Genomic DNA, 55,278 nt, shown 5'->3' on the forward strand with positions numbered 1-55,278 from the left:
AGGTCGGTGCCGATAAAGCCGAACACCTGCTCAACGATCTGCTTGGCCTTGACCTTGGTCAGGTCGTTGTCGGCCGATACTTTTTCAATGATTTCAGACTTGTTCATTCAATCTACTCCCAGGAAAAAATTGCCAGAATACAACCGGCGCTGAAATATACCTTATCCGCCGCAGAATGGGCAGGGGAAATCAGCGCGCCTGTTGCGCGCGCGGCAGCGAAGCGCGCACCGCCTGCCAGTCGATGCCGGGCTCGCGGTAGTCGCGCGCGGGCAATTGCGCGATCTGCTCCTGCAGCGCCGTCATGCGCTCGGCCGATGGCGGATGGGAGGAAACCAGCGACATGCCGGGTATGCGCGCCTCGTTCTCCGCCAGCCGGCCGAAGAAGCGCGCCATCGGCTGAGGCGACAGCCCCGCGTCATGCAGCGCGCGCACCGCGCGGGCGTCGGCTTCGGTCTCGGCGTCGCGCGAGAACTTGAGTTCGGCCAGTCTGGCCGCCCAGGCGCCGGCCGCGCTGCCGGACCAGTCGCCGAGCGCGATCGACAGGACGAGGCCGAGCCCGGCGCTTTTCACCATCGCCTCCAGCGAGTGCCGCTCCTCCACATGCGCGATTTCATGCGCGAGCACGCCGGCAAGCTCGCCCGGTTCCGCGGCGGCCTCGATCAGGCCGGTATTGACCACCACCACGCCTCCCGGCGCGGCAAAGGCATTCACCGTGCGGTCTTCCGCCACGAACCAGCGCCAGCGGTAGGCGGAGCCGCGGCTCAGTTCGCGCCCGAGCTGCTGCACGGCCGCATGCGCCGGGCCGTCTTCGCGCAGGGTGACGCGCGCGCGGGTCTGGGCCAGCACCAGGTCGCCGAGCCGTTCCTCGGCGCCGCGCGGCACATGCTGAACCGCCCAAGCGGCGATCCGGTCCGACTGCATGAAGAACACGCCGAGCGCGACGAAGGGCAGCAGCAGGATCAGGCCGCAGAGCAGCAGGGCGGCGCGGAAGCGGCCGCCGATGCGGCGCCGCTGCGCCCGCGCGGTGCCGGCGGCGGCGGCGAGCGCCGGCGGCGCGGCGGCAAGAAAGTCCTCGCGCCCCGATTCGATGAAGAGTTCGAAGCTGCCCTCCGGTGCGGTCCAGCCCAGCCGCAGCTGTTCGCCGTTGAAGCCGGCAGCCTCCAGCCGCAGCCCGGGCGCCGGGACCGCCAGCGAGCGGCCGCCGCAGCCGACCTCCAGCATCCCGCCCCGCCAGGCCGCATGCGCCTCGCTGCCGGCATCGGCGCAGCCCGGGCCGAACAAGCGGCCGCGCCAGCCGCCCGCCCGCGCGTTCACTCGTCGTCGCCGCCGAGCAGGCCGCCCAGCGCGGTGCCGCCGAGGAGCGAGCTGCTGGCGCCGCCGGCGGCCGGCGCGGCCACCATCAGCCGGCTGGCCAGCCGCGACAGCGGCAGCGACTGCAGCCAGATCTTTCCCGGGCCGCGCAGGGTCGCGAAGAACAGGCCCTCGCCGCCGAACAGCGCCGACTTGATCTTGCCGACGAACTTGATGTCGAAGTCGACCTGGGGCTGGAAGGCGACCACGCAGCCGGTGTCGACGCGTAGGACCTCGCCCGGAGCCAGGGTGCGCTCGACCAGGGTGCCGCCCGCATGCACGAAGGCCCAGCCGTCGCCTTCGAGCTTCTGCATGATGAACCCCTCGCCGCCGAACAGGCCGGCGCCCAGCCGCCGCTGCAGCGCAATGCCGAGCGATACCCCCTTGGCCGCGCACAGGAAGGAATCCTTCTGGCAGATCAGTGTGCCGCCGATGTCGGCCAGGTGGATGGGCACGATCTTGCCGGGGTAGGGAGCGGCGAAGGCGATGCGGCGCTTGGCCGCGGCCTCGTTGTGGAAGACCGTCGTGAACAGCGACTCGCCGGTGAGCAGGCGCTTGCCGGCGCCGAGCAGCTTGCCGAACAGCCCGCCCTGCTGGGAGCCGTCGCCGAACACGGTATCCATCTCGACCCCGTCCTGCATGAACATCATCATGCCGGCTTCCCCGACCGCGGCTTCGCCCGGATCGAGCTCCACCTCGATGTATTGCATGTCGCTGCCGAAAATCTGATAGTCGATCACATCCATTGCCATGGCATTCCTCCCGGTGAATATGAATAAGGGTGACTGGGCGCAGCCGCGCCGCTTGCGCAGCCGATGATAGATCAGAAGCGAAGCATGAGGCGCGACAAGCGCCGGATTTATGCGCGCCGCATGCTGTCTCATGTCCGATCCAGTTCTTATCGAGAAAAATAATGACGCTTGCGCCTAAACAACCTCCCGTCTCCGCTCCCCAGGTATTGAAACCCTCTGTCATCCGCGAGGGCAGGCCCTTCCCGCTCGGGGCGACCTGGGACGGCCTGGGCGTCAACTTCGCGCTGTTCTCCGCCAACGCGACCAAGGTCGAACTCTGCCTGTTCGACATCGACGGCCGCACCGAACTCGAGCGCATCGAGCTGCCCGAATACACCGACGAAGTCTGGCACGGCTACCTGCCTGCCGCGCGTCCCGGCACCGTCTACGGCTACCGCGTGCACGGGCCGTACGAGCCCGACGCCGGCCACCGCTTCAATCCCAACAAGCTGCTGATCGACCCGTACGCCAGGCAGCTGGTCGGCGAAGTCATCTGGCGGCCGGAGGTTTTCGGCTACACGCTCGGCTCGCCGGACAAGGACCTGTCCTTCGACGAGCGGGACAGCGCGCCGTACGTGCCCAAGTGCAGGGTCATCGATCCCGCCTTCACCTGGGGCACCGAGCACCGGCCCCAGGTGTCCTGGGAAAACACCGTGTTCTACGAGATGCATGTGAAGGGTTTCACCGCGCTCAACGAGCGCATCCCGCCGGAGCAGCGCGGCACCTTCGCCGGCCTCGCCCATCCCGAGGTGGCGGCCTACCTGCGCGCGCTCGGCGTCACCACCGCCGAGCTGCTGCCCATCCATGCCTTCGTGCATGACAGCTATCTGACGGAGAAGGGCCTCAAGAACTACTGGGGCTACAACTCGATCGGCTTCTTCGCGCCGCATTCCGCCTACCTGCAGTCGCCGTTCACCAATGAATTCAAGGAGATGGTGAACCAGTTCCACGCGGCCGGCATCGAGATCATCCTCGACGTCGTCTACAACCACACCGCGGAAGGCAATGAACTCGGGCCGACGCTGTCGTTCAAGGGCATCGACAACGCGAGCTACTACCGGCTGCTGCCGGATCAGCAGCGCTTCTACATCAACGACACCGGCACCGGCAATACCGTGAACCTGTCGCATCCGCGCGTGCTGCAGATGGTGACCGACTCGCTGCGCTACTGGGTGCAGGAAATGCACGTGGACGGCTTCCGCTTCGACCTCGCCACGATACTCGCGCGCGAAACCTACGGCTTCGACGAAGGCGGCGGTTTTCTCGACTCCTGCCGCCAGGACCCGGTGCTCTCCAGCGTCAAGCTGGTGGCCGAGCCATGGGACGTCGGACCCGGCGGCTACCAGGTCGGGCAATTCCCGCCGGGCTGGGCGGAGTGGAACGACCGCTTCCGCGATACGGTGCGCGGCTTCTGGAAGGGCGATCCGGGCACGCTGTCGGATTTCGCCTCGCGCATATCCGGTTCCGCCGACCTGTTCAACAAGCGCGGCCGCCGTTCATGGGCGAGCGTCAATTTCATCTCCGCCCACGACGGCTTCACGCTCAACGACCTGGTTTCCTACAACGACAAGCACAACGAGGCCAACGGCGAAGAAAACCGCGACGGCCATTCCAACAACCACTCCTGGAACCACGGCGTCGAAGGGCCGAGCGACGATCCGGAGATCAAGGAACTGCGCGAAAGGCAGAAGCGCAACCTGATGGCGACGCTGATCCTGTCGCGCGGCACGCCGCTGATCCTGGCCGGCGACGAGTTCGGCAATACCCAGTACGGCAACAACAATGCCTACGCCCAGGACAACGAGATTTCCTGGCTGGAGTGGAACAAGATCTCGCGCGACGACCACCTGATGCTGGGTTTCACCCGCCGCCTGCTCGAAATCCGCAAGAGCTTCCCCATCCTCAACCGGGGGCGCTTCCTGTCGGGGAATTTCAACGAATACCTCGGTGTCAAGGATGTGACCTGGCTCACGCCCGACGGCAGTGAGATGGAGCAAGGCCACTGGGACGACAGCAACGCGCGCTGCTTCGGCATGCTGCTCGACGGCCGCGCGCAGGCGACCGGCATACGCAGGCTGGGTTCCGATGCGACGCTGCTGCTGGTGTTCAATGCGCACCACGACGTCGTCAGGTTCACCCTGCCTTCCGTACCCGAGGGCAGGCACTGGGTCGGGCTGATCGACACCAACGATCCCGAGCGCTCCGAGATGCCGCCGTTCGACTTCGGCCACTGCTATGAAGTCACCGGGCGTTCCCTGCTCGTGTTCGCGCTGGTCGGCGGTCATCGGCGGCAGTCCTGGTATCTGCGCGACACCGACGCATGGAACCGGCACATCGTGGACTGGGCCGGCGGTCCGGCCTAGTTGTTGGGCTGCAACCATACCGGCGGTTTTTCACGGGAATCGACTCCGCGGCTGCGCTTATCCGCTAACCTAGCGGCTGTCGTTATCACCATCCGCCGCCCGCCGGGACGGCGCCTGCTGTTGTCACATGGCCGTCCTCTATACCCTTCTCCTGCTCGTCACCTGCGCGCTGTCGGTCGTCATGCTGCTCGTCCTGTTCGCGCTCAGGCGCAGCAGGACGCCGGGGGTGCGCTGCTGGTTCGCCGCGAACGCCGCCGCCACGCTGGCGCTGCCGCTGTTCGCGGCGCGCGGCGTCGCGCCGGATTTCCTGTCGATCGAAGTCGCCAATTTCTTCATGCTCGGCGCCAGCGGGTTCATGCTGGCGGGGTACCGCCGCTGCTTCTCGCGCCCGGTCCCGCTCCGCATGCTGCTTGCCGGCGGTACGGCGACGCTGGCGCTCGTGGCCGGCTTTCATTACATCCTCGACTCGCTGCCGATGCGCATCGTCGCGGTCTCCGCATTCCACGGCGCCGTGTGCCTGGCGATCGGGCTGACGGTCGCCCGCGTGCCGCACTCGCGCACGCGCTATCCGTTCCGCTTCGCGGCCTGCGCCGCGTTTGCGCTCGCCTTCGGGCATTTCGTGCGCCTCGGGGTCTACGCGCTGCAGGCGCACGGCCACGATGGCTTTCTCGATCCGGGCCTGTGGAATCTCTCCTTCCTCGCTTTCGGCACGCTCGCGCTGCCCTTGCTGACCATCGGCGGCGTGATGATCGTGTATGAGGAACTGGTGGCGCGCGCCAACGAACTGGCCAACCGCGATTTCCTCACCAATGCCTGGTCGCGCCGCGCCTTCTTCGAGATCGCCGAGCGCGAGCGGAACCGTGCCCTGCGCGGCCATCCCGCGCTGTCGCTGATCGTGTTCGATGTCGATCATTTCAAGGCGGTCAACGACAGCCAGGGCCATGAGGCGGGCGACCGCGTGCTGGTCGGCATCGTGCACCAGGTGCAGTCCATCATCCGCAGCGTCGATTACTGCGCGCGACTGGGCGGGGAAGAGTTCGCCATCCTGCTGCCCGACGCCGACCGCGGCCAGGCGCGGGCGATCGCCGAGCGCATCCGCGCGTCGGTGATGGAGGCCTCGGCGACCGCCGGCATGCCGGGCTGCACGGTCAGTGCCGGCGTGGCGACCTGGCTCGGCAAGCCGGAGACCATGGTGGAGCTGCTGCGGCGGGCCGACGATGCGCTGTATGGGGCCAAGGAGCAGGGCAGGAACAGGGTCGTGTCGGCCGAAGAGATGGCGCCCGGCGAGCCCGCGGCGGCCCACGCCGCCGTCCCGCAGGCTGCCGTCTGCGCGCACGGCAGGTAAGAAAACGCCATTCATGGCACCATGGCGCCGCTCTCCACTCACCGCAGCGCAATGAAAGCAATCGTCGTATTCAAGATCGGCGACACCTTCGACCGTCTCGCCGCCCGCATCGGCGACTTCGAGGACTGGATCGTCGCCGGACTCGGCCCCCATCCGCTGCCCGTGCGGATCTGCGATCCGCGCGCCGGCGACGGGCTGCCGCCGCCGCACGAGGTCGCGGCTGCCGTCGTCAGCGGTTCCCATGCGATGGTGACCGACAGGGCGGCGTGGAGCGAGGCGCTCGCCGAATGGCTGCGCGCGGCGGTCGCGGCCCGGATACCGGTGCTCGGCATCTGCTACGGGCATCAGCTGCTTGCCCATGCGCTCGGCGGGGAAGTCGGCTATCACCCCGGGGGCATCGAGATCGGCACCGTCAGCGTGACACGCACGCCGCAGAGCGACGCGGACGCGCTGTTCGCGCGTCTGCCCGCGAGGTTCGCCGCCCAGGCCGCGCACAGCCAGAGCGTGCGGCGGCTGCCGCCCGGCGCCGTGCTCCTGGCCGGCAACGACTTCGAACCGCATCATGCCTTCCGCGTCGGCGACTGCGCCTGGGGCGTGCAGTTTCACCCCGAGTTCAGCCCCGAGGCCACCGCCGCCTATATCGCGCACTTCGGCAGGGAAGGCGACGCATCGGCCCTGCCGTCGGATGAAGCGGCCACCGTGCTCGCGAGCTTCGCCGCCGTCGCGCGCGATCGCTAGCGTCGCGGCCTGCCGCCGGCGATGCCGAACCGGCCGCAGCGTGCCAGCAGGAACTCGCGCAGCAGGCGCACCAGCGGCGATATCTGCCGCCGTCCCGCGACGACGAAATACAGCGGCACGTTGTCTCCTTCCCAGTCCTCGCACAGCGGCAGCAAGCGCCCCGCCGCGAGGTCGTCGAAGATGTCGGCGCGCGCGCGGTATGCGATGCCGTGGCCCTCGACCGCCCAGCGGCGCACCACCTCGGAGTCGTCGGCCACGCGGTTGCCGGCGACATGCACCTGGATATCGTTGCCGCCCTTCCGGAAGCGCCAGCGCTCGTACACCTCGCCGTCCAGCATGAAGCACAGGCAGTTGTGCTCGGCCAGCTGCGCCGGCGAGGCCGGCCTGCCATGCCGCGCGATGTAGGACGGCGCCGCACACAGCACCCGCGGGTTCGCGGTCAGCAGCGGAAAGGCGACCATGCCCGAGTCGGGCTGGTGTCCGTAGCGTATCGCGACGTCGACCGGTTCGCGGTACATGTCGGCGAGCCGGTCGGCCAGCTGCAGCCGCAGGCGCACGCCGGGCCATGCCGACTGGAATTCATCCAGCCAGGGCACGAACAGGTGGCGGCCGATGTCCGAGGGCATGGAGATCTGCAGCTGGCCCTCCAGCACGGCATGACCGGAGGCGATCTCTTCCTCCGCCGCGCGCAGGCTGTCGAGCAGCGGGCGCGCGCGTTCGAGCAGGCGTTCGCCGTCCAGGGTCAGACGCATGCTGCGCGTGGTGCGCAGGAACAGCGACGCCCGCAGGTCGCGCTCGAGCCGTTTCAGCGCCACGCTCGCCACCGCCGGCGACAGATCGAGCACGCGTGCCGCCGCCGACAGGCCGCCGTGCTCGGCGGCGGCGACGAAAACTTCCAGGTCCTGCAGATTCTTTATTTTCAATTTGTTTTTGAAAGTCATTCAATTCGGTGCCAGTTTATCAAACGGCACCCCGCCGGCAACAATGGCTGACCTTTACCGCATCCGCAAGGAGACAACATGAAAGCAGTGGCTTACCGCAAGAACCTTCCGATCGATCATCCCGACGCCCTGTCCGACGTCACGCTGCCCGACCCGGCGCCGGGCGGCCGCGACCTGCTGGTGGAGGTGCGCGCGGTCTCGGTCAACCCGGTGGACACCAAGGTGCGCAAGTCGACGCCCGCGCCCGAGGGCGAATGGAAGGTGCTCGGCTGGGACGCCGCCGGCGTGGTCCGCGCGGTCGGTCCCGAGGTCAGCCTGTTCAAGCCCGGCGACCGCGTCTGGTATGCCGGCTCGATCGCGCGTGCCGGCAGCAACAGTGAGCTGCAGCTGGTCGACGAGCGCATCGTCGGCAGGATGCCGGCTTCGCTCGGCTTCGCCGAGGCGGCGGCGCTGCCGCTCACCAGCCTGACGGCGTGGGAGATGCTGTTCGACCGCCTCGCCATCCCGCAGGGCGAGGCCGCGGCCGGCGACGCGCTGCTGGTCATCGGCGCCGCCGGCGGCGTCGGCTCGGTGATGGTGCAGCTCGCCCGCCGGCTCACCGGGCTCACCGTGATCGGCACCGCGTCCCGTCCCGAGTCGAGGGCATGGGTGGAGCAGTTCGGCGCCCATCATGTGATCGACCACGCCGCGCCGCTCGCCGCGCAACTCGGCAGCCTCGGCATCGCGCCGCGCTACGTGGTCAGCCTCACGCACACCGACCAGCATTTTCCGCAGATCGTGGAAGCGATCGCGCCGCAGGGCAAGTTCGGCCTGATCGACGACCCCGAGCCGATCGACGTGCGCCTGCTCAAGCGCAAGAGCGTGTCGCTGCACTGGGAGCTGATGTTCACCCGCGCGCTGTTCAACACCGCCGACATGGCGTCGCAGCACGCGATACTCGACCGGGTCGCCGCGCTGGTCGACGACGGCACGATCAAGACCACGGTGAACGAGCGCTTCGGCACGATCAGCGCGGACAACCTGCGGCGCGCGCACGCGATGCTGGAGTCGCACCAGGCGCGCGGCAAGATCGTCCTGGAAGGGTTCTGACGGCAGGCAGGCGAGGCGGGGACGCGGAGCGCGCCGCGTCTTCGGCCTCGCCGCTCAGCCCGCGCCCGCCGCGGTGCTTCCCGCCAGCGAGCGGACCGCCGCCGTGGCCGCCGCCAGCATGCACGCCAGCGCGAGCGACAACGCCAGCAACGCCTGCGCGTGCGGCCCTCCACCGGGCGCGCGCGGCTGATATTGCGGTAACTGCCGGAAATCGCGCTCTCCGAACCGCTTCTCGTTGAAGAAATAGGGGTAGAAGAAGTGGCGCAGCCGGCCGTGGTAACGGGCAATGCTCTCCTGATAGGCCAGTTGCGCAGGCAGGTCGGTATCGGCCAGCCTGTGCATGGCGACCTGCGCCGCGGCCGCAGGCAGCAGCCATCCCGCGCGTGCCGTCCACAGCTCGCGTTTCCTCAGGCTGTCGGTATAGGCGCTCACCAGCGGCTGTACCGCTTCGTCTCCCGCCTGGTGCATCGCGTAATACCATTTCCAGTGAAAGCGCACATTGACGGGCGGCGTATCCCGCCATTCGGGGTGCGAGCGGAAGAACTTTTCAAAGGTTGCGGACTTGGGCGCGTCCCATCCCTGGTGCACCTCCTGGCGCTGCGCCATCGCCAGTTCCACGCCCTTGCCCACCGGGATGAGCCGGTTGATGGCCGCGTTCGCCAGTGCAGGCAGCAGCAAGGTCAGGCAGACGAAGCAGGCCAGCGCCGTGGTGGCCGATGACGCGGAGGACCGTGCCCGCGCGCCGATCAGCATCAGCAGCGCCATCCAGAAGCCGGCGTACAGGCCGGCGATCAGGACGAGGCTGGCCGCTTCCATGACGCCGCTCTTCGTCAGCGCGACGCCGGCCAGCGGCGGCGCCAATAGCGGAATCAGCACCAGGATGTAGCGCAGGGACGCCCGCATGATCCATGGCCGGCCGCGAGCGGCGGGAAGCGACGACAGGAGACGCAGCCGGCCCGTCTCGCGTTCCGAGCTTACCCAGTCGTGCATCAGAACGATGATGAACAGCGGCGCCAGGTACACCAGCACGAAAGCGAAGTCGAAACGTCCCGGCAGCGCCAGTTCCGGGTTCAGCGTTTCCGACTCATAGAGTTGCGACTGCAGGCCGAGCATCCGCACCCGTACCGCCGCAGGCAGCAGGTCGCGCTGGCCCCAGGCGAGAAAGGCGGCCGCGGGCGGCGGATCCGAGGTGAGATGAAACGCGTAATAGGCGAAGTATCCGGCTTCGCAATCGTTGCCATGGCGCGCCCTGACCGCGGCCAGGTCCTCGTAATGGACCGCCGCCGTGCGTGCGAGCGCCTCCCGCTGAGCATCCGCCGCGCGCATTCCGCTCCAGACGGAGAGTGCGGACAGCACGAACAGCGACACGAGAGCGAGCGCCGACAGCCGGGAGTGCGCGACCATGCGCCACTCAAGCAATAATCTGCTCATGCCCGCACCCTCCCCATGCGCCATGCCACCAGCGGCAGAAACGGAACCAGCAGAAACAGCCAGAGCACCATCGCGGACAGCGCCGGCAGGGCATGCAGACGTACCGCTTCGGCCGTGTCACGCGGCGGGAAGGAAAAGCGCGGGAGCGACTGCCAGTGGGTCTGGCTGATGCGCTGGTCGCGGTCGTTCTCGAAACGGACATGGCGCGCATGAAGCTCGTTGAGCGCCTGTATCAGGTTGAACCGATACTTTTCAGCCTCGATCAGAAAACGCTCATGCGTCTGCCGGTCGGTGCCGGCGAGCGACATCGAGAGGCGGCGCAGCGCAAGAAACGGGCTGGCGACGGCGAAGGCGTCGACGAATCGGCTTTGGGCCTCCTGCATGCGGAAAAGCTCGCGCGTGTGACGGTCGAACAGCTCGCTCGTCAGCCGCTCCCCCTCCTTGAGCAGCAGGCCGCCGTAATTCACCGGAAGGTCCTCGATCTTCTGCACGCCATACTGGGCGAGTATCTTCTGGCGGTATCCGCTGAAGTACGGGTCATTCGGGTCATGGCTGTCGCCGATCTGCGCGAGCGCCTTATGGATGGCGACGTCGATTTCGATCCGGGTGGGCAGCTCGACGCGCGCGCTGGCCAGATCCGGCAGCAGGCGCGGCAGGACGATGACGACGGCCGCCCAGAGGGCAAGCAGACACAGCAGGGCATCCCGCGCCCTGGACACGGCACCGGACATGCACACCGCGATCGCCGCCCACAGCAGCAGGTAAAGCGCGTAGCCGGTCATCATCAGGAGGGCTTCGATGCGCTGCCCGGGCGCCAGCACGGCGACGGCCGCCAGTGCAAGAAGAGCCGGCGATGCGATCAGCAGCGCCAGCGCGCCGTGTCCGGCAAGCTTTCCGTACAAAATCCGCGCGGGCGACACGCCCTGCGCCAGCAGCAGGCGCAGGCTGCCCCGCTCCCGCTCCCGCGAAATGCAGCCGAATGCCAGGAAGACGATCAGCAGCGGCAGCAGGGTCTGCAGCACGAATGCGGGCGTGGGCAGGCCGAACCGCAACAGCACCGAGGACTGGCGGGCGTCGCTGAAGTTGGCGGTGTTCTGCCGGTGTCCTTCCAGGTACAGCATGTGGCCGGTGAAGGCATCGATACCGCTGTCGAAGAACGCAAGCGGCGTCAGCGGCCGGAAGACATAATGCCCGTAGTGGACCACGCGGTGTGGATGTCTGTCGGGCTGGGCATGCCACTGCGCGTCGGCAGCCGACTGATAGCGTTCCCGGTCGCCCTCCACGCTGCGCCGGTGCTCGTAGCCGACGAGGGTTGCGGTCGCCGCCAGCAGCAGGCCAAGGATCAGCGCGACCAGCGTTACCCGCTGACGCCACATCGCGCGCAATTCCTCCCGCGCGATGCGCGCCACGCTGGAGCCGAAGGTGGCGCTCATCGCTGTGCGCTCCATCCCGCGTACCGGCGGTACAGGGCATCGACATCGAATCGCTCCGGCCCGGCCGCGGCGAATTCATCCACGATCCTGCCTTCGGAGAGAAAGCCGATCCGGTCCGCGACCTGGGCCGCGCCGAGAAGATCGTGGGTGACCATGAAGACCGTCTTTCCCTCGCCGCGCAGATCGGTCAGAAGGCGGTTGAGTTCGCCGTTGGCGCGGGGATCGAGACCGGTATCGGGTTCATCGAGCAGCAGGACCGGGGCGGATCGCGCCAGGGCCAGGGCGATCGCCACCTTCTGCCGCATGCCCTTGGAATAGCCGGCGAGACGCCGCCCCCAGGACGACGGTTCGAGGCCGGCGGCCGAAAGCGCTGCGTCTATCGTCTCCCCACGCGCGAGCCCGGGATCGATGAGGCCGAGAAAATAGCGAAGGTTCTCCCTCGCCGTCAGATGCTCGTAGAGGACCACGTTCTCCGGCACATAGGCGAGCCGCGCGCGCGCGGCGAGCGGATCGGCCGCGACATCGATGCCGCAGACCCCGATCCTGCCCGAGCGCGGCGGCAGGAGACCGAGAAACGCGTTGAGGGTGGTCGACTTGCCCGCGCCATTGCCGCCGAGGAGCGCGTAGATCTCCCCCGCGGCGACGCGCAGGTTCAGTCCGCGCAACACCGGCTGCCTGCCGTACCCGGCGCTGAGGTCGAGCGCTTCCAGCGCGACGCCATCATTTCCATTCATGTTCTTTCCCTATCGCGTTGGACTTAGAACTTCGCCTGCAGGCCGAGCACGACGGTGCGCGGCGCGCCGGGCGTGACCCAGGTGCGCTGGTACGAGCTGGCGTACCATGTCCGGTCGAACAGGTTGTCGACGTCGAGCGACAGCCGCAACGCCGGGGTGATGCGCCAGTAGGCGGCAAGCCTTGCGGTCGTGTGCGACGGCAGTTCGAATGCATCTTCTCCGCTGCCAGCCTGTGCCCGTGTGCGCGCCTCTCCCAGGCGGCGCCCGCTGTAGGCCAGTCCTCCGCCGATTCCGTAACGACCGCCGCCGGCGAGGGCGTCCTCGTACATCAGGAGCAGGCTGCCGCTGAGCTTCGGCACGTTGAGCAGGCGGGCGCCGACCTCGAGCAGGTTGTCGCGTTTCACTTCCGCCTCGATGTACGCGAGGCTCGCGCTGAGGCGCCAGTTCGCCGACAGCTGGCCCGACACGTCAAGGTCGAACCCGCGACTGCGCACTTCTCCGGCTGCAATCGAAAAGCCGGTGTTGAAGGGATCGGAGGTCAGCACGTTGCGCTTGGTGATGTTGAACAAGGCCAGGCTGGCGCCGAGGCTGCGCACCGCGTCTTCCCATTTCGCCCCGACCTCGGTCGCGGTGCCGGACTCGGGATCGAATGCGCCCCCTGCGGCGTCAGCGCCACTGTTGGGCCGGAAGGACTTGCCGGCATTGGCGAACAGTGTCCACCGAGGGGTGGCGAGATAGCTGACGCCGACGCGCGGGGAGGTCGCGTTCGGGCTTTGACGGGTGCGCGTGCCCGTCCTGCGGTTGAGGACGGTCTGCTCGTTGCGGTCGAAGCGCAGGCCGCCGAGCAGCCGCCACTTCTCGCCAAGATGTACGGTGTCCTGCAGGTAGAAGGCCAGGTTTTCCTGATCTTCCGCGGTATCCGTGCTGGGCAGCAGCGCCGGCCGGGGCTGGCCATATACCGGATTGAAGATGTCGATCGCGTATGGCGCGCTGCCGCTCGGATTCGCCCGCAGCATCCGCTGGTTGAGGTCGAGCCGCCAGGCCTCGAACCCGGCGAGCACTTCATGTTCAAGACCGCCCGCGCTCAGCCGGCCCAGCAGTTCTGCCTGCACGCCGATGTCGTCCGATTCGAAGTCGCGATAGCGGCGCTGGCGGCGCAGCGTCCGCTGATCCGGTTGCAGGGCGGGTTGCGGCTCGGTCGAGTAGCCTTCGAGCGTGCCGTTCTTGTAGGAGATGCCCATGCGTCCGAGCCAGGCCGCATTCAGTGCATGTTCGAGAATCAGCTGGTGTGTCTGGTTTTCGACCCGGACGTCGCCGTCGGACGGCTCTCCCAGGAAGCGCTCGCGCGGGACCGCGCCGAGCCGGTTGCCGACTGCAACGACGCCGCGGTCGAGCGGCGTGCGGTGGCGCAGGATCTCGGCCGCATAGTCGAGCCTGGTGGCCGGCGCAAGCTTCCAGGTGATGGCCGGGGCGATCAAACTGCGCCGCGTGTCGACATGGTCGCGAAAGCCGCCGCGGTCCTCGAGCGCCAGGTTCAGGCGGTACGCCACGCGCTCGCCCAGCGGGCCGCCGGTATCGAGCGCGGTGCGATAGAAATCGTGGCTGCCGGCGTAGGCTTCGACCGCGTGCGCGGCCTTCCACAGCGGCTTCCTAGTGACCACATTGACCGTCCCACCCGGCTCGCTCGCGCCGTAGAGGGCGGCCGACGGCCCCTTCAGGAACTCGATGCGCTCGATGTTGGCCGTGTCGCGCGGCGCGTTGTAGCCTCGGTTGGCGGTGAAGCCGTTGAGCAGCATCGGCATGCCGAGGTTGGGATCGCCGGCGAGGCCGCGGATGGAGAGGTTGTCCCACAGGCCGCCGAAGTTGTTCTGCGCGGAGACGCCACCGACGTAGGCGAAGGTCTGGTCTAGGCGCGAGGCGCCGAGGTCCTGCAGGGTTTCCCGTCCCATGACTCTCACCGCCTGGGGCAGTTCGCGCAACGGCAGGTCGGTCTTCGCGCCGGACACCTCGCTGCGGTGATAGCTGTTGCCCACGCTGCCGCCGAGAACTTCCACGGTCGGAAGAACGGTTTCCGGCGCCGCGTGGGCCGCATCAGACGCCGCCTGTGGCTGGGCGTGGGCCGGCAGGCTCAGGGAGGCGAGCAGGGCCGCGAAGACGTGCGGCGCACGTCTCTGTTCTTTTTTTTGCATGGCTTTGAGCGGAAGTGGATCGGCCGGACGGACCGGCATCCCCGTGGCGGCGGCTGGGGGTGCTATTTGCAACCGTGTTGCAACTTAATCTTAAGGCAAGGCCGTTTTTTTTGCAACAGAGTTGCACAAAGGCTGTGATGAGCGCCGCGGAAAGATGGAATGGCCGGCAGCGGGCGCCGTTCATGTGACGGCGATTTCTGCGCAGAGGACTGCGCGGGCCGGGAGGCGCTCGTGGCGGACCGCGATCGATGCGGGCGGGTTTGGCGAGCGGGTGCTGCTCCGGCTGCCGGGCGCGCGTCAGCAGGGTGAGGGATAGCCGGGGAGGTCGGCGCGCCTCGATAATGAGAGCGGGCGGACCTCCGCGCGGAAGTGAGGGGTCCTACAACTCCAGCACCAGTCTCCCGCATGCCGCGCGCGAGCAGCACGCCATCATCTTGTTGTTGGCGTCGCGCTCGGCGCGGGTGAGCACGACGTCGCGGTGGTCGATCCGGCCCGCCAGCACCCGCACCTCGCAGGAGCCGCACAAGCCTTCGCCGCAGTCGCTCTGGACGTCGATGTTGGCGCCGCGCAGGGCGGCGAGCAGCGTCTGGTCGGGCGGTACCTGGACGACGATGCCGGAGTCCTTCAGTTCCACTTCGAAGGCCCGCTCCTTCGCCGGGTCGAGGCTGCCCCGCGTCGCATGGAAGTGCTCGATGCGCAATGCATCCTCGGGCCAGGCGGCGCAGCAGTGCTCCAGCGCCTCGAGCAGGCGCGTCGGGCCGCAGGCATAGATGCGGGTGCCGTCCGCCGGCGAGGCCAGCAGGGCGGCATAGTCGGCGCGCCTGCCTTCGTCGCCGGCGTAGATCCGGAGCCGGTCGCCGTGCAGCGCCGACAGTTCGTCGAGACAGGCCATGCTGCGGCGCGAGCGCCCGCTGTAATGCAGTTCATAGTCGATGCCCAGCGCCCTGGCGCGCCGCGCCATCGCGATGATGGGCGTGATGCCGATGCCGCCGGCGATGAAGATCGCGCGGCGCGCGCTCTCGTCGAAGCGAAAATGGTTGCGCGGTCCGCGTATCTTCAGCCGGTCGCCCGGCCTGACGTTGTCATGGATCCAGCCCGACCCGCCGCGGCTGTGCGGATCGCGCAGCACCGCGATCTCCAGCGTCTGCGCATCGTCCGGGTCGCCGCACAGCGAGTACTGCCGCGAGACATCCGGATGCCCGCACTCGACGTCGATGTGCGCCCCGGGCATCCAGCGCGGCAGCGCGCGCCCGTCGGGCGACTTCAGGCGCAGCCGCAGGATGTCGTCGGTGAGCCGCGTGACGCTCTCGACGACGACGCTGCGGCTCGCCGCATGGGCCGAGGGCTCGCCGATGCGAACCGGCAAAGCGTGCGCCAGCAGCGCCCGGTTCCTTCGCTCCGGATTCTGTAGCGGATCCCATTCCACCCACAGGTGCTCCGGGCCGCGGAAGGAGGTGTTGGGAAGATAGGTGAAGGTCTGCTCGCACAGCCGCATGTGCGGCAGCCGCCGGCTCAGTTCCTCCAGGAAGATCTGCATCTCCATGCGGGCCAGATTCTTGCCCATGCACTGGTGGGAACCGTAGCCGAAGGTCAGGTGGTCGCTGGAATTGTCGCGGCGGATGTCGAGCGCATCCGCATCCTCGAAATGGCGCTGGTCGTGATTGGCCGACGCCATCACCATGAGCAGCTTCGAGCCGGCCGGTATGTCGATGCCGCCGATCTTCACATCGCGTGTCACCAGGCGCCGCCATGCCGGCACCGAGCCGTTGTGGCGCAGGCATTCCTCCACCGCGTTCGGAATCAGGGACGGATCTTCGCAGATCTCGCGCCAGGCGCTCGGATGCTGCAGCAGCAGCTTGAGTGCATTGGCGGTGGCGTTGGCGGTGGTCTCGTGGGCGGCGACGATCCCGGCCATCATCATGGAATGCAGATAGGAGTCGGTCACCACCTCCGGATAGTCCGCCTGCTTGCGGATGCCGTACTTCATCCATCCCGGGCCGCTCGGATCCTTGCGCATCTTGTCGAGGATCTTGCCGGCGAGCTGCCAGAAATTGCCGACCGCGTGCGCGACCCTGACCTGTTCCTCCGGCTTCGGACGTCCCCAGGTATTGACGGTGTGCGCGATCGAATACTGGCGCAGCAGGTCCATGTCCTCTTCCGGGATGCCGAGGAAATGCAGCGCCACCGTGAGCGGCACTTCCCACAGCATCTGATCCACCAGGTCGGCGCGGCCATCGTCGATGAAGCGGTCGACATACTCGCGTGCCAGGCGTCGCACCATCGGCTCGTGATGCCTGAGCGCCTCCGGCGTGAACGGCTCCATCAGCACCCTGCGGCGCGCCATGTGCGCCGGCTCGTCCTCGTTGACCAGCGTGCGGTTCATCGCATAGCTGTACGAGGCCAGCACCGCGTTGGCCTCATCGCTGGTGGGGATGATTTTTTCGAGTGCGATCGAGGGACTGAAGGTGATGTTGTCGCGGAACACCGCCTTGATGTCGTCGTAGCGCGTGATGACCCAGTAGCCGAGCTTCGGGCTGAAGAATACCGGCTCTTCCTCGCGCGCCCAGCGCACGTATTCCGGCGGATCCTGCTGGTAGGCGTCCTCGAAGGGATCGAATGCCGCCGCGCGGGGGCTGACCGGGCATGCTCCGGCCTTCAGGGCCGCGTGGTCGATGGGACAGGAAGTGGCGGGCGTCTTCATGGTGCGGTTTCCGGAGATGGGTGTCGACGGGAACGAGGGAATCAGTTCTGCGTAATCATACTCCGTTATGCGTAATCCGGAAGACGTGCCGGACCGCAGTAATGGACGGAAAAGAATCAGGGTTTGACACGCGCGCCGAGGGCGGCGCTGATGTCGGCCGCTTCGCGCCTGACGAGACTCGCGATCCTGCCTGTCGGATCGGTATCGAAGCCGCCGGTGGCGCCGAGCGCGGTCAGCACCGCGCATACGCGTCCGGTGTAATCGAAGATCGGCGCCGCCACCGCGCTGATGCCGGGCAGGAGGGTATCCCTGATCGCCGCGCAGCCCTGCTCGCGCACCTCCTTGCGCAGCCGCTCGATCGGGTTCCTGCCCGACAGCGACGCCCGCTGCTCCTTGCCGGCGCGCGCCAGTTCCTCGTCCGCCTGCGCCCGCACGTGGGCATCGTCGAGGTGGCCGAGAAACGCCCGGCCGGTGGCCGACCAGAGCAGCGGCAGCACCGATCCGGCGCGTGCATTGATGGTGACCGGCAATCCGGGTTCTTCGATGCGCAATATGGTCGGCCCCTTGTTGCCCATGACGGAGATGAAGCAGGTCACTTCCAGCTGCTCGCGCAGCCGCATCAGCGATGCCTCGCCCAGGCGTATCGGATCGCACTGCTTCAGCGCCGCGAGGCCGATCTGTATCGCTTCCCGTCCGAGGTAATAGTGCTGGGTGGCGGGGTCCTGCGCGACCAGGCCCTCCTGGGCCAGGCTCGCCATGTAGCGGTGCACCTTGGCGGTGCTTTCGCCGACCTCCGCCGCCACCGCGGTCAGGCTGGCGGAACCGCCGAGCCGGCCGAGCGCCTTGAGTATGCCCATGCCCATCTCCGCCGACTGCACCCGCTGGCGCCGCTCCATCGATCGCTGTTCCACCGTCTGTTTCATTGCTTGCGCTGCCTGTTGAACAAGAACATTACTCTGGCGCCGCCGGCGCGCGCCGTCAACGGCCGCGCTTCCGGCGCCCTTGACTGAGATCAAGGCGAGCTTGTTAATTTTACGCTGTGCGTAGTAGGATTACGCAAAATTAGAACACGCACCAATTCAACGAGGAGCACTCCATGAAAAGACTGATCGCGGCCTGCATGCTGGCGCTGCCGGTACTCGCGGCTTCCGCCCCGGCGATGGCGCAATCCTATCCGTCCAGGCCGATCCGCTGGCTGGTGCCGTATCCGCCGGGCGGCGGCTCCGACTTCCTGGCGCGGACGGTCGGCCAGCAGCTGTCCGAGCAGGTCAAACAACCGGTCATCATCGAGAACAAGGCGGGCGGCAATACCGCGATCGCGGCCGCCGAGACCGCGCGCTCCCCCGGGGACGGCTACACCATCCTCAACGCGGACAACGGCACCATGGTGTTCAACACCGCCCTGTATTCAAAGCTGGTCTACAACGCGGAGAAGGACCTCGCGCCGGTGACCCTGGTCGGGCGCTTCCCGATGATCCTGGTGGTCGGCCCCGGCTCCGAAGCCAAGGACGCCAGGGATTTCATCGCCCGCGCCAAGGCCAGGCCGGGCAGCGTCAACTACGGTTCGGCCGGCGCCGGCAGCCCGCATCACCTGGCGATGGAGCTGCTCGAGGTGAGCGCCGGACTGGACATGGTGCACGTCGCCTATCGCGGCGCCGCGCCCTCGCTGGCCGACGTCGCCGGCGGACAGATCCCGGCGATGATGGTCGACCTCGCCGCCGGTGCCGCCTTCATCAAGAACAACCGCGTGCGTCCGCTGGCGGTCGCCAACGCGACGCGTCTGCCGCAGCTGCCCGACGTGCCGACCTTCGCCGAACTCGGCTTCAGGGATGTCGAGGCGGCGGCGCTGGTGGGCGTGGTGGCGCCGGCCGCGACGCCGCCCGAGGTGGTCAATACCCTGTACAAGCAGATCTCCGCCGCGATCGCCCAGCCGTCGGTGCGCCAGCGTCTCGTCGACTTCGGCGTCGAGCCGGTGGGCAGCACGCCGCAGCAGTATGCCGAGCTGCTGACCCGCGAGCGGGAACGCTGGCACAAGCTGATCCGCGACCAGAAGATTACGCTGGACTGAGTGCATTGTCGGAGCGATGAAATGAACGTGAAGGACCGCGACGAGCAGGGTGGCCTGCGCTATCAATCGGGCTTCGGCAACGAGTTCGCCACCGAGGCGCTGCCCGGCGCGCTGCCGGTCGGCCGCAACTCGCCGCAGCGCGCGCCCTACGGCCTCTACGCCGAACAGTTTTCCGGCACCGCCTTCACCGCGCCGCGCAGCCACAACCGCCGCTCCTGGCTGTACCGGATCAGGCCGGCGGCGGTGCACATGCCGTTCCGCCTGCTCGACAGTCCGCGCATCGTCGGCGACTTCGCCGCCGTGCCGCCCACACCGCCCAACCAGCTGCGCTGGGATCCCCTGCCGGTGCCGGAGGCGCCCACCGACTTCATCGACGGCTGGGTCACCATGGCGGGCAACGGCTCGGCCGAGGCGATGTCCGGCTGCGCGATCCACATGTACGCGGCCAACCGGGCCATGGACGGGCGCTATTTCTACACCGCCGACGGCGAACTGCTGATCGTGCCGCAGCAGGGGCGCCTGCACATCGCCACCGAGCTGGGCCGGATCGAGATCGCGCCGCAGGAAATCGCGATCGTGCCGCGCGGATGCCGCTTCAGCGTATCCCTGCCCGACGGGACCGCGCGCGGCTATATCTGCGAAAACTTCGGCGCGCTGCTGCGCCTGCCCGACCTGGGTCCCATCGGCTCCAATGGCCTGGCCAACCCGCGCGACTTCGAAACCCCGCATGCGTGGTACGAAGACCGGGAAGGGGATTTCGAACTGGTCGCCAAGTTCCATGGCCGGCTGTGGTCGGCGCGCATCGGCCATTCGCCGCTGGACGTCGTCGCCTGGCACGGCAATTACGCGCCATGCAAGTACGACCTGCGGCGCTTCAATACCATCGGTTCGATCAGCTACGATCATCCCGATCCGTCGATCTTCCTGGTGCTGCAGTCGCCGAGCGACACGCCCGGGGTCGACACCATCGATTTCGTGATTTTCCCGCCGCGCTGGCTCGCCGCCGAAGACACCTTCCGCCCGCCCTGGTTCCACCGCAACGTGGCCAGCGAGTTCATGGGACTGATACACGGCGAGTACGACGCCAAGGCCGAGGGCTTCGTCCCCGGCGGCGCCAGCCTGCACAACTGCATGTCCGGCCACGGACCGGATGCCGCGACCTTCGACAAGGCGTCGAACGCCGACACCAGCAAGCCGAACAAGGTCGGCGACACCATGGCCTTCATGTTCGAGACGAAGACCGCGATCAGGCCGACGCAGTTCGCGCTCGAGACATCGCAGCTGCAGAGCGAGTATTTCCAGTGCTGGCAGACGATCAGGAAGCATTTTTCTCCGACGCGCAAATGAGCGCGGCTCCGAACAGGAAGGATAAGCAAGTCCGATGATCACCCTGAATGAAACCCACGATCCCGCGCTGCGCAGCTGGGTCGCATCCGCCAATGCCCGGGACTGCGACTTCCCGATCCAGAATCTGCCTTTCGCGGTCTTCCGCCGTCGTGGCGGCGGCGAAGCCTTCCGCGGCGGCGTGGCCATCGGCGACCAGATCCTCGACATGGCGGCGGCGGCCGCGACCGGGGTCTTCAGCGGCGAGGCGGAGGACGCCGCGAGCGCCGCGGGGCAGGACAAGCTCAATGCCCTGATGGCGCTGGGCGAACCGGCCTGGCGCGCATTGCGCCTGAGCCTGTCGCGGGCTTTGCGCGAAGGGGCCGCGGAACAGTCGCGACTGCAGTCCTGCCTGGTGCCGCAGGCCGAGGCCGAATACGACGTACCCGCGCGCATCGGCGACTACACCGACTTCTATACCTCCGTCCATCACGCCACCAACATCGGCAAGCAGTTCCGGCCCGACAATCCGCTCCTGCCCAACTACAAATGGGTGCCGATCGGCTACCACGGGCGTGCGTCGAGCATCGTCGTCTCCGGGCACGCCTTCCGCCGTCCGAGCGGACAGACCATGCCGCCGGGCGCGGACAAGCCCGGGTTCGGCCCGAGCAAGCGGCTGGACATCGAACTCGAGCTCGGCATCTTCATCGGCCGGGGCAATGCGCTGGGGGAGGCGGTACCGATCGGCGAGGCCGAGTCCCATGTGTTCGGCATCTGCCTGCTCAACGACTGGTCGGCGCGCGATATCCAGGGCTGGGAATACCAGCCGCTCGGTCCCTTCCTTTCCAAGAACTTCGCCACCACCGTCTCGCCCTGGATCGTGGCGCTGGAAGCGCTGGCTCCCTATCGCCTGCCGTTCAGCCGCGCGGCCGGCGATCCGCAGCCGCTTCCCTACCTCGACTCGGAACAGAACCGGGCCGCCGGCGCTTTCGACATCGAGCTGGAAGTGGGTCTGCGCACCGCCGCCATGCAGCAGGCCGGGCAGCGCGAGGCCAGCATCTGCCGCACCAACTATCGGCACGCCTACTGGACGGTCGCGCAGATGGTGGCGCACCACACCGTGAACGGCTGCAATCTGCAGGCGGGCGACCTGTTCGGCAGCGGCACGCTTTCCGGGCCGACGCTGGACCAGGCGGGCGCCCTGGTCGAACTGACCGCGGGCGGAAAAACGCCGCTGCAATTGCCGAACGGCGAAACCCGCGCATTCCTCGAAGACGGCGACTCCGTCGTGCTGCGCGCCTGGTGCGAAAAGCCGGGCGCGAGCCGGATCGGGTTCGGCGAATGCTGGGGGACGGTGCTGCCGGCACGCGCCTGAATCCGTAGCACGTTCAGACTTTCCCCTCCCGGCGCGGCCCTGTTCCCGGCGCACGATGCCACACGGCGACCCGGCCCGCCGTCTCATGCCTGCCATGCAGCGCGTTCGCGCGCGCACGCTCACCGTTCGTGTTCGGCGGTGAGCGAACTCAGCCCGCCGTAAACACTCTCATCATTCAACCGCTCGATGCATTGGCAGGGCGGGCTTGCCGGAATGGCGCCGACCAGGCCCAGGTCGCGATCATCTTGCCGGTGTGGCGGCCCCGGCCGACGGAGCACTGCCCGCCGGATTTCCCGAGCCCACGCCCATGCCGCTCCCCGGTACGGAGAGCGGCGAGCCCTGCGCATCGTTCGTGCCCTGCACCGAAGGGCGCTGCGGACTGGGCCGTATGCCTTCCCGCGAAATCATGCAGCCGCCGAGCAGCAGCGTGACGAGCATCAACAGTAACGGGCGCGATGGCATGGGGCCTCCTGCAGGGTGATGCGGGTTTGGACCGCCTTTTTCAGGGCGCCGTTCTTGCGGCTCGCAATGTTTCTCCCGGCACATGCAGTGAGTACCAACGAGAGGATGCGGGGTTGAGCGAAATCACGCCAGCCCGACTTTCTCTGCGCGAAGTGTTTTGCTTTTAACAACGATCAAATAGATTGACGCCTTGGTTTTCGAATCCCGGTGACTAGCCGGCAAATGCTTGCCCCTCGGGCAGGCCGTATTGGAGACAAGAAGAATGCAAAGCTTTGTCGTAATGGGCGGTTGCAATACCCTGGTGCCGCAAGTGCTGATGGCCTTGCGCAGCGCCGGCGATTTCAGATGCACCGTGCTCGGCGGACCGAACACGCGCAAGCTGCGCTTTTCCGCGTTGTGCAAGGACATGGTCGAGATCGATTTCGAGCGGCCGGACGATGAGCAGCTGTTGCGTCAGCTGAAGCGCATCGCGGAGCGCGAGCCCCACGCCACGCTGGTGCCCGTCGACTGCGCGAGCATGCGCATGATCAGCCGCGTGCGCGACGAGCTGCCATTCAGGACCATCCCCTTGCCCGATGTCGAGCTGATGGACATGTTCGACGACAAATGGCGGTTCTTCCAGTTCTGCAAGGCCCATGGGCTGAGCGTGCCCGAGACCCTCTACATCGGACGCAAGGAAGACCTCGACTACGGACGCATCGCTGCCCGGCTCGGCGTGCCCTTCATCCTCAAGCCGAGCAACGAGGCGGGATCCACCGGGGTGCAGGTGATACAGGGCGAGGATGATTTGCGGCGCCTGCTCGACGATGCGGATTACCGTTACCGCACCCTGGTGGCGCAGCGCTATGTCGCCGGCACCGATGTCTGCATCGACCTGTTCGCGCTGCGCGGCACGATCAGGGCGCTTGCCTTGCGCCGGCGGGAAGGGGCGAAGATGTGCTTCTTCGACAATGAGCAGATGCGCATGCTGGCCCATCGCATCGTGGCCGCCAGCGCATACAACGGCGTGATGAACCTGGATGCGCGCATCGAGCACGACAGCGGCAGGGTCTACCTGATCGAATCCAATCCGCGCTACTGGGCCACGCTGACCGCATCGGTCGGCGCGGGGCTCAATTTCGTCGCCCAGAGCATCTCGCCGCCCGCCGAGGACGCGCCGATGTCGATGCTGACGCAGGGCGAATTCCTCACCCGCCATCCGCTCACATCCCCGTCCGCCTGGCTGCCCATGCTGTTCGACCAGGGCGCGCACGGCCGGCTGCTGCGGGCGAAGATGGCGGACATGCAGGGCCTGAGTCTCGCGGTGAAGTCTCTTGCCGTCAAATCGCTGCGCGTACTGCCTCAGCTGTTCACCCGCGCGCGCGCCAAGGAGTTGTACACGATACAGCGCCGGTGACGGCCGGACAGGGGTGTCACGTCCCCTCGTCGTCCCGCCTGGTCCGCCCATGAGCCTCGGCAGCGCGGTGTGAGATTTCGCGCGTCGCGCCGCCGGGCGAGCATTTCGTCGGCGATGCAATTCAACCACATAGCCTGCCAAAGTTGACCTGGATCAAGGGCGCGCGTAACTTGCTTTGGTGAAATTGCCGCTCCTGATACGTGGCACACTCTGGATCCCCGGGTGCCGACAAATGCAATGCGCACCCTCTCCCTCCGAATTGTCATTCTCATATTCGTCTCGATTCTTATCGCGCCCGCGCTCATCCTTGCGTCCGTGATCGCGGATGACGCCGCGGCGGATCTCGAGGCGGCCGAGCGCAGTGCGGCCCTGCATATCGCCCGCGGCATCACCGCCCTCAATGCGGAAGTGGTGCGCACGACGCGCGGCGTGCTGGCGGCGTTCTCGCACATGCCCGCGATGACGGGCGCGGACTGGGATAGCTGCAACAGGACGCTGGCGGCCGCGATGCGGGATCAGGCATACAAGGCATACACCGGCTTCGGCGTGTTCTCGCTGAATGGCGACCTGGTGTGCGACAGCGAACCCGTTTCCGGCATCAACGTCGCCGACCGGGCCTGGTTCAAAGCCACCCGCCGCGCGGATGATTTCGCGAATGGCGGCTATGTGATCGGCCGTTCTTCGGGGCTGCCGATCCTGCCGTTCGGGCATCCGGTGCGCGATGCGAGCGGCAAGACCGTCGCCATTCTGCTTGGCGCGATCAAGCTGGACTGGCTGGAAGAGAGCATCAAGACCACGCAGGAGTACAGCAACGCGATCATCCGCGTGCTTGACGCCGAGGGGCGGGTGCTCGCCCATGCGCCGAGCGACAGCAAACGGGTCGGCGCGGTGATGGCGCTGCCCGATGAGGTCCGCTCGCCGGAGGCGGCCGGAGAAGGATTCGTCAGCCTCGTCGACCTGGACGGAGAACGGCGCCTTTTTGCCTACGCGCGCATGACCGAGACGGGCGGAACCGTCCTGACCGCCGTCGGTACGGGCAGCGCGTCGGCCGGCGCCGTGGCGCCCACCGCGCTGCTGTGGCTGATCCTCGTCTTCGTCGCCGCGTTCGCGGGCACGTGGTGGGGCTTCTCCTTCCTCAGCCGTCCGATTCATCAGCTGCTGAACGCCACCCGCCTCGTCGGCCAGGGCGAGGCGGTGAGCTTTGGACAAATCACGCATGTGAAGGAGTTTCAGGAAGTCGCCGTCGCCTTCGACAGCATGAGCAGCCTGATCGCGAGCCGTGAGCAGGCATTGCGCGACAGTCGCAACGAAGTCAGGCTGCTGCTCGAATCCGTGGGCGAAGGCGTGTTCGGCGTCGACCCCGAGGGACGCATCAGCTTCGCCAATCCCGAGGCCCTGCGCCTGACCGGCTACAGCACCGCGGAGCTGGTCGGCAAGGACATGCATGAGACCATCCACCACGCGTCCGAAGACGGACGGGAACAGCCGCGCCAGGCATGCGCCATTCTTGCCTGTCTCGGGAGCGGGAGGTCCGCCAGGGTGACATCCGATGTCTTCTGGCGGCGGGACGGGAGCAGCTTCAGGGTCGAATACTCGATCAACCTCGTCGAAAGCGAGGGCAAGGTCCGCGGCGCGGTGATCGTGTTCCGCGACGTGACCGACCTGCGCCAGGCCGAAGAGCGCCGGCGCCAGTCCGAGGCGAGGTTCCGCGTCATCTTCAACTCCGCCGGCGACCCGATGTTCGTGCACCGGCTGGATGGGCGCCTGGTCGAAGCCAACAGCGCCGCCCAGGCCCTGCTGGGATTCACCGCGGCCAGCTCCTTCGGCGGCGACGCGCTGAACGACCGGGGGATGTTCAGGGCGCAGTATCACGACAGGCTGAACGTGCTGAAGTCGGCGGGGACGATTGCATTCGAAGCGTCCTGCACGTCGGCGACCGGCGCCGCGATCGTCCTCGAGATCACCGCCCACCTGACCGACTACGATGGCGCGCTCGCCGTCATCAGCGTCGCGAGAGACGTCACCGACCGCAAGCTCGCCGAGTCGCAGATCAGGCGGCTGGCGCTCTTCGACAACCTGACCGGCCTGCCGAATCGCGCCCTGACGACCGAACGCCTGGTCTCGGCCATTTCCCTGTGCTGCAGGAGCGACAAGCCCGTCTGCGTCTTCTTCATGGATCTCGACCGCTTCAAGGCCGTCAACGACAGCCTCGGCCACGACGCCGGCGACGAACTGCTCCGGCAGGTGGCGAGCCGGCTGACCGGATGCCTGCGCGCGGGAGACACGGTCGGACGCCTCGGCGGCGACGAGTTTGTCGCGGTGCTGCCGGAGATGCTCAACCTGCATGCGGCGGAAGCATTGGCCCGGAAAATCCTCGTCACCATCGGCCGGCCCTTCTCGCTGGAGAAGGGCGAGGTTTCGGTGGGGATCAGCATCGGCATTGCCTTTTATCCCGGCAATGGCGGCAGCGCCGAAACATTACTGAAAGAGGCCGACAAGGCGCTTTACCAGGCCAAGCGCAGCGGACGGAACACCTGGGCGGTGTCGACCGCCGTCGAGCTGAGCTGACAGGTCATGGGCGCGGGCCGACCGCGCTCAGGCCGGGTCGCCGGAGGCGAGTGCCGCGTACCAGTCGGCGTAGGGCGTGTTGGCCGCCAGCCGGCGATTGAAGTCGGGCGCGCCGTCGGTCCACCACACCGGCCCCCTTTCTCCCAGCGCGTGCTTGGCCGCATCGACTGCCGCACGCGCGCGGCGCTCCGCTTCGGCATCGCCTGCCTTGAGGGCGATCCCGACCTGCCTGCGCGCGTGCATCAGCCGGTCGACCAGTGCCTGCCGTTCTTCCGGCGCGAGCGCGGGATTGCTCATGCGCCAGAGCCGGCCGTTCACGACGAAGTAGCGTCCGTCCGGCGTGACAGGATGTTTTCGGGTGGCTGACATGCGCCTACTATACCCAAGGCTGCCCAGGCCTTCCGGCCGTCACGCCGCCGCCGCGCCGAACTCGTAGGACGCCATCGGCACCTTCATCGCGTGATCGATGAACAGGGCGCGCCCGGTGTGCTCTCCGGCCGCCCCGGCCACCACCATCAGCGGCACGAGATGGTCTTCGCGTGGATGGGCGAGACGCGCACCGGGGCCGTTCTCCCAGTGCACCAGCATGTCGTTCCGCGCGGCCGCGCTTTTCTGGCTGATCGCGCGGTTCAGATAGGCTTCGAACGCTTCGGCCACCGGCGTCGATTCGTCGCGGCCGAAACCGCGCATGTTGTGATAGGTCAGGCCGCTGCCGATGATCAGTATGCCCTCGTCGCGCAGCGGCGCGAGGGCCTGGCCTGCCCGGATATGCTCCGCCGCGTCATAGCCGGACCTGAGCGACAGCATGACGACGGGCACGTCGGCCTGCGGGTACATCAGGCTCAGCGGCACGAACACGCCGTGGTCGAACCCGCGCGCCGCATCTTCGCTCACCCCGAGGCCGGAGGACGACAACAAATCTTTCACCCGGGCCGCGAGCGCGGGCGCGCCGGGCGCAGGGTAGCTGATGTGGTAGGTATGCTCGGGAAAGCCGTAATAGTCGTACTCCATCGGCGGCCGCTCGGCGGTCGAGACGGTGAAGTCCGGCGCCTCCCAGTGGCCCGAGATCGCCAGTATCGCCTTCGGCCGCGACGGCAGCCGTGCGGGCAGGGCGGCGAACTCGGCGGCGGTGCGCGCGAACATCGGCCGCATGGACTCGACATACGGCCATGGTCCGCCGCCATGAGAAAGAAAGTACACCGGTAATCTTGATGCATTCATGATGTTTCCTTGCGCGGGGCGCGCCCGTGCCGGCACGCGCCGTTTCCGCGATACCGCGATACGTCGGCTATTGCCCGAGCGCGGCCTTCAGCAGCACGGCTCGAGGCGTGGTGGGGCGCCCGATGAGCGTGCTCAGCTGGCGGCTGTCGTCGAACAGCCCGCCCCTGGCGGCGCCCGCATCCGATTCGGCCAGCAGCGTCGCCAGTCCATCCGGCAGTCCGGCCTGCACCAGCGCCGCCCGGAAGGCCGCCTCGGGAAGATTGTCATAGGCTACCGCCTTTCCCGACGCGCGTGCGATGTCGGCGGCGAATTCGCCCAGCGTATAGGCCTCGTCGCCGGCCAGTTCATACACCCGCCCCGCCTGGTCGTCCCGTGTCAGCACCGCGGCCGCCGCATGCGCATAGTCTTCGCGCGCTGCGGAAGAGATCCTGCCTTCTCCCGCCGCGCCGAACAGGGCGCCCAGCTTCAGCGCCGTCGGCACGCCCGCCAGATAATTCTCGGTGTACCAGCCATTGCGCAGCAGTACATGGGGAATGCCCGAGGCGCGCAGCATGGCTTCGGTCTCCTTGTGCTCGGCCGCGAGGGGGAGCGGCGAGCTGTCCGCGTGCAGGATGCTGGTGTAGGCGATGAGGCCGACCCCGGCGCGTCTCGCGGCGTCGATCACCGCGCGGTGCTGGACGGCGCGCCGGCCCACCTCGCTGGACGAGATGAGCAGCAGCCTGTCGACGCCCTCGAAGGCGGTCGCAAGCGTCTCCGGCCGGTCGTAATCCGCCTGTCTCACCTGTACGCCCGCGGCCGCGAGGTCGGCGACCTTCGCGGGATCGCGCACCGCGGCGACGATCTCGCCCGCGGGGAGTTTTTCCAGCAGCTTCTTGATCACGAGTCGGCCCAGCTGGCCGGATGCGCCGGTAATGGCAAGCATGAAGTGCTCCTTCAAAGGGTTGGGGTGGAACTTGCGCATACTGTAAGTGCGCGTCGCGCCTTGCACTAGATGGTAAAGTAGGGAAACACTGTGCAACCGGATGGACAATCAAGGAGAGTCGATGGATCTCGACGCCGTCGCCGTATTCGTCAGGGTGGTCGAGGCAGGAAGTTTTTCCGCCGCCGCGAGACTGATGAAGATGCCGAAGACCACGGTCAGCGCCAAGGTGGCCGCGCTGGAGAAGCGGCTGGGCATCGGACTGCTGCACCGGACCACGCGCAAGCTGAACATGACGCCGGCGGGCGAGCGCTATTACCGGCACTGCGCTAAGGCGGTGCATGAGATCGAACTCGGCGAGTCGGCGCTGCTTTCGGTGCGCGACCGTCCGAGCGGCCTGCTGCGCGTGACCGCGCCGATCGACCTCGGTCACACGCTGCTGCCGAAGGTCGCCCGCGCCTACCTCGACAGCTACCCGGATACCCGCGTCGAGATGCTGCTGTCCAACCGGCTCTTCGACCTCGTCGGCGAAGGCATCGACCTCGCGATCCGCGTCGGCCATCTCAAGGATTCCTCGATGATCGCGAGGCGCTACTTCGACCTGTCCATGCATCTCTGGGCCTCGCCCCGCTACCTGAAGGCGGCCGGCATGCCGCGCCACCCGAAGGACCTCGCGGCACACCGTTGCGTTACCTATGCGGGCATGGATCCGGTGCGCCTGACGCGCGCGACAAGAGGCAAGGCCGAGGCAAAAGCGTCCATGCCCTCACGCATGGTGGTCGACGATTTCGAGGCCATCAAGGCGATGCTGATACTGGGCGAAGGCATAGGCCTGCTGCCCGATTTCCTTGCGGCGGATGCCGCGACCTCGGGTGCGCTGGTGCCGGTGCTCGCCGACTGGAAGCTCAAGGCCGGCGGCGGCTTCACTTTCGTTTATCCGGGCGGGAAGTATGCGTCCCCGAATGTGCAAGCCTTCATCGACACCGCGCTTGCGTTGCTCGGCGAGGATGGCGGACGGACCTGATATCGCCGCGCCGCGAAGGGCGATGAAGATGGCGACCGGCAAGACCGTCGGGATGGGCCAGGCACGCTGTGCGCGGGCGGCGCTGCTGTTATCATGCCCGCAGGCTTCGCGCGCACGCGCTCGCGTGCGACGACAATCATCACCGAGAGTCAGGAAATTTGATGTCCAAGAAGGAAAAGCTCGATCCCGAAACCGCCGCCCTGATTCAGTGGTGTACCGAAGTGGAAGGTTTTCTGGTCGCCGGCGGCGCCACGCTGGACCAGGCGCAGGAGCATATCGAGGAAAACGTCGAGTGGTTCACCGACATGTTCTATGACGGCCTGTCGCCGGAACAGGCGGCGAAGGCGGCGCTGAACGACTAGCGATTCGACCGGGGCGCGCGCTTCACGCGCCGCCCCTGTGCCGCAATCTCCATGCGGCGGGCAGGCCCCTCGTGCACGCACGTGCCGCGGGGCCTGCCCGCCCGCAAGCATCAGCCGAAGAGCTTCGCAGCCGTGCGGGCGACGAGTTCGCCCTGGTGACGCGCGCCGGCGAGTTCGATCTCGCTCGGCTGGCGGCTGCCGTCTCCGCCCGCGATCGTGGTCGCGCCGTACGGTGCGCCGCCGACGATCTCGCTCACGCTCATCTGACCCTGGAAGCTGTAAGGCAGGCCGACGACCGTCATGCCGAAATGCAGGAGGTTCGTGATGATGGAGAACAGCGTGGTTTCCTGGCCGCCGTGCTGCGTCGCGCTGGAAGCGAAAGCGGCGCCGACCTTGCCGTTGAGCGCGCCGCGTGCCCACAGGCCGCCGGTCTGGTCGAGGAAGGCGGCCATCTGCGAACTCATGCGTCCATAGCGCGTGCCGGTGCCGACGATGATCGCGTCATAGTTCTCCAGGTCGGCGACCTGCGCCACCGGCGCGGCCTGATCCAGCTTGAAGTGGGCCTTGCGCGCGATATCTTCCGGCACCGTCTCCGGGACGCGCTTGATGTCGACCTGCGCGCCCGTGCTGCGGGCGCCTTCTGCGATGGCCTCTGCCATTTTCTCGATGTGGCCGTAGGAGGAATAGTAGAGAACGAGAACCTTTGCCATTGAAGCTCCTGTTAATGCTGCATGTTGATGCCGCGGTGTCGCAGCAGTGTGAAAATCGGACGGCCCCGGTCCGTCAGGGGCGGCGCCTGCGGGCGCGGCAGGCTTGTTGTATATTTCTCGTGCATCGCAACATTCCCCCGCAGCACCCGATCCTAGCTTCCTTACCCGAAAGCGGGAATATATTTTTCTTCGATAGCTCCTATCCGGAGGACCGATAGATGTTAGACGGCATGTCCATGGACCAGTTGCGAACATTCATCGCTGCGGCGGAGGAAGGCAGCTTTTCGGCTGCGGCGAGGAAGCTGCGAAGGGCGCAGTCGGTGGTCAGCCAGACCGTCGCCAATCTCGAATACCAGGTCGGTCTTCCGCTGTTCGTGCGGGCCGGACGCGCGCCCCGTCTTACCGAGGTCGGCAAGGTCCTGCTGACGGAAGCCCGCGCGGCGGTCGCCTGCATGGATGGATTCAAGGCGAGGGCGAGGGCGCTCGCCGAGGGCCTGGAGCCCGAGCTGTCGGTGGCGGTCGATGTCATGTACCCGATCAAGGCGCTCACCCGCGCCGTCGGCGAATTCCACAAGGCCTTCCCGCAAACGCCCCTGCGGCTGTACGTGGAAGCGCTGGGCGCGGTGCTGCAGCCGGTACTCGACGGCCACTGCCGCGTCGGCATCATCGGCTCGCTGCCGGAAGTGCCCGAGGCCTGCGGCTCCGAGTACCTGACGCGGGTGCCGGCCGTCACCGTGGTCGCGCCTGCGCATCCGCTGGCCGCCCTGCGCGGCCCGGTGCCGCATTCGGTGCTCGAGGAGCATGTGCAGCTCGTTCTCACCGACCGCTCCTCGCGTACCGAGGGACGCAGCTTCGGCGTTCTCTCGGACCGCTCCTGGCGGCTGGCCGACCTCGGCGCCAAGCATGCCTTCCTGCTCGCCGGGCTCGGCTGGGGCCACATGCCCGAACCCATGGTGCGCGACGATATCCTCGGCAACCGCCTGGTGCGTCTCGAGCCCGAGCCGCATCCCTCGGTCGGCTCCGCCTTTTCGATGCACGCCATCTACCGCAACGACATGCCGCCCGGGCCCGCCGGCCGCTGGTTCATACAGACGCTCAAGCAGGAGCGGGAAATCGCCGCCTGAGCGCTGCGCCGGCGCGAACGCCGGCTTCCTCAGCGGCCGGGCGGCGGCCGCCTCGACTTGAACGATGACTGGTTCTGGAACAGTTCGATCAGCCAGTCCACGAATACCCGCACGCGCGCGCTCAGGTGGCGATTGGGCGCATAGACGACCGACATGGAGATCGGCGCCGCCTGCCATTCGGCGAGCACGGGCTGCAGCAGTCCGGCCTCGACCTGGGGCTGGGCGATGAAGGCCGGCAGGTGGACGATGCCCAGGCCCGCCATGCCCGCCGAGAGCAGGGCATTGCCGTCGTTGACCGACACGAAGTGGCGCCCGCGGACCACGATCTGCTCGCCGTCCCGTGACAGTTCGACCGGAAGATGGCGTCCGCTGGCGAAGGAGTACTTGACCAGCAGATGGTCTTCTTCCAGTTCCGCCGGATGCGTCGGCGTGCCGTGCTGCTTCAGATAGGCGGGCGCGGCGCAGGTGATGAAGGAAAAGTCGCCGAGGGGACGGGCCACCAGCGACGGATCGGTGATCTTCCCGGCGCGGATCACGCAGTCGACGCGGTCGGCGATGAAGTCCGAGGGCCGGTCGCTGACGCCGATGTCGAGCTGCAGATCCGGATAGCGCGCCTGGAAGCTGGGCAGGGCCGGGATGACCAGCAGCGTGGCGGTGGCCGACGCCATGTCCACCCTCAGCCGGCCGCGGGGCCGCGATTGCGCATGCGCGAGTTCGGCCTCCACCTCCTGCCACTCCTCGAGCAGCCGCGCCATGCGCTCATAGTACGCGGCGCCGTCGTTGGTCAGGGACACGCGGCGCGTCGTCCGGTTGAGCAGCCTCGTGCGCAGGTGCGCCTCGAGCGACTGCACCAGCTTGGTCACGGTATTGCGCGGCAAGTGCAGCGAGTCGGCTGCCTTGACGAAGCTTGCGGTTTCCGCCACCCGCGCGAACGCGCGCACCGCGTTGAAGTAATCCATCCCCGTCCCCCTTTCAGAAGTAAGCGGAGATTATCACCAAAACAGGAATGCTGCGGGAGCGCTTCCAGCATTTATCCGGCCGGGGCATACAGCTAGGATGCAGCCCTGAACGTCGCACGCCTGCACGCGGGCGCCCTAGTGCAGGCGCACCAGGGTGGATTCCCTCAGGTAGAGACAGCCCGGCGCGAGCGCGGCCGAGGTGCGCAGGCCGGTATCGCCGTCGATCAGCACCAGCCGGCGATGCCGGAGCAGGTAGCGGCCCGCGTAGCGCGTTCCCGGAAAGACGTGCGTCTCGGTGAAATACCCGTGCCGCAGGTCCAGCCGCAGCGAGCCGTCGACGCTGATCCAGCTGCCGTCTACCTGGCACTCGTGCTCGGCATGTTTACTGGACGGTGACATAGGCGGAAACGGTGCTGTGCGAAGACACCAGGAGCGCGTTCTTCATCGCCAGTGCTTCCTCGAGCGGCGGCCTGCCGAAGAAGCGCTTGAACTCGCGGCTGAACTGCGAGGCGCTCTCGTAGCCGACCCTGACGGCGGCGGTGGAGGCATTGATGCCGTCCTGGACCATCAGCAGGCGCGCCTTGTGCAGGCGCACCGTCTTCAGGTACTGGATGGGCGAGGTGCCGGTGACCGCCTTGAAGCTCGCATGGAATGCCGCCACGCTCATGCCGGCCTCGTCGGCCAGCGTGTCGACGTCGAGATCGCCCGCGTAATCCGCATGGATGCGGCGCAGCGCGCGGTTGATCTTGGCGTGATAGCTCTGGTGGTTGAGCGCGGCGCGGATCGCCGGCCCCTGTTCGCTCGTCAGCGCGCGGAAATAGATTTCGCGCAGGATGGCGGCGCCGAGCGCGCGTGACTCGAGCGGCGAGCCGAGTGCTTCGACGAGGCGCAGCACGGCATCGGTCAGCTTGTCGTCGAGGCGGGTGGAGCAGATGCCGACCGCGCTCTCGCCGCGCAGCGCGGCGGCGGCGTCGAGGGTAACCAGCAGCTCCGCGATCACGGTCAGGTCGAGCGGAATCTGCACCGCGAGCATCGGGTCTTCCGGGGTCGCGATCGTTTCGCTTTCGAAGGGAAGCGGCACCGACAGGACGAGAAACTGCTGGGCGTCGTAGTTGTACACGCTGTCGCCGATGAAGCCGCGCTTCTTGCCCGACACGACGACCACGATGCTGGGTTCGTAGAGGACAGGGGTGCGCGCGATGTCGCGGTCCGAGCGCATCAGCTTGACGCCGTCGATCGCCGTCAGGGTGTAGCCCTCGTTCGGGGCCAGCGTCTTGATCAGCTCGGCCATCCTGTGCTGCTTGTCGCGCGACTTGTCGTACAGGGGGATGTGTTCCGTTGTCATTTTTCGAGCTCCTGAAACATGTTCCCCGAGCCTAGTCGATGCCGAAGGCGGCGTCCACAAGGCAAGAGAATCAGGCAATAGATATCGAGGAATGGGCGAGAACAGGCAATGCCGGCATACATGACATGGTAGCGCGGCAAGGCATTCCATGCAGGAGCGCCGCGTGCGCGCGCGGTGGCGTCTTGTAGGAAAAGGCAAGGATCATGGAAGAAGCGCCATTTCCGGCAACGCCTGCCGGACCTAGACTTCCAGGCATCGGAGCAACGCTTGTTCAACCAACGAGAGGAAAGGAAAGACCATGAACGCATCCATTCAACAATTCCCCGGCATCGAAGGCAAGGTCGTCGTCATCACCGGCGCCAGCAGCGGAATCGGCGAGGCGACCGCCCGTCACCTGGCATCGCTCGGCGCGCGCGTCATGCTCGGCGCCCGCCGCACCGAACGCCTCGAACAGCTCGCGGCCGAGATCCGGGCCGTCGGCGGCGCGGTGCATTTCGCGCGGCTCGACGTGACCGACCTGGAGGATGTCCGCCGCTTCGTCGCCCTGGCCAACACGACCTTCGGCCGCGTCGATGTCATCCTCAACAACGCCGGCGTCATGCCGCTGTCGAAGCTCGAGGCGCTCAAGGTCGACGAGTGGAACCGCATGATCGACGTGAACATCCGCGGCGTCCTGCACGGCATCGCTGCCGCCCTGCCGGTGATGCAGGCCCAGGGCAGCGGCCAGGTCATCAACATGGCATCGATCGGCGCGCATGCGGTCAGCCCCACCGCGGCGGTCTACTGCGCGACGAAATATGCGGTATGGGCGATTTCCGAAGGCCTGCGCCAGGAAGCGGGGCCGAATCTCCGGGTCACCGTGATCTGCCCGGGCGTGACCGAGTCCGAACTCGCCGACTCGATTTCCGATGAACAGGGCCGTGCCGAGATGAAGGAGTTCCGCCGCATCGCCATCGGCCCGGATGCCATCGCCCGCGCGGTCGCCTATGCCATCGCCCAGCCTGCGGACGTGGACGTGAGCGAGATCATCGTCCGTCCCACCGCGAGCATTTACTGAAAAGCCGGCGACGACGCCGCACGCAAGCAAGGAACCGCCATGAGGACACCGATGCTGTTTCCGCACGAGAGAGAGGCGCTGATCGCCGCGCTCAGGCGCGATCTTCAGCGGGAGAGCTTTCGCATGCTCGCCAGCGCGGAACGCAGGGAGCTTCATGGGGCCAACGTGCGGATGGTGATCCGTCTGCTCGAACTCTTCGGGCAGACGGAGCGGCACCTGCCGTCCGATGCGGAGCAGGGCGGCTAGGGACGGTCCGGCCGGGGCGGGGGCGCCGCGTCGCGGCACAGCCCGGCAATGGCGCCGCCGTCGCCGAAGATGCCGAGCACCTGCATGAAACTCGCCTCCGGCTCGGCGTACAGGTGCAGCGGCTCGCCGGTGGCCGGATGAGAGAACTGCAAGCGGATGGCCGCGAGCATCAGCCGGCCCTGGCCGAAGCGCTGCGCGAAATAGCGGTTGTGCCGGCCGCGCCCGTGGTTGGCGTCGCCGATGATCGGGTGGCTGATGTGTTTCATGTGGCGCCGCAACTGGTGCTTGCGTCCGGTTTCCGGATACAGGGCAAGCAGGCTGTAGCGGCTGGTCTCATGGCCTTCGATCGTCACCGGGATCTCGGTGGTCGCCAGGCGCCGGTAGCGCGTGCGCGCCTCGCGCAGCGGCATGATGTCGTCTTTGCGGCGGCGGTCTTCCGGCTCGTCGCGCAGCGGATGGTCGATCAGGCCGGCTTCCGGCGTCCAGCCGCGGACCATCGCCAGGTAGGTCTTGCGGACTTCGCCGGCCATCATGGCGCGGCCCAGCCTGCTCGCCGTCGCCGGGTCGCGGGCGAACACCAGCAGTCCCGAGGTCGGGCGGTCCAGCCGGTGCGCCGGGTACACGTGGCCGCCGCCATTCATCGCCCGCGCGTACTGCAGCGCGAACTCGGTCTCGTGATGATCGATGGGGCTGCGGTGGACCAGCAGGCCGGCCGGCTTGTGCACGACCAGCAGCCACTCGTCGCTGTACACGTGGACCAGCGGATTCCTGGTGTCGGCGGGGCGGGGCATCGTCTCGTCGATGCCCGCGAGGTCGGAAAGATCGGTCATAGGCGACGGCGCGCCGCCGGCGGATGCCGGCGGCCGCGATACGGTCTTGTGGTTTGCTCGGGAAGCGCCATTAGAGCACAGGACGGCGCCGCTCCGCGCGCAGCCCCTACCGCGCGGCGATGGCGGAATTGCGCAGCGGGCCGGGCGGCAGCGACGCCACCCAGGTCTGGTACGAGGCCTGATCCTTCTGCTGCCAGAATCGGGTCAGATGCGCGGCCGCGTTCGCCTGCAGCGTCGGATTGCCCACCGAGGCGAGTATCTGCGCCACTTCCTGCGGCTTGGTATAGGACCAGCGGTACAGCAGCTTCTGCGCCGCGTCCGGGTAGACCGGGTCGCTGCTGTACTGATTCAGCCAGTTCCAGGCGGCCGCGAGATCGTCCTGCCCCTTGCGGATGGCGAGTTCGCTCATCAGGCTTTGCCTGACGGCCGGGTCCTGGGTGCGGCTCATGAATTGCGCGGCGGCGTTCTGATCGCCCGCCGCCAGGCTGCTGCTGACTTCGTCCAGCAACTGACCGGGCGTGGTGTCGCTGCGGCTGCCGATGATCTGGCTGACCCACTGATAAGCCTGCGCAGGGTCATGGCCGGCGTAGGCCGCCGCGACCTGCTGGATCAGGGCGACGGGCGCCCGTTCCTGCAAGTCGGCCACGGCGCGCGCGGCGGCCGCGATATCGTTGCGGATCAGCCCCGGCAGGGCGGCGGCGGTCAGTTCCGCGACGCTGTCGGGATCGGCATGCTCCCGTATCCACTCGAGCGCCTCGCCCGGGTGTCGTTCGGCGATGGCGCCGATCACCGCCGCCAGGTCCGAGCGCTCCTGGCCCAGCGTGGCCGCGTACTGCCGGAAGTTCGACGGCCGTCGTTCCGCCAGTACGGCGAGTGCGGCCGACACGATCGCGCGACGCTCTTCGGCGGGAATGCGCTCGATATGCGCGGCGGCCGACGCCGGCGCCTCGAGCAGCCAGCGGGTGTACGCGCGCTGCAGCGCCTGGGTGCGCGCCTCTCCCGGCGCCATCGCCAGCGCTTCGTCGAAGGCTTGCTGCAGCGCGGATGCGCCCGGCGCGTCGCCGCCGCTGCGCATGATCGACATGACGTCGGCGAATGAAAATCCGGGCGCACCGTCTTCCTGCCCGCCCGGGCCGCCGCCATTGCGCGTCTCGCCTGCGGCGGCTGCAGCGGCGGTCGCGGCGGAATACGTGGCGGCCGCATCCTGCTCCGGCTCGTCCGCGAGCTGCAGGCCGATGGCCACGCCGATGGCCGGCGCAATCAGGAACGGCAACAGGATTCTGGCTTTCATCTCGATTTCCCCCAAGCTCAGGTGATAAGACAGCGGCCGGCGCCAAAGTGCGGCGCCGGCCGCGCGTCGCTGCCCCCGATGGGAACAGGGAAGACATGCACGGCGGCATGCCCTCCGTTGCCGCATCAGTACGGGCAGTTCTCGCGATACTCCGAGATCTGGATGTTCGACAGGTCGGCCTGGTGCGGCGCCCCGCAGAGGAAGGGGCTGTAACGCGTGTCGTTATCCATGAAGCGCTTCATCCAGGCCACGCCGTACTTGCCCATGATGCGGGTGTAGTCGTTGCCGGTCATGACGCAGAAATGGTCGCCGTTGTTCATTTCCATGAAGGCTTTCTTGGTGGCCGACGCCGGGATGCTGTTGTAGAACGGCGATGCATGCTGCGACACCGGGGCGATGGTGTCGCTCTCGCAGGCCACTACAAGGGTCGGTACCCGCACGCTCGAGAAATCCGTGCTGGTATTCCACGGCGCGAGCGGGATCGCCGCCTTCAGCGTCGGATTGTCGCGCGCCGCGATCAGCGTGCCGCCGCCGCCCATCGAATGCCCCATCACGCCGAGCCGGTTCGGATCGACCTTGCGGTAGATCGGATGCGAGCTGGTGTTGCTGAAGGTGACGAGCTGGCGCAGCGCGGCCATCAGTTGCGGCGCCCGCTCGTAGGGCTGGTCATAGATGGAATTGGTGTCGATGGTGATGACGACGAAGCCGTGCGATGCAAGCCGTTCCCCCCACCAGCTCATCGTGGACTTGGTGCCGGTGTAGCCGGGAGAGATGGCGATGGCGGCGAAGGGGCCCGCCACATTGGTCGGATGATAGATGGTGCCGCCGCCGTAGCCGCTGGCCGAGAACTCCGAGACATTGGTGGTGGCATAGGTGAAGGGACCGGTGCTCGATTCCAGCATGGACGTGGTCGGATTCGGGCCCTTGGCATAGGGGTTGGTGCCGGTGTCGCCCGGGATGCCGGTGAGCTGCACGTTGTCGACGGTGTAGGTTTCGCTGCTCAGGCTGGCATCGATGCGAAAGCGCAGCCGCAGCGCCGCCTGGCCCGCCGCCGTATCGGGCAGGCTGAAGGTGACGCGTCCGTTCGTCGTGACACGGGTCGATTCGACCGCCGTCCAGGTCGAACCGTTGGTCGAGTACTCCGCAATGCCCGCCTCGCCGGAGTCGAGGCCGGAGGTCACGCGGTCGAAGCTCAGGCTCAGTCCGGTAAAGCCCTGCGTGCTGATCGCGCCGGAGGTGATCGCGCCGTCCGTGCAGCCGTAGCAGCCTTCCATCCGCGCGGCGCCGGTGCTGGTGCCTACGGTTCCGGTAGCGGTGAAACCGCCGAGGCCGGAAGAAAAGCTCTCCTGAAAGATGGCGACCTGTGCCTGCGCGGCGAAGGAGCAGAGCATCGCGGCGACGGCGAGGCCCGTCTTCGCCAGCGCCGCGCCGGGCAGCGGCGAGGCTGAAAGCAGTGGCAGGGTCGGATTCTTGTTTTTCATTGCATGTCTCCAGTGTGGTGGTGGGAATGGTTCGGGCGGCCGCGCCGGGCACGCCGTCGGGTACTGCTGATCAGGGCATCGCGGTCCTGGCGAATGGCGTGGACGGCTGGGTGCGCCGTCGCGCTGCCGAGATGTTTTCCCGGCGGCGCTTTCTCCTTGGGTGCGTCGATTATCCGTATGCACCGGCGGAAGAACATCCCCCTTAAGGGGGATTGGGGGCTGGGGGATATGGAGATCGCGGGATGGAAGGGGCGGGAGGATCCGGAGGAGGCGGGGCGACGCCGTGACGCGACGAGGCCGCGCCGGGCGCTGTGCGCGGCCGGCGCGGCGATCAGGACGACAGGAGCGGGATCAGTGATGAAGCATGCCGGGGTGCGGCAGCGCGATGAGGACGGTTGTCAGGTCTTCCAGCGCTGCCCTCGTGTCCTTGTGGTCGACATCGGCGCAGGAGTCCTGGAGCTGGCGCCCGGCTTCCTTCAGATGTTCCAGGCACTCGGCACAGCGGTCATCGGCGGATTCGAGCCTGAGCAGGGATGAAAGGCGGCGCGCGTCGCGCTGTATCGAGAACAGGGAGGAGTGAATGCACGCGGGCGCGCGCCTTTCGCACATCTCCGTAATGGCCAGAACGGTCCGGTCGATGCCTATCAGCCGCTTCTTGAGCGAGTCGATTTCCACGGTTTCTCCTTTCTTGTAGTCCCCGGCGGCGGCCGGGGCGGCTTCAGAAGAAACGGAATGCAAGGAATTGAGTTGACCGGCGGGAGTGTAAGTATTCGTAACTGACTTTTGCCCGCCGACCGGCAGCGCGGAACCGTGCGCGCCCCGGGGCCACTCAGGTTTCCTCGCCGGTCCGCCGCGACAGCGGAGTGAACGCGCCGTCCGGCGCCGGCAGCGTTGCACCTTCCATAACAGTGATCACGCAAACCATGGGCATCTCACTATCCCGCAATCGGTCCTTCCCGGCCGCTCCGCCGGTGCGGCGGGCTGGAGGCAATGAACCTCAATCGCGCCCGGCCATGCCGGAGGCTCCGGCGCACGGCAGGGCATCCATTCACCGCAAGAGCGAAGGACGGAGCAAAAGGCAGGCGCTGCTGGAGAAGTTCAGGCGCTTGCAGGGAAAGCTCACGTCCGGCATGCCGCGGCAGCCTGACTGGGGCATCCAGCACGTCAAAGTCAAGCGCAAGGAGGGAATGGGGCTCCCTGACCTTACGAGCGTCGCCGGCGCTTCCGTGGCCTATGCAGCCCTGGTCGGCAGCCTTGAACTCACCGATGCCGCGCTTCAGCAGATGTGCAGGAACGTAGAGATTCTTGAAGACCTGAAGGGCGGCGATGACGGGAAAGCCCTGAAGTCGGCGAAGAAGGCGATCGCCGAGGCACACAAGGACCTGATGGCGCCGAGCCATCCCGACAAGGTCTGGATACTGCGCGCCCTCAAGGACTATATCCGCATCCAGCACCCCGAGCGGATGGGAGGGACGTACGCACCGTCCGCGGCGACCCGTCTCGCCGCCTCCCCGGCGCCTGCTGTCAGCCCCGAACGGGACCGCCTGCTCCAGGAGTTCATGGAAGCGCTTCGTACCGTCGAGCGCACCGACGCGCCGCCGCTGCCGCAGGCGGCGGACACGGTGGGCGATGCGGGGGAAAGCGGCTCAATGCCGGAGACGCAGTCCGCGGCGGAGCGGCCCGACTATCGGCGCCAGTATGTGGCCGAACCCGCGCCGTCGGCGCCGATCGATCTGCGGGCGTATGGACGGATACCCAATCAGGGCGGCGGCGACTGCCTGTTCCATGCGCTGAGCGGAAGAAATCTTTCGGCCGATGAAATCGTCGCGCTGAGGGGAAGGGTGGCCGCGGTGCGCGCGGGTCTGAGCGATACCGAGCAGGCATTCAACGCACACCGTCTCGTCGCCGGCCTCACGCAGACACCCGGCCTGCACGCAAAAGGCATGGCATTGATGCAGGGAAGGCATGCGATACCGAATTCGGTGCTCGCGAAGTTTCAGGCCGTTCCCGGCATGTACGCAGGCGAGGATGAACTCGCCCAGTGGAGCATGCTCGATGAGAACCGGGAAAAGCGGGTTCTCGTCGTCCACGGCAACGGACCGTGCGAAATGTACCGGTCAGGCGTGAGACAGCCGGTACCCCGCGAAGACTTTGAGCGTCATGCGCAGACCGCCGACCTGATTCTCCAGCGAAGTGGAGCGCACTGGGAACAGATCGCGCCGAAGCGGATCGCCGCGTCGTCGCGCCTGCTGCCCGCCTCCCGGGGAACAGATTTTCAGCTTCGTCACGCCAGACACGGAACACTGGAGATCGTGCGTCGGGAGGATGCGGGGCAGCCCCACAGTGTCGGATTCGAACTGCGCTGACGCCCCTGAAGGGTGACGTTGTCACGCACCGTGCGTCGTTGACGTGGCGCGCGCAGGATGTGGTGCGGGGCAACAAGTCGGTGCTGGTGTTCACCCCTCCCGCGCGTCCCGGGGAATTGCGAGACAAGCCCGTTGCACGGGCCTTTCTTCACGCCGCCGCGCGTGCCGCGAGCGAGGCCGGGGCCGACTTCGTCGCGGTCGATGGGGCGGACAGCCGGGACATGAAAAACCTGTGCATCGGATGGGGCTTGCAGTCCGGCTACCGGAGCGACTGCTATGAAGCGACGCCCGCGGCCCTGATGGCATCCACCCTGCGCAGTCTGAACGAGAAGGGATGGACCCAGGACTGAGAGCGGGCTCGCGGACACGGGTACGTTCGCCGGCCTTCTCATGCCTGAGCGGGAGAAAAAACAGCAGGAAAGTTTCCCTCCGCCGTCGCGCCGGGCGGCGGCAACGCTCCCTGCTGAATATCAATACTGCTTCTCACGCGACGGTACAGAGTGTGGGTCACTCATCCCCAACATTCGATAAGGAGAACGCTATGACCCTTCGTTCCGCCAAACCCCTGCTTGCCTGTGTGCTGGGAATCGCCGTGCTGGCAGGCTGCGCCTCGTCGAAGTCTTCCACCCCGACGGCTTCGGCGGCCGCCAGCGGCATGCAGAAAGGAAAAATCGTCGCGGTCGAGCCCGCCAGCGTGGCCGGCAGCACGATGACCTCTCCGACCTCCGGCAGCTCGGCGACCGGCTCCACGATGGCCGGCAGCCCCTCGGCGGTGGTCACCGTCCAGTTCGCCGACGGCACCCAGAGCCGCTACAGCGTCACCCAGCAAAAGACCAGCTTCAACGTCGGCGATCCGGTCAGCGTCATCATGCGCGGCGACAGCGGCGTCATCATGAAGCCCTGATCAGGCGGGCGGCCGTCATGGCGCGGCATCCAGGCATCTTCCCGACCTTTTTTCTGTCCGGGTTCGAATGCTCCACATTCCTGTGGAAGGATGGCCGGCGCCGTGACCTGGTGGAGGAAACCCGGCATCGCCGGCATGCGCTGGAAGACTACCGGCTGTTGCGCGATCTCGGCATCGGCGTCGCGCGGGAAGGCATCCCCTGGCCGCTGGTCGACCGGAACGGCGACGGAAACTGCGACTTCCACCTGATCGATCCTTTCATTGCCGCCTGCCGCGACACGCGGGTCGCGCCGGTCTGGGACCTTTGCCACTACGGCTATCCGGAACGCTGCGATCCGTTCTCACCCGCATTCAGCGAGCAGTTCGCCCTCTACTGCCGCGCCGCGGCGCACTACGTCTCGCGGCACCTGCCCGGACCTTACTACTTCACCCCGATCAATGAAATCACCTTCTTCGCATTCTGCGGAGGCGAATGGGGCTGGGTCGCGCCCTACCGGCGCTCGCGCGACGAGCGCGAAGTCCTGCGCGCGGCGCTGTGCCGTGCATCGATCGCGGGCGTGAAAGCCATACGCGAGGTTCTGCCGGACGCACGCATGATCCATGTCGATCCGCTGGTGCAGGTGGTGCCGCCGCGGGACAGGCCCGACCTGGCAGACGAAGCGGCCCATGAAACTTTCGTCGATACCTTTCTCGCCTGGGACATCCTGTGCGGGAAGGCCTGCCCCGAGTTCGGCGGCGCACCCGAGATTCTCGACATCGTCGGCGCCAACCATTACTCGTTCGGGCAGATGGAGTACCGCGGGCAGGGACCGCACAAGGCGCTGCCACCCGGCCACGAGGGCGTCGAGCCGCTGTGCCTGCTCCTGCACCGCGTCTGGGAGCGGTACCGGCGCCCGATCGTGATCGGCGAAACCAGCGGACTCGGCACCGGGAGACCGGAGTGGCTGCGGGATGTGATGGAAGAATCGATGGCGGCCGTCAATCTCGGCATCGACCTGCATGGCATCTGCCTGTTCCCGGCGGTCGACATGCCGGACTGGCACAACGGCGAGTGGCTGCACAACGGCATTGCCGACCTCGTCGAAGCCGGCGGTGACCTGAAGAGGGTGCCCTACCAGCCCTACGTCGACGAACTGCGCCGCTGGCAGCGCGAGCTGAACCGCGTCACCTCGCTCGACGAAGATCCCGGCAGCGATCCGGTCGAGCTGCAGGAAGTCATCGACGCCGCCCGCCGCCTGCGTCCGCGGCCGGACGACAACTGGCACTGAGCGGGTATGCGGCGGGCCTGACCCTGGCCGATCCCTGCGGCGCTCCCTGGCTGACCCATCATGCGCGACGCGCCCGCCGGGCAGCAATGAGGCCGGCAAACGCCGGACCCGCGACACAGGCATAATCTTCCGGCACCGCTTCCATACCAATTCGAGGAGACACATGAAAACACGCATCACGGAACTGTTCGGCATCCGGCACCCGATCATCCAGGGCGGCATGCATTACGTCGGTTATGCCCAGCTTGCCGCGGCCGTATCCAATGCCGGCGGACTCGGCATCATCACCGCGCTCACGCAGCGCACACCCGAAGCCCTGGCCGCGGAAATCGCCCGCTGCCGCGAGATGACCGACCAGCCCTTCGGCGTCAATCTGACTTTCCTGCCCTCCGTCACGCCGCCCGATTATCCCGGCTACATCAAGGCCATCATCGACGGCGGCGTCAGGATCGTCGAGACCGCCGGCAACAATCCGCAGAAGTGGCTGCCGGCGCTCAAGGAAGCCGGCGTCAAGGTGATCCACAAGTGCACGGCGGTGCGCCATGCGCTCAAGGCGGAGTCCATCGGCTGCGACGCGGTGAGCGTCGACGGCTTCGAATGCGGCGGCCACCCCGGCGAAGACGACGTGCCGAATTTCATCCTGCTGCCGCGCGCGGCGGAAGAGCTTTCCATTCCCTTCGTCGCGTCCGGCGGCATGGCCGACGGCCGCTCGCTGGTGGCGGCGCTGGCGCTGGGCGCGGAGGGCATGAACATGGGCACCCGCTTCATCGCGACCCGGGAAGCGCCGGTGCACGACAGGGTCAAGCAGGCCATCGTCGCCGCCAGCGAACTCGACACGCGACTCGTGATGCGGCCGCTGCGCAATACCGAGCGCGTGCTGTCCAACGCGGCGGTGGAGCGACTACTGGAGAAGGAGCGCAGCCTCGGCGCGGCGCTCAGGTTCGAGGACATCGCGGCCGAAGTGGCCGGCGTCTATCCGCGCATCATGAAGGAGGGCGAGATGGATGCGGGCGCCTGGTCCTGCGGCATGGTGGCCGGCCTCATTCGCGACGTGCCCAGCGTGCAGGAGCTGATCGACCGCATCATGACGGAAGCCGAAGGGCTGATCCGCAAGCGCCTGGCGGACATGCTCGCCGGCTGAGGCGCTGTCCGCGCGGCCCCGGGCACGCCCGCCCCGCGGCCGCCTCGACCAGAGCGGGCGCCTGCATCAGAACGGAGACAACATGCCTTTGCCAACGCTTGAAACGACGCGCTACAGCGTCGACCAGGGTATCGCCACCATCACGCTGAACCGGCCCGAAAAGCTCAATGCCTACAACGCCAGGATGCGGGAAGAGCTGATCGCGCTGTTCGACGAAACCGACGCGGACGACAATGTGCGCGTCGTGATCGTCACCGGCGCCGGCCGCGCCTTCTGCGCGGGCGCCGACCTGTCCGGCGGCGGAGCCACCTTCGACCGCCAGGCCAACCCCGGCGACCTCTCGCGCGAGTCGCTGAAGGTGGGGGACGTGTACCGCGACGGCGGCGGCACCAATACCCTGCGCATCTACCAGAGCCTCAAGCCGGTCATCGGCGCCATCAACGGTCCCGCCGTCGGCATCGGCGCGACCATGCAGCTGCCGATGGACATTCGCCTGGCGTCGACCGAGGCGCGCTTCGGCTTCGTGTTCGCGCGCCGCGGCATCACGCCCGAGGCCGCTTCCTCATGGTTCCTGCCGCGCCTGGTCGGCATGCAGACCGCGCTCGAATGGTGCATGACCGGCCGCGTCTTCGGCGCCGATGAAGCCCTCGCGCGCGGACTGGTGCGCTCGCTGCATGCGCCCGACGAGCTGCTGCCGGCCGCCCGCGCGCTCGCCCGCGAAATCGCCGACAATACCGCGCCCGTATCGGTCGCGCTCAGCCGCCAGCTGCTGTGGCGAATGGCCGCTGCCCCGCATCCGATGGACGCGCACCGCATCGACAGCCGGTCGATCCAGTCGCGCGGGCAGTCCGCGGATGCGCGCGAGGGCGTGACCGCCTTCCTGGAAAAGCGGGCCGCGGTCTTTCCGGACAAGGTGTCGACGGACATGCCGGCGTTTTTTCCCTGGTGGGACGAGCCGGAATTCAAGTAAGCCGGTCCGGCCCGGATGAAGCGGATGGCGGCGCGCTATCTCGCCGCCGTCACCCGCCAGACCGCGTTCCCCACATCGTCCGACACCAGCAGCGCTCCCCGGCGATCCAGCGCGATGCCTATCGGCCTTCCCATTGCCTTGCCGTCGTTTGACAGGAAGCCGGTCAGGATGTCGGTCGCCGGGCCCGACGGGCGGCCGTTGGCGAATGGCACGAAGATGACCTTGTAGCCGCTGTGCGGGCGCCGGTTCCAGGAGCCGTGCAGCGCGACGAATGCGCCGCCGGCATACGCCGCGGGCAGCAGGCCGCCCTCGTAGAAGGCGATGCCGAAGGCCGCGGTATGCGCGCCGAGCGCATAATCGGGAACGATCGCGGTGGCGACGAGATCGGGCCGCGGCGGTTGCGCGCGGCTGTCGACATGGCGGCCGTAATAGCTGTACGGCCAGCCGTAGAATCCGCCGTCCTTCACCGTAGTCATGTAGTCGGGCACCAGGTCGCTGCCGATCTCGTCCCGCTCGTTCACCGTGGTCCACAGCGCGCCGCTGACGGGATTCCAGGCCAGGCCGTTGGGGTTGCGCAGGCCGGTGGCGAAGCTGCGCGTGCGGCCGCCGGCGAGATCGATTTCCAGGATGGCGGCACGATCGACTTCGTTTTCCATGCCCAGTTCGCCGACGTTGCTGTTCGAGCCGACGGTGGCGTAAAGCCGGCGGCCGTCGCGGCTGGCAATGATGTTCTTGGTCCAGTGGTGATTGATGCTGCCGGCGGGCAGATCGGCGACCTTCACGCCCGCCGCGGTGATCCTGGTCGCGCCCTCGGTATAGGGGAAGCGCAGCACCGCATCGGTGTTGGCGACGTACAGCGCATCGCCGACCAGCGCCATGCCGAAGGGAGAGTTCAGGTTTTCCAGGAATGCGGTGCGCACCTCGGGAATGCCGTTGCCGTCGGCGTCGCGCAGCAGGGTGATGCGGTTGGCGCTCGGCACGCCGGCGCCGGCGCGTTCCATGAACGTCCTCATGAACCAGCCGGCGATGCCGGTGCGCGCGCCCTGCGCGTTCGCCGGCCGGTTCGACTCCGCGACGAGCACGTCGCCGTTGGGCAGCACATAGAGCCAGCGCGGGTGATCGAGCCCGCCGGCGAAGGGCCGGACCTCCAGCCCCGGTGCTGCCGCCGGCTTGCCGCCATCGCTCCAGCCGATCGCGGGCGCAATGTTCACGGTCGGCAGGAGGCCGCCGCGCGGCGGCGGCAAGGCCGGGTTCGGGCCGATCCCGGCTTCCACCGGCAACTGCGCGCGCTCGGCACAGGCCGTCGTCATCGCTAGGGTGGCCAGGGCAATAAGGTGGCGGACTCGCATGCATCTCTCCCTTCCCATACATGAGGCGTCGGATGGCCGGATGGCCATGCCGGAGCATTCAAGCATGATTGCGGCCGGCGCAATAGCGGTATTTCGGCATGGGCGGCATCCATGCCGGCGAAATTACCGCTTCTGCAATTCTCGCTGGAACTGTTTCCGGCTTGCGCCGGTCAGAGGCCTTGTTCTCCATCATACGTCCGGCCTCCATGAGCAAAGCAGCAAAATCCAGTCGTCGAAACAAGCGGGCCGGGAGTGCCCGCCCCCAGTCCGCCCGCAGGCCGCGTGCCGGCGCCGCCGGGCCGGCGTCCAGGCGTGGCGATGAGGAGAGCAAACGCAGACTGTGGGAACGCAAGCAGGCCGAACTCGAGGCGAGATGGGTGGCCGCGCAGGCCAAGCAGTCCAGCGAAGAGGCGGCGCGCAGAAGAACCATGAAGATCGCGCGCAGGGTCACCGGCATCGGGGCGCTGGCGGTTCTGCTGTGTGTGCTCGCGCTGTATTACACATACGGCGGAACCGGCGCCGCCGGTCTGTCCTGAGCGCGGCATCCGGGCGCCGTGCGGCGACCACGCCGGCGGGTTGCCGGTGCTAGAATGCGCGCATGTTAAGAATTCGGCACTGGCGGCGCAGCATGGCGTGGATGGCATGTATGGTCATCGCGCTGTCGTCCCTGTTGCCGATGATCTCGCACGCGATGGCGGCGCATCGCGCGGCGCTCACGGCGCAGCATGAAATATGCACGGCGGCGGGTGTCGTGACCGTCGATGTGCCGGTTCCGGATGACGGCCCGTCCTCGCATGGCAAGCACGGCCATTCCACCGACTGTCCCTATTGCCGCCTGCACGCCGATCATCCGGCGCTGCCGCCTTCCGTGCCGGCGGCGTTGCCGGTTTCCCCGCAACGGGCCGCCTATCCTCCGCTGTTCTACTCCTCCCCGCATCCGCTGCACGCCTGGGCGTTCGCACATCCGCGCGCGCCTCCCCGTTTCTCCTGAACCGATTCCTTGCCCGGCCGGCCCGCCTCCGCGTGGCGGCCGTTGAGTGCTGCCGCCGGCGGCCGCTGATGCGGCATGCGTCGCGTGCGCGCGCCGACAGATCATCATCAGGAGAAACCAATCATGAAGTCCATTTTCGTCGCCGCGGCCATGCTCGTCGCCGCGCCCGTCGCCCTGGCACAAGTCGCGGTCAGCGACGCCTGGATACGCGGCACCGTCGCCCATCAGACCGCGACCGGCGCCTTCATGCAGCTCGTCGCCGAGCGTGACGGCCGGCTGGTGGAGGCGAATTCCCCCGCCGCGGCGCAGGTCGAGATCCACGAGATGCGCATGGAGAACGATGTGATGCGCATGCGGCGCATCGATGCGCTGCCCCTTCCCGCCGGGAAGCAGGTGGTCCTGCAGCCCGGCGGCTTTCACCTGATGCTCACCGGGCTGAAGGCGCCGCTGCGCGAGGGAGACAAGGTCCCGCTGTCGCTGGTGTTTCAGGCGGACGGGCAGGCGCCGCAGACGGTCCGCCTCGACGTTCCGGTACGCGCGCTGCACGGCAAGGGCGGGCTCGGCCATGGCAGGTAAGCGCCACGGTCGCCGGCGCGTCATCGTTCTCGCCTGTTCGGCGCCCGCGCTGCTGCTGCCGGGCGCGGCGGTCCGCGCGGAGGAGCCCAGCCTGCCGGCGGTCACCGTGACCGCCGCGCCGGCCGCGCCGCCGACGCTCGAGTCGATGGAGCAGGCGCGCAGGCGCGTCGATGCGGTACCGGGCGGCGCCAACATCGTCGACGCCGAACAATACCGGGAGGGCCGCGTGTCGACGCTGCCCGATGCGCTGCAGTTTTCTCCCGGCGTGTTCGCCGCTTCGCGGTTCGGGGCGGAAGAGGCCCGGGTGTCGATACGCGGCTCGGGACTGCAGCGCACTTTCCACATGCGCGGCATCGCCCTGCTGCAGGACGGCGTGCCGCTCAACCTCGCCGACGGCGGTGCCGACTTCCAGGCGGTCGAACCGCTGGCGGCACGCTATGTCGAGGTGTATCGCGGCGCGAATGCGCTGCAGTTCGGGGCGGCCACGCTGGGCGGCGCCATCAACTTCGTCAGTCCATCCGGCCTGTCGTCGCCGCCGGTCTCGGCCCGCGTGGAGGGCGGCAGCTTCGGTTACAAGCGGGCGCAGGTGACGGCATCCGGCAGCAGCGAGTCGAGCGACTGGTTCATCGCGGCCGCCGAGTTCTTCCAGAAGGGCTTTCGCGCGCATGCCCGGCAGGATACGCAGCGGGTGTCCGGCAATCTCGGCTGGACCATCGGCGGCGGCCTTGAGACCCGGTTCTTTCTGCAGGCAGTCAGGACCGACTCCGAGCTGCCCGGCGCACTGACGCGCGCCGAAATGGCGGCCTCACCCCGACGCGCCGATCCGGCCGCCGTCGCCGGCGACCAGCATCGTGACTTCGACCTGTATCGGCTGTCGAACAGGACGACGCTGCGGCTGTCGCCGGAGCGTCGTGTCGAGGCGGGCGCGTTCTACGCCTACAAGCATCTGGTCCATCCGATCTTCCAGGTGCTTGATCAGAACTCCAACGACTATGGCGTTTCCGCACGCTTCATCAGCGAGGAACGCCTGTTCGGCCGCCGGAATCAGTTCGTGCTGGGCACGAATCTCGTCTACGGCGAACTCGACGACGACCGCTTCCGCAATGTTGGGGGAGAGGCCGCCGCGCGCACCGGCGCGTCGCGCCAGCGATCGAAGAACCTCTCCGTGTTCGCCGAGAACCAGTACTACCTGATGCCAGCCACGGCGGTCGTCGTCGGCGCGCAGGCGGTGGATGCGGGGCGGCGGCTGCGGGACCGGTTTCTCGCGGACGGCGACCAGAGCGTGGACGAAGGCTACCGGCGCATCTCGCCGAAGTTCGGCGTGCGCCAGGACATCGCGCCCGGCGTCCAGGTCTTCGCCAACGCCAGCGGCAGCTATGAACCGCCCAGCTTCGGCGAACTCGCCGGGGGACGAAATGTCACGCCGGTCGCCGCGCAGCGCGCGACGACGCTGGAGGCCGGCACGCGGGGCACGGCGCGGCAGGCGTGGGGCAGCCTGCGCTGGGATCTGGCGCTGTACCGCGCGCGGGTGAAGGACGAACTGCTCGCGCTCAACGACGCCGCCGGCAATCCGCTCGGCACCCGCAACGCCGACCGCACCCTGCATCAGGGGATCGAGCTGGGCCTGCAGGCCGATGTCGGCGCTCACTGGACCGCACGCATCGCGTATCAGCTGAACGATTTCAGGTTCGACGGCGACCCGGTGTACGGCAGCAACCGTCTGGCCGGCGTGCCGCGGCAGTTCGCCAGCGCCGAAGTGCTGTACCGGACGGCGGGCGGTCTTTACTTCGGGCCCAGGGTGCGCCTCGCGTCCTCCACCTGGATCGATCACGCGAACAGCCTTCGGGCCGGCGGCTACGGCGTCTATGACTTCAAGCTCGGGCAGAAGCTGGACAAGTCGCTGTCCTGGTTCCTGGAGGCGCGCAATCTGGGCGACAAGACCTATGCGGCGACCACCGGCGTGGTGGCCGACGCGAGAGGGCGGGACAGCCGGCAGTTCTATCCGGGCGAGGGACGCGCCTTTTATGCGGGTGTCGAACTGGCTTACTGACGACAGCCGGACAACGATCGAAAGGAAAGACAGATGAATTTTTCTAGACGCAGCGCGCTGCGCGCACTCGGCGGATTCGGGCTGCTCATGGCCGGTGGGCTGCCGGCCGCGCGCGCGCATGGCCAGCATGGACACGGCGCGCGCGAGCTGGGCACCGGCGCGGCGCTCGGCCGCGACGGCCGCCTGTGGGTCGTGGGCAAGGAGACGGCCGGGCAGGATCAGTACGTCGTGCTCCAGCACACGAGCGATCTCGGCAAGACCTGGTCGGCGCCACGCCGCATACAGCAGTCGCCCGAGCCGGTGGCGGCCGGCGGCGAAGCGCGGCCGCACATCGCGCTCGGCGCGGACGGCGAGATCTACATCTCCTATACGAGCACCGTCGCGCGGCCGCATATCGGGGACATCCGCTTCGTGCGCTCGCTCGACGGCGGCAAGACGTTTTCGGCGCCGCTGACGGTCAACACGGACCGCAGCCGGGTGACGCACAGTTTCGAATCGATGGTGGTGGACCCGCGCGGCCGCATCTTCATCGCCTGGATCGACGGCCGCGACGCCGACCGGGCGAAGCGGCGCAAGGAAAAATATGCGGGATCGGCGGTCTACTACGCCGTCTCGTCCGATCACGGCGCCAGTTTCGGGACCGACCGCAAGCTTGCCAATCATTCCTGCGAATGCTGCCGCATCGCCCTGACCCTCGATGCCGCCGGCAAGCCGGTCGCGGCATGGCGGCATGTCTTCGCGCCCAACATCCGCGACCACGCGATGGCAGAACTCGGCGGCGAGGATGTGCCGTCCCCGGCGCGGGTGACCTTCGACGACTGGCGCATCGACGCCTGCCCGCATCATGGCCCATCGCTCGCTTTCGGCGCGGACGGCCGGCGCCACCTTGCCTGGTTCAACGGCAGGGAGGGCGATGACGCGGGAGCGTGGTACGGCATCGAGGCCCCGGCCGGCGGCGCCGGTTCGCGTATCAGGCTGGGAGATGCCTCGGCCTCCCATCCGGACGTCGCGGTGGCGGGAAACCGGATCGCCGTGGTGTGGAAAGCATTCGACGGCAAGGCCGGCAGCGTGCTGGGCAGGATCTCGGCGGACGGCGGCAAGACCTGGCGGCAGGCCGAGCTGGCCCGCGCCGCCGGCGCTTCCGACAAGCCCTGCCTGGTGTCGGGCGCGGATGCGCTGTTGCTGGTCTGGCGCACGCAGGACGAGGGCATCCGCGTCGTGCCCCTGGTCTGACCCGGGGTGCCGGCCGGCATTGCGGGATTGCACGGCCTTGCACGATGTTTCGGCATGCATCGTCGGTGCGTCAAGGAACCGGCATCCGCGCTTGCAGTCTGCTTGTCTCTGCCTGCGGGCTTTGCAATGAAAGGAGCTGTCCATGCGGCCGCAACTCAAACCGCTTTCGCAACAGGTCGTCGTCATTACCGGCGCCAGCAGTGGCATCGGCCTGGCGACCGCAAGGGCCGCCGCGCGACGGGGCGCGAAGCTCGTCGTGGTGTCGCGCGATGAAGCCGCGCTGCAGGCGCTGGCGGACGAATTGCAGCAAGGCCGGCATGAGGCGATTCCGGTGGCCGCCGATGTCGGCGTCGAAGCCGACGTGCGCCGGGTCGCGGCGCGGGCGCTGGCGCATTACGGCCGCTTCGACACCTGGGTCAACAATGCCGGCGTCTCGATCTTCGGCCATGTCGAACAGCCGACGATGGAAGAGAACAGGCGCCTGTTCGACACCAATTTCTGGGGCGTGGTGCATGGCACGCTGGCCGCGCGGGAGCATCTGCGCCTGCACGGCGGCGCCATCGTCACCGTCGGCAGCATGCTGTCCGACGTGAGCATTCCGCTGCAGGGCATGTACTGCGCGTCCAAGCATGCGGTCAAGGGCTTCATCAATTCGGCGCGGATGGAAAGCGAGAGCGCCGGCGAGCCGGTGTCCTTCACCCTGATCAAGCCGGCGTCGGTCAACAGCATGCTGGCCGCGCATGCGCGCAATTACATGGACAACAAGCCCGACCTGCCGCCCCCGGTGTATGCGCCGCAGGTGGTGGCGGACGCGATCCTGCACGCGGCCGAATACCCGGCGCGCGATATCGAGGTCGGCGAACCGGCGGCCGGCGCCACCTTCGCGCAGCTCGCGCCGGGCATCGCCGACGTGGTGCTGCGCACGTTCGCGATGAACATGCAGCAGAAAGATGAAAGGGACCGGCGCGCCGACAGCGGCAATCTGTTCGCGTCGGCGGGTGATGGCAGCCTGCGGGAGAGCGAGGATCGACGCGGGCTGACCTTTCAGCACAGCCCCTATACCGAGCTGATGACGCGCTTCGGCGATCCGCTGGCATCCCGGCGCAGGACGCTGCGCTAGCCTCGCCCGCCTCAGCCGGCGACGGCCAGCCGCGGCCTCGGCCCGGCGGCCGCCTCCAGCCTTTCCCACAGGCGGTCGTGCCAGGGCATCAGCGCGACGTTGAGGACCGGCTCCAGCACCGCGGCGAGTCCGCCGAAGGCGACCGAGCCGGTGGCCCAGAACATGACCGCGAAGGCCACCGCCATGTGCATGGCGGTCTGGCTCAGCTTCTCGCCGGCCACGGCGAGCAGGGCGGCCGGTGCCCGGCGCCGGATGCCGGCCCACAGGCGCTGGTGATAGGGCAGCAGCAGCACGTTGATCACCGGTTCGACCAGCACCGCGAGGCCGCCGAAGACGACCGAGCCTGTCATGGCGTACATGATCGCGAAAGCGATCGCCATGTGGGTACCGACCTGGCTGACTTTCTTCGCTGCGATGACCATGAGATTCTCCTTTTGCTGCAGGCTTCTTCCGATGTGCGAATGTTAGTCATTCTCATTCAATAGTTAAAGCAAATTGTTTCTAAAGAAAAGATAGGACTTAGCTATCCGCACGCCTGCCTGCGCGCTTGCCGAAAAAGTTGCCGATAGTAAAATGCGCGTCTTTACCATGGAGACACTCATGCGCATCCTGCCCGCCGTCCTGCTGACCCTTGCCAGCACCTCCCTCGCGCACGCCGCCACCCAGCAGCAGTGCGAAGCCCTGATGAAGCCGGTGGAGGCGAAGATGGAAGGCATGCAAAAGCTCAAGGACGGCGACAAGCCCTCGCCGGCCACCTGCGCGCGCGGCAAAGAGGTCATCCGGCTCTATGCGGACTATGCGGCCCAGGCGGACAAGCTCAACTGCCCGTTCGCCTATGTTTCGGGCCAGAAGTTCGGCGGGAAGGCGGAACGCGCCGAACTCATCGCCGACCTGCAGGAGGCCTACAAGGAGAAGTGCCGCTGAGGCACCCTGCGGCGGAATGGAAAAAGGGCCGCCCCCCGGGGCGGCCCTCACGGCACCTGCATCACTGGCGGCGAGCGGCACGCGCCGCCGCGCTGCCCGGCGTCAGTACCGGCGTCAGAACGCCGGCACCACCGCGCCCTTGTACTTCTCTTCAATGAATTTCTTCACTTCCGGCGAGGTCAGCGCCGCCGCGAGCTTCTTCACCGCGGGGCTGTCCTTGTTGTCCTCGCGCGCCACCAGCAGGTTCGCGTAGGGAGACTTGCCGTCCTCGATGAACAGCGAATCCTTCACCGGGTTGAGCTTGGCTTCCAGCGCATAGTTGGTGTTGATCAGCGCCAGGTCGACCTGGTTCAGCACGCGCGGCAGGGTGGCGGCCTCGATCTCGCGGATCTTGAGGTTCTTCGGATTGGACACGATGTCCTTGCGGGTCGCCGAGATATTGTTCGTATCCTTCAGCTTGAGCAGGCCCTGGCGCTCGAGCAGCAGCAGCGCGCGGCCCGAGTTGGACGGATCGTTGGGGATCGCGACCGTCGCGCCATCGGGCAGGTCGGCCACCTTCTTGTGCTTGAGCGAGTAGCCGGCGAAGGGCTCGACATGCACCTTGGCGACCGGCACTTCGATGTCGTTCTTGTGGCTCTTCTTGAACTCATCCAGGTACGGCTGGTGCAGGAAGAAATTGCCGTCGAGGCGCTTCTCGTTGACCTGCACGGCGGGCTGCACATAGTCGGTGAACACCTTCACCTGCAGATCGACGCCCTGCCGGGCGAGCGCCGGCTTGACGAATTCCAGGATCTCGGCGTGCGGCACCGGGGTGGCGGCGATGGTCAGCTTGTCGGCCGCCTGCGAGGCCGCGGGCGCCAGCAGGCTGAGGGAAGAAGCGAGAAGCAGGGCAAACTTGAAACGCATGGGGACTCCTTGGGCTAGAAATTATTTTCGGGTGAAATGCCGCACCAGCCGGTCGCCGCAGAACTGCAGCAGCTGCACCAGTACGACGAGAATGGCGACGGTCACGAGCATCACGTCGGTCTGAAAACGCTGATATCCATAGCGCAGCGCGAGATCGCCGAGGCCGCCGCCGCCGATCACGCCCGACATCGCCGCATAGGAGACCAGGGCGATGGTGGTCACGGTGCCGGCCGCGAGCAATCCGGGCAGGGCTTCGGGCAGCAGCGCATTGATGACGATCTGATGCGTCTTCGCGCCCATGGACTGGCAGGCCTCGATCACGCCGCGATCGACCTCGCGCAGCACGTTCTCCACCAGGCGCGCGAAGAACGGCGTGGTGGCGGCGACCAGCGGCGGAATCGTGCCTTCGACGCCGAGCGAGGTGCCGACCAGCGCCAGCGTCACCGGGATCATCACGATCAGCAGGATGATGAACGGCAGCGAGCGCAGCACGTTGACCACCAGCGACAGCACGCCATAGACGCCGCGCTGTTCCAGCAGCTGGCCGCGCGCGGTGAGAAACAGCAGCACGCCGAGCGGCAGGCCGAGCAGCACGGTGAATACGAGCGAGACGC

53 protein-coding genes (2 of these 53 running past the window's edge) are annotated in these 55,278 nt (G+C 67.4%); 27 read left to right on the top strand and 26 right to left on the bottom strand.

What is annotated here, in order from left to right; genetic code table 11:
• The 3 genes from NCCP691_RS16865 to NCCP691_RS16875 form a co-directional block, all read right to left on the bottom strand.
• Positions 1–107 carry the beginning of an HU family DNA-binding protein gene (locus NCCP691_RS16865; protein ID WP_220809728.1) on the bottom strand. Its footprint begins 181 nt before the window's first position, so 107 of the gene's 288 nt are visible here — the first part of the coding sequence; the start codon lies at positions 105–107; its stop codon lies off the left edge, out of view.
• An 82-nt stretch (positions 108–189) separates the two neighbouring features.
• Positions 190–1,314, bottom strand: coding sequence for a M48 family metallopeptidase (locus tag NCCP691_RS16870; protein WP_220809729.1), 1,125 nt, complete (start codon positions 1,312–1,314; stop codon positions 190–192).
• The gene (locus NCCP691_RS16875) at positions 1,311–2,102 is read right to left on the bottom strand and encodes a TIGR00266 family protein (RefSeq protein WP_220809730.1); all 792 of its coding nucleotides are present in this window, start codon (positions 2,100–2,102) and stop codon (positions 1,311–1,313) included. Before NCCP691_RS16875 ends, NCCP691_RS16870 begins: the two co-directional genes overlap by 4 nt.
• A gap of 161 nt (positions 2,103–2,263) precedes the next feature.
• Here NCCP691_RS16875 and glgX point away from each other — a divergent pair, with 161 nt between their 5' ends.
• From glgX to NCCP691_RS16890, 3 genes are all read left to right on the top strand, one after another.
• Positions 2,264–4,504: a glycogen debranching protein GlgX gene (glgX, locus tag NCCP691_RS16880; RefSeq protein ID WP_220809731.1), complete on the top strand. Its 2,241-nt coding sequence runs from the start codon at positions 2,264–2,266 to the stop codon at positions 4,502–4,504.
• Between the two features lie 127 nt (positions 4,505–4,631).
• Positions 4,632–5,849, top strand: coding sequence for a GGDEF domain-containing protein (locus tag NCCP691_RS16885; RefSeq protein WP_220809732.1), 1,218 nt, complete (start codon positions 4,632–4,634; stop codon positions 5,847–5,849).
• Between the two features lie 51 nt (positions 5,850–5,900).
• Positions 5,901–6,587 (top strand): glutamine amidotransferase, encoded by a 687-nt coding sequence (locus NCCP691_RS16890; RefSeq protein ID WP_238482477.1) that lies wholly within the window; start codon positions 5,901–5,903, stop codon positions 6,585–6,587.
• Here NCCP691_RS16890 and NCCP691_RS16895 read toward each other — a convergent pair.
• Positions 6,584–7,510, bottom strand: a complete 927-nt coding sequence (locus NCCP691_RS16895; protein ID WP_309295125.1) for a LysR family transcriptional regulator — start codon at positions 7,508–7,510, stop codon at positions 6,584–6,586. The two genes, NCCP691_RS16890 and NCCP691_RS16895, sit on opposite strands and share 4 nt — an antisense overlap.
• A 96-nt stretch (positions 7,511–7,606) precedes the next feature.
• Between NCCP691_RS16895 and NCCP691_RS16900 the strand changes: the two genes are divergently transcribed.
• Complete coding sequence (locus tag NCCP691_RS16900; RefSeq protein ID WP_220809734.1) at positions 7,607–8,617, top strand: zinc-binding alcohol dehydrogenase family protein; 1,011 nt, start codon at positions 7,607–7,609, stop codon at positions 8,615–8,617.
• Positions 8,618–8,671: 54 nt separating this feature from the next.
• Here NCCP691_RS16900 and NCCP691_RS16905 read toward each other — a convergent pair whose 3' ends face one another.
• The 6 genes from NCCP691_RS16905 to NCCP691_RS16930 all read right to left on the bottom strand — a co-directional run bounded on the left by NCCP691_RS16905 (position 8,672) and on the right by NCCP691_RS16930 (position 18,028).
• On the bottom strand, positions 8,672–10,048 hold the full coding sequence (locus NCCP691_RS16905; RefSeq protein WP_220809735.1) for an ABC transporter permease: 1,377 nt from the start codon (positions 10,046–10,048) through the stop codon (positions 8,672–8,674).
• The gene (locus NCCP691_RS16910; RefSeq protein ID WP_220809736.1) at positions 10,045–11,481 is read right to left on the bottom strand and encodes an ABC transporter permease; all 1,437 of its coding nucleotides are present in this window, start codon (positions 11,479–11,481) and stop codon (positions 10,045–10,047) included. The genes NCCP691_RS16905 and NCCP691_RS16910 overlap by 4 nt, the downstream gene beginning before the upstream one ends.
• Positions 11,478–12,215: an ABC transporter ATP-binding protein gene (locus NCCP691_RS16915; protein WP_220809737.1), complete on the bottom strand. Its 738-nt coding sequence runs from the start codon at positions 12,213–12,215 to the stop codon at positions 11,478–11,480. The genes NCCP691_RS16910 and NCCP691_RS16915 overlap by 4 nt, the downstream gene beginning before the upstream one ends.
• Positions 12,216–12,238: 23 nt before the next feature.
• Positions 12,239–14,404, bottom strand: coding sequence for a TonB-dependent siderophore receptor (locus NCCP691_RS16920; protein WP_220809738.1), 2,166 nt, complete (start codon positions 14,402–14,404; stop codon positions 12,239–12,241).
• 379 nt (positions 14,405–14,783) lie between these two features.
• The gene (locus tag NCCP691_RS16925; protein ID WP_220809739.1) at positions 14,784–17,105 is read right to left on the bottom strand and encodes a cytochrome P450/oxidoreductase; all 2,322 of its coding nucleotides are present in this window, start codon (positions 17,103–17,105) and stop codon (positions 14,784–14,786) included.
• A 116-nt stretch (positions 17,106–17,221) separates the two neighbouring features.
• Positions 17,222–18,028 carry an IclR family transcriptional regulator gene (locus NCCP691_RS16930; RefSeq protein WP_220809740.1) on the bottom strand — a complete coding sequence of 269 codons (807 nt, stop codon included), beginning with the start codon at positions 18,026–18,028 and terminating at the stop codon, positions 17,222–17,224.
• 173 nt (positions 18,029–18,201) lie between these two features.
• On the opposite strand from NCCP691_RS16930, the gene NCCP691_RS16935 reads away from it, so the two are divergent.
• Genes NCCP691_RS16935 through fahA form a run of 3 tightly spaced genes read left to right on the top strand, consistent with a single transcriptional unit; the run spans position 18,202 to position 21,871 of the window.
• Positions 18,202–19,173, top strand: a complete 972-nt coding sequence (locus tag NCCP691_RS16935; protein ID WP_220809741.1) for a Bug family tripartite tricarboxylate transporter substrate binding protein — start codon at positions 18,202–18,204, stop codon at positions 19,171–19,173.
• Between the two features lie 21 nt (positions 19,174–19,194).
• The gene (gene hmgA, locus NCCP691_RS16940; RefSeq protein ID WP_220809742.1) at positions 19,195–20,520 is read left to right on the top strand and encodes a homogentisate 1,2-dioxygenase; all 1,326 of its coding nucleotides are present in this window, start codon (positions 19,195–19,197) and stop codon (positions 20,518–20,520) included.
• Between the two features lie 34 nt (positions 20,521–20,554).
• Positions 20,555–21,871, top strand: a complete 1,317-nt coding sequence (fahA, locus tag NCCP691_RS16945; RefSeq protein ID WP_220809743.1) for a fumarylacetoacetase — start codon at positions 20,555–20,557, stop codon at positions 21,869–21,871.
• A 240-nt stretch (positions 21,872–22,111) separates the two neighbouring features.
• Here fahA and NCCP691_RS16950 read toward each other — a convergent pair whose 3' ends face one another.
• Entirely contained in the window at positions 22,112–22,333 is a 222-nt protein-coding gene (locus tag NCCP691_RS16950; protein WP_220809744.1) for a hypothetical protein, read from the bottom strand.
• 262 nt (positions 22,334–22,595) lie between these two features.
• Here NCCP691_RS16950 and NCCP691_RS16955 point away from each other — a divergent pair, with 262 nt between their 5' ends.
• The gene (locus NCCP691_RS16955; protein ID WP_220809745.1) at positions 22,596–23,729 is read left to right on the top strand and encodes an ATP-grasp domain-containing protein; all 1,134 of its coding nucleotides are present in this window, start codon (positions 22,596–22,598) and stop codon (positions 23,727–23,729) included.
• A gap of 237 nt (positions 23,730–23,966) precedes the next feature.
• Positions 23,967–26,297, top strand: a complete 2,331-nt coding sequence (locus tag NCCP691_RS16960) for a sensor domain-containing diguanylate cyclase (protein WP_220809746.1) — start codon at positions 23,967–23,969, stop codon at positions 26,295–26,297.
• Between the two features lie 27 nt (positions 26,298–26,324).
• Here the strand turns inward: NCCP691_RS16960 and NCCP691_RS16965 are convergent, their stop codons facing one another.
• From NCCP691_RS16965 to NCCP691_RS16975, 3 genes are all read right to left on the bottom strand, one after another.
• Entirely contained in the window at positions 26,325–26,666 is a 342-nt protein-coding gene (locus NCCP691_RS16965) for a hypothetical protein (RefSeq protein ID WP_238482478.1), read from the bottom strand.
• Positions 26,667–26,705: 39 nt separating this feature from the next.
• On the bottom strand, positions 26,706–27,518 hold the full coding sequence (locus NCCP691_RS16970) for a DODA-type extradiol aromatic ring-opening family dioxygenase (RefSeq protein WP_220809747.1): 813 nt from the start codon (positions 27,516–27,518) through the stop codon (positions 26,706–26,708).
• 67 nt (positions 27,519–27,585) lie between these two features.
• On the bottom strand, positions 27,586–28,440 hold the full coding sequence (locus NCCP691_RS16975; protein WP_220809748.1) for an SDR family oxidoreductase: 855 nt from the start codon (positions 28,438–28,440) through the stop codon (positions 27,586–27,588).
• Between the two features lie 121 nt (positions 28,441–28,561).
• On the opposite strand from NCCP691_RS16975, the gene NCCP691_RS16980 reads away from it, so the two are divergent.
• Positions 28,562–29,461 carry a LysR family transcriptional regulator gene (locus NCCP691_RS16980; protein ID WP_220809749.1) on the top strand — a complete coding sequence of 300 codons (900 nt, stop codon included), beginning with the start codon at positions 28,562–28,564 and terminating at the stop codon, positions 29,459–29,461.
• 161 nt (positions 29,462–29,622) lie between these two features.
• Positions 29,623–29,823: a hypothetical protein gene (locus tag NCCP691_RS16985; protein ID WP_220809750.1), complete on the top strand. Its 201-nt coding sequence runs from the start codon at positions 29,623–29,625 to the stop codon at positions 29,821–29,823.
• Between the two features lie 110 nt (positions 29,824–29,933).
• Here the strand turns inward: NCCP691_RS16985 and wrbA are convergent, their stop codons facing one another.
• Entirely contained in the window at positions 29,934–30,533 is a 600-nt protein-coding gene (gene wrbA, locus NCCP691_RS16990; protein ID WP_220809751.1) for an NAD(P)H:quinone oxidoreductase, read from the bottom strand.
• Positions 30,534–30,751: 218 nt separating this feature from the next.
• Between wrbA and NCCP691_RS16995 the strand changes: the two genes are divergently transcribed.
• Positions 30,752–31,657, top strand: coding sequence for a LysR family transcriptional regulator (locus NCCP691_RS16995; protein ID WP_220809752.1), 906 nt, complete (start codon positions 30,752–30,754; stop codon positions 31,655–31,657).
• 29 nt (positions 31,658–31,686) lie between these two features.
• On the opposite strand, the gene NCCP691_RS17000 is transcribed toward NCCP691_RS16995, so the two are convergent.
• From NCCP691_RS17000 to NCCP691_RS17010, 3 genes are all read right to left on the bottom strand, one after another.
• Positions 31,687–32,616, bottom strand: a complete 930-nt coding sequence (locus NCCP691_RS17000) for a LysR family transcriptional regulator (protein WP_220809753.1) — start codon at positions 32,614–32,616, stop codon at positions 31,687–31,689.
• Positions 32,617–32,751: 135 nt separating this feature from the next.
• Positions 32,752–33,015 (bottom strand): hypothetical protein, encoded by a 264-nt coding sequence (locus NCCP691_RS17005; protein ID WP_220809754.1) that lies wholly within the window; start codon positions 33,013–33,015, stop codon positions 32,752–32,754.
• Positions 32,999–33,961 carry an AraC family transcriptional regulator gene (locus tag NCCP691_RS17010; protein WP_220809755.1) on the bottom strand — a complete coding sequence of 321 codons (963 nt, stop codon included), beginning with the start codon at positions 33,959–33,961 and terminating at the stop codon, positions 32,999–33,001. The genes NCCP691_RS17005 and NCCP691_RS17010 overlap by 17 nt, the downstream gene beginning before the upstream one ends.
• Positions 33,962–34,259: 298 nt before the next feature.
• Between NCCP691_RS17010 and NCCP691_RS17015 the strand changes: the two genes are divergently transcribed.
• On the top strand, positions 34,260–35,018 hold the full coding sequence (locus tag NCCP691_RS17015; protein ID WP_220809756.1) for an SDR family oxidoreductase: 759 nt from the start codon (positions 34,260–34,262) through the stop codon (positions 35,016–35,018).
• A gap of 39 nt (positions 35,019–35,057) precedes the next feature.
• Positions 35,058–35,264 carry a hypothetical protein gene (locus NCCP691_RS17020; protein ID WP_220809757.1) on the top strand — a complete coding sequence of 69 codons (207 nt, stop codon included), beginning with the start codon at positions 35,058–35,060 and terminating at the stop codon, positions 35,262–35,264.
• Here NCCP691_RS17020 and NCCP691_RS17025 read toward each other — a convergent pair.
• The 4 genes from NCCP691_RS17025 to NCCP691_RS17040 all read right to left on the bottom strand — a co-directional run bounded on the left by NCCP691_RS17025 (position 35,261) and on the right by NCCP691_RS17040 (position 39,541).
• The gene (locus tag NCCP691_RS17025) at positions 35,261–36,094 is read right to left on the bottom strand and encodes a pseudouridine synthase (RefSeq protein ID WP_220809758.1); all 834 of its coding nucleotides are present in this window, start codon (positions 36,092–36,094) and stop codon (positions 35,261–35,263) included. The genes NCCP691_RS17020 and NCCP691_RS17025 overlap by 4 nt on opposite strands.
• Positions 36,095–36,200: 106 nt before the next feature.
• Positions 36,201–37,385, bottom strand: coding sequence for a hypothetical protein (locus NCCP691_RS17030; protein WP_220809759.1), 1,185 nt, complete (start codon positions 37,383–37,385; stop codon positions 36,201–36,203).
• 125 nt (positions 37,386–37,510) lie between these two features.
• The gene (locus tag NCCP691_RS17035; protein WP_220809760.1) at positions 37,511–38,866 is read right to left on the bottom strand and encodes an alpha/beta hydrolase family protein; all 1,356 of its coding nucleotides are present in this window, start codon (positions 38,864–38,866) and stop codon (positions 37,511–37,513) included.
• 351 nt (positions 38,867–39,217) lie between these two features.
• The gene (locus NCCP691_RS17040) at positions 39,218–39,541 is read right to left on the bottom strand and encodes a hypothetical protein (protein ID WP_220809761.1); all 324 of its coding nucleotides are present in this window, start codon (positions 39,539–39,541) and stop codon (positions 39,218–39,220) included.
• Positions 39,542–39,972: 431 nt separating this feature from the next.
• Between NCCP691_RS17040 and NCCP691_RS17045 the strand changes: the two genes are divergently transcribed.
• From NCCP691_RS17045 to NCCP691_RS17070, 6 genes are all read left to right on the top strand, one after another.
• Positions 39,973–41,232 carry a hypothetical protein gene (locus NCCP691_RS17045; RefSeq protein WP_220809762.1) on the top strand — a complete coding sequence of 420 codons (1,260 nt, stop codon included), beginning with the start codon at positions 39,973–39,975 and terminating at the stop codon, positions 41,230–41,232.
• Positions 41,233–41,270: 38 nt separating this feature from the next.
• Positions 41,271–41,582: a hypothetical protein gene (locus NCCP691_RS17050; RefSeq protein ID WP_220809763.1), complete on the top strand. Its 312-nt coding sequence runs from the start codon at positions 41,271–41,273 to the stop codon at positions 41,580–41,582.
• 191 nt (positions 41,583–41,773) lie between these two features.
• Positions 41,774–42,136, top strand: a complete 363-nt coding sequence (locus NCCP691_RS17055; protein WP_220809764.1) for a hypothetical protein — start codon at positions 41,774–41,776, stop codon at positions 42,134–42,136.
• A gap of 17 nt (positions 42,137–42,153) precedes the next feature.
• Complete coding sequence (locus NCCP691_RS17060; protein ID WP_238482479.1) at positions 42,154–43,404, top strand: glycoside hydrolase family 1 protein; 1,251 nt, start codon at positions 42,154–42,156, stop codon at positions 43,402–43,404.
• Between the two features lie 163 nt (positions 43,405–43,567).
• Entirely contained in the window at positions 43,568–44,545 is a 978-nt protein-coding gene (locus NCCP691_RS17065; RefSeq protein WP_220809765.1) for an NAD(P)H-dependent flavin oxidoreductase, read from the top strand.
• Positions 44,546–44,627: 82 nt separating this feature from the next.
• The gene (locus NCCP691_RS17070; protein WP_220809766.1) at positions 44,628–45,515 is read left to right on the top strand and encodes a crotonase/enoyl-CoA hydratase family protein; all 888 of its coding nucleotides are present in this window, start codon (positions 44,628–44,630) and stop codon (positions 45,513–45,515) included.
• 35 nt (positions 45,516–45,550) lie between these two features.
• Here the strand turns inward: NCCP691_RS17070 and NCCP691_RS17075 are convergent, their stop codons facing one another.
• A complete protein-coding gene (locus NCCP691_RS17075) occupies positions 45,551–46,864 on the bottom strand; it encodes a PQQ-dependent sugar dehydrogenase (RefSeq protein ID WP_238482480.1) in 1,314 nt (437 codons plus the stop codon).
• Positions 46,865–46,962: 98 nt separating this feature from the next.
• On the opposite strand from NCCP691_RS17075, the gene NCCP691_RS17080 reads away from it, so the two are divergent.
• From NCCP691_RS17080 to NCCP691_RS17105, 6 genes are all read left to right on the top strand, one after another.
• The gene (locus tag NCCP691_RS17080) at positions 46,963–47,400 is read left to right on the top strand and encodes a hypothetical protein (protein WP_220809768.1); all 438 of its coding nucleotides are present in this window, start codon (positions 46,963–46,965) and stop codon (positions 47,398–47,400) included.
• A 101-nt stretch (positions 47,401–47,501) separates the two neighbouring features.
• Positions 47,502–47,855, top strand: coding sequence for a DUF2946 domain-containing protein (locus NCCP691_RS17085; protein ID WP_220809769.1), 354 nt, complete (start codon positions 47,502–47,504; stop codon positions 47,853–47,855).
• A gap of 123 nt (positions 47,856–47,978) precedes the next feature.
• On the top strand, positions 47,979–48,431 hold the full coding sequence (locus NCCP691_RS17090) for a copper chaperone PCu(A)C (RefSeq protein ID WP_220809770.1): 453 nt from the start codon (positions 47,979–47,981) through the stop codon (positions 48,429–48,431).
• The gene (locus tag NCCP691_RS17095) at positions 48,421–50,481 is read left to right on the top strand and encodes a TonB-dependent receptor family protein (RefSeq protein WP_220809771.1); all 2,061 of its coding nucleotides are present in this window, start codon (positions 48,421–48,423) and stop codon (positions 50,479–50,481) included. Before NCCP691_RS17090 ends, NCCP691_RS17095 begins: the two co-directional genes overlap by 11 nt.
• 33 nt (positions 50,482–50,514) lie before the next feature.
• The gene (locus NCCP691_RS17100; RefSeq protein ID WP_220809772.1) at positions 50,515–51,714 is read left to right on the top strand and encodes a sialidase family protein; all 1,200 of its coding nucleotides are present in this window, start codon (positions 50,515–50,517) and stop codon (positions 51,712–51,714) included.
• A 142-nt stretch (positions 51,715–51,856) separates the two neighbouring features.
• Entirely contained in the window at positions 51,857–52,834 is a 978-nt protein-coding gene (locus NCCP691_RS17105) for an SDR family oxidoreductase (protein ID WP_220809773.1), read from the top strand.
• An 11-nt stretch (positions 52,835–52,845) separates the two neighbouring features.
• On the opposite strand, the gene NCCP691_RS17110 is transcribed toward NCCP691_RS17105, so the two are convergent.
• Positions 52,846–53,256: a DUF2061 domain-containing protein gene (locus NCCP691_RS17110; RefSeq protein WP_220809774.1), complete on the bottom strand. Its 411-nt coding sequence runs from the start codon at positions 53,254–53,256 to the stop codon at positions 52,846–52,848.
• A gap of 178 nt (positions 53,257–53,434) precedes the next feature.
• Here NCCP691_RS17110 and NCCP691_RS17115 point away from each other — a divergent pair, with 178 nt between their 5' ends.
• Complete coding sequence (locus NCCP691_RS17115; protein WP_220809775.1) at positions 53,435–53,758, top strand: hypothetical protein; 324 nt, start codon at positions 53,435–53,437, stop codon at positions 53,756–53,758.
• 114 nt (positions 53,759–53,872) lie between these two features.
• Here NCCP691_RS17115 and NCCP691_RS17120 read toward each other — a convergent pair whose 3' ends face one another.
• Complete coding sequence (locus NCCP691_RS17120; protein WP_220809776.1) at positions 53,873–54,664, bottom strand: MetQ/NlpA family ABC transporter substrate-binding protein; 792 nt, start codon at positions 54,662–54,664, stop codon at positions 53,873–53,875.
• A gap of 21 nt (positions 54,665–54,685) precedes the next feature.
• A protein-coding gene (locus tag NCCP691_RS17125; RefSeq protein ID WP_220809777.1) for a methionine ABC transporter permease crosses the window boundary here: on the bottom strand, positions 54,686–55,278 show its 3' portion. It continues 67 nt past the right edge of the window; 593 of the gene's 660 nt are visible here — the last part of the coding sequence; the start codon falls outside the window, past its right edge; the stop codon is at positions 54,686–54,688.

The sequence above is a fragment of the Noviherbaspirillum aridicola genome, from assembly GCF_019656455.1.
GTDB classification, from domain to species: Bacteria; Pseudomonadota; Gammaproteobacteria; order Burkholderiales; family Burkholderiaceae_D; genus Noviherbaspirillum; species Noviherbaspirillum aridicola.

Bases quoted from the DNA above. Each gene is read 5' to 3' on its own strand.
- NCCP691_RS17115 (WP_220809775.1), top strand. From the start codon at position 53,435: ATGCGCATCCTGCCCGCCGTCCTGCTGACCCTTGCCAGCACCTCCCTC.
- NCCP691_RS17065 (WP_220809765.1), top strand. From the start codon at position 43,568: ATGAAAACACGCATCACGGAACTGTTCGGCATCCGGCACCCGATCATC.
- glgX (WP_220809731.1), top strand. From the start codon at position 2,264: ATGACGCTTGCGCCTAAACAACCTCCCGTCTCCGCTCCCCAGGTATTG.
- NCCP691_RS16975 (WP_220809748.1), bottom strand. From the start codon at position 28,440: ATGCTTGCCATTACCGGCGCATCCGGCCAGCTGGGCCGACTCGTGATC.
- NCCP691_RS16965 (WP_238482478.1), bottom strand. From the start codon at position 26,666: ATGTCAGCCACCCGAAAACATCCTGTCACGCCGGACGGACGCTACTTC.
- NCCP691_RS16900 (WP_220809734.1), top strand. From the start codon at position 7,607: ATGAAAGCAGTGGCTTACCGCAAGAACCTTCCGATCGATCATCCCGAC.
- NCCP691_RS17095 (WP_220809771.1), top strand. From the start codon at position 48,421: ATGGCAGGTAAGCGCCACGGTCGCCGGCGCGTCATCGTTCTCGCCTGT.
- NCCP691_RS16910 (WP_220809736.1), bottom strand. From the start codon at position 11,481: ATGAGCGCCACCTTCGGCTCCAGCGTGGCGCGCATCGCGCGGGAGGAA.
- NCCP691_RS16915 (WP_220809737.1), bottom strand. From the start codon at position 12,215: ATGAATGGAAATGATGGCGTCGCGCTGGAAGCGCTCGACCTCAGCGCC.
- NCCP691_RS17100 (WP_220809772.1), top strand. From the start codon at position 50,515: ATGAATTTTTCTAGACGCAGCGCGCTGCGCGCACTCGGCGGATTCGGG.
- NCCP691_RS17055 (WP_220809764.1), top strand. From the start codon at position 41,774: ATGACCCTTCGTTCCGCCAAACCCCTGCTTGCCTGTGTGCTGGGAATC.
- NCCP691_RS16955 (WP_220809745.1), top strand. From the start codon at position 22,596: ATGCAAAGCTTTGTCGTAATGGGCGGTTGCAATACCCTGGTGCCGCAA.
- NCCP691_RS17010 (WP_220809755.1), bottom strand. From the start codon at position 33,961: ATGACAACGGAACACATCCCCCTGTACGACAAGTCGCGCGACAAGCAG.
- NCCP691_RS16950 (WP_220809744.1), bottom strand. From the start codon at position 22,333: ATGCCATCGCGCCCGTTACTGTTGATGCTCGTCACGCTGCTGCTCGGC.
- NCCP691_RS17105 (WP_220809773.1), top strand. From the start codon at position 51,857: ATGCGGCCGCAACTCAAACCGCTTTCGCAACAGGTCGTCGTCATTACC.
- wrbA (WP_220809751.1), bottom strand. From the start codon at position 30,533: ATGGCAAAGGTTCTCGTTCTCTACTATTCCTCCTACGGCCACATCGAG.
- NCCP691_RS16905 (WP_220809735.1), bottom strand. From the start codon at position 10,048: ATGAGCAGATTATTGCTTGAGTGGCGCATGGTCGCGCACTCCCGGCTG.
- NCCP691_RS17085 (WP_220809769.1), top strand. From the start codon at position 47,502: ATGGCATGTATGGTCATCGCGCTGTCGTCCCTGTTGCCGATGATCTCG.
- hmgA (WP_220809742.1), top strand. From the start codon at position 19,195: ATGAACGTGAAGGACCGCGACGAGCAGGGTGGCCTGCGCTATCAATCG.
- NCCP691_RS17000 (WP_220809753.1), bottom strand. From the start codon at position 32,616: ATGGATTACTTCAACGCGGTGCGCGCGTTCGCGCGGGTGGCGGAAACC.
- NCCP691_RS17025 (WP_220809758.1), bottom strand. From the start codon at position 36,094: ATGACCGATCTTTCCGACCTCGCGGGCATCGACGAGACGATGCCCCGC.
- NCCP691_RS16930 (WP_220809740.1), bottom strand. From the start codon at position 18,028: ATGAAACAGACGGTGGAACAGCGATCGATGGAGCGGCGCCAGCGGGTG.
- NCCP691_RS16995 (WP_220809752.1), top strand. From the start codon at position 30,752: ATGTTAGACGGCATGTCCATGGACCAGTTGCGAACATTCATCGCTGCG.
- NCCP691_RS17060 (WP_238482479.1), top strand. From the start codon at position 42,154: ATGGCGCGGCATCCAGGCATCTTCCCGACCTTTTTTCTGTCCGGGTTC.
- NCCP691_RS17035 (WP_220809760.1), bottom strand. From the start codon at position 38,866: ATGAAAAACAAGAATCCGACCCTGCCACTGCTTTCAGCCTCGCCGCTG.
- NCCP691_RS16885 (WP_220809732.1), top strand. From the start codon at position 4,632: ATGGCCGTCCTCTATACCCTTCTCCTGCTCGTCACCTGCGCGCTGTCG.
- NCCP691_RS17070 (WP_220809766.1), top strand. From the start codon at position 44,628: ATGCCTTTGCCAACGCTTGAAACGACGCGCTACAGCGTCGACCAGGGT.
- NCCP691_RS17005 (WP_220809754.1), bottom strand. From the start codon at position 33,015: ATGTCACCGTCCAGTAAACATGCCGAGCACGAGTGCCAGGTAGACGGC.
- NCCP691_RS17110 (WP_220809774.1), bottom strand. From the start codon at position 53,256: ATGGTCATCGCAGCGAAGAAAGTCAGCCAGGTCGGTACCCACATGGCG.
- NCCP691_RS16890 (WP_238482477.1), top strand. From the start codon at position 5,901: ATGAAAGCAATCGTCGTATTCAAGATCGGCGACACCTTCGACCGTCTC.
- NCCP691_RS16980 (WP_220809749.1), top strand. From the start codon at position 28,562: ATGGATCTCGACGCCGTCGCCGTATTCGTCAGGGTGGTCGAGGCAGGA.
- NCCP691_RS17020 (WP_220809757.1), top strand. From the start codon at position 35,058: ATGAGGACACCGATGCTGTTTCCGCACGAGAGAGAGGCGCTGATCGCC.
- NCCP691_RS16960 (WP_220809746.1), top strand. From the start codon at position 23,967: ATGCGCACCCTCTCCCTCCGAATTGTCATTCTCATATTCGTCTCGATT.
- NCCP691_RS16970 (WP_220809747.1), bottom strand. From the start codon at position 27,518: ATGAATGCATCAAGATTACCGGTGTACTTTCTTTCTCATGGCGGCGGA.
- NCCP691_RS17015 (WP_220809756.1), top strand. From the start codon at position 34,260: ATGAACGCATCCATTCAACAATTCCCCGGCATCGAAGGCAAGGTCGTC.
- NCCP691_RS17030 (WP_220809759.1), bottom strand. From the start codon at position 37,385: ATGAAAGCCAGAATCCTGTTGCCGTTCCTGATTGCGCCGGCCATCGGC.
- NCCP691_RS16985 (WP_220809750.1), top strand. From the start codon at position 29,623: ATGTCCAAGAAGGAAAAGCTCGATCCCGAAACCGCCGCCCTGATTCAG.
- NCCP691_RS17090 (WP_220809770.1), top strand. From the start codon at position 47,979: ATGAAGTCCATTTTCGTCGCCGCGGCCATGCTCGTCGCCGCGCCCGTC.
- NCCP691_RS17075 (WP_238482480.1), bottom strand. From the start codon at position 46,864: ATGCGAGTCCGCCACCTTATTGCCCTGGCCACCCTAGCGATGACGACG.
- NCCP691_RS17120 (WP_220809776.1), bottom strand. From the start codon at position 54,664: ATGCGTTTCAAGTTTGCCCTGCTTCTCGCTTCTTCCCTCAGCCTGCTG.
- NCCP691_RS17080 (WP_220809768.1), top strand. From the start codon at position 46,963: ATGGGCGGCATCCATGCCGGCGAAATTACCGCTTCTGCAATTCTCGCT.
- NCCP691_RS16920 (WP_220809738.1), bottom strand. From the start codon at position 14,404: ATGCAAAAAAAAGAACAGAGACGTGCGCCGCACGTCTTCGCGGCCCTG.
- NCCP691_RS16925 (WP_220809739.1), bottom strand. From the start codon at position 17,105: ATGAAGACGCCCGCCACTTCCTGTCCCATCGACCACGCGGCCCTGAAG.
- fahA (WP_220809743.1), top strand. From the start codon at position 20,555: ATGATCACCCTGAATGAAACCCACGATCCCGCGCTGCGCAGCTGGGTC.
- NCCP691_RS16935 (WP_220809741.1), top strand. From the start codon at position 18,202: ATGAAAAGACTGATCGCGGCCTGCATGCTGGCGCTGCCGGTACTCGCG.
- NCCP691_RS16875 (WP_220809730.1), bottom strand. From the start codon at position 2,102: ATGGCAATGGATGTGATCGACTATCAGATTTTCGGCAGCGACATGCAA.